Raw genomic sequence first — 56035 nt, 5'->3', positions numbered from 1 at the left:
GGCCGATCCAGTCGAGCCGCCAGCCGGGGCTGCCCGGAAAATCGTCCCTGATCGCCTTGACCAGCAGTGCCAAGGTCACCACCAGGCCGGCGGCGATAGTGGCCAGCACGGCTGATGGCGTCATCGGCCGAACAAGGGCCAGGCAGATGGCGGCCATGGCAATGCCCGAGAGATAGGCAAGGAAGATCGACCCATGCCGCGACGTCGCATGGAGGAAGGGGCTGGCGATCCAGATCTGGGCGAACAGGGCAAGGATGGCCGTCGCCAGCAGGAACTGGTCCGGGCGCATGGCAGCAGCGAGACCGAACAGCACATCGCCCGCGATCAGCGCCGCAATGGCGGCCAGCACCATCGCAACCATCAGGATCGATGGAATGGCGTCCCGCTCGCCGAGGTAGAAGCGATCCGATGCCATGCGCGTGGCGATCATCGCCAGGGGCGCGGTGACGACGGTCGACACGCCAAAGGCATAGACCAGGCTTGTCTGGACGATCACATGGTCGGCAGGTTGCATGACCGAGCGGGTCCAGCCCTGAAGCAGGAATATGGCGCAGGCGGTTATCAGCCACGGACCGGAGCTGATGACAGCGCCCTGGAAAGTGGCGCGGGCGATGCCGCCCAGCCCCTCCTCCCGCGCTATCCGATCCAGCCTGAAACCGATCCCTGCCATGTTCCCGCCCTCCTCATGTCCAGGCCTAAAGCAGGAAATCGCTCGCGGTCAGGTTATGCACACCGATCAACCTGATCGCCATTTCAATCGTTGCAGGATTATTGTCCGTATTCGCTTCGACAAAGCTATCCGTGCCGTCCGAATAGACATGGATCTGTCCGGGCGCGGTGAAGGCTCCTGTAACGAATGCGAAGTGCTGACTGCCGCCAAGCACAATATTGGCATCGATGCCAGACAGGCTTATCTTGTCGATGCCATCCTCGAAATCCATGATCCGATCCATGACGAGGGGCGTGCTGTTGCCGATTGCATTGTAGATGAACAGATCGGCACCCGAACCCCCCGTCAATATATCGGCCCCCGCTCCGCCGGTGATGCGATCATTGCCTGCTCCGCCATCGATAACGTCATTACCGCCATTGCCGACCAGCGTGTCGTTGCCGCCGTTGCCGATCAGCGTGTCGTTGCCCGCCGCTCCCTTCAGCGTATCTTCCTCCCCCGTGCCCGTCAGCGTCGATCCGCCATTCGCCGCCGTCAGCGAAACGCCTTTGACGTTGGTGATGACGATGGTCAGGTTCTGGAAATCCTGCGCACCCAGGCTGTCGGTCGCCAACACCTGCACCTGGTAGCGGTTGTCCTGATTGGAGTCGGTGGGACTTTCGAAATCCGCAGCCGTTTTGAAGGTCAGGACACCCGTGGCCGGATCAATATTGAAGAGTGATCCATCAACTGCCGATCCCAGCGAATAGCTGACGGTCTGGCCGATATTGACATCGGTCGCATGGACAGTCGTCACCGCCGTCCTGTTCTCCGCCACATTGATCGTGGCCGACGCGCCACCGCCATTGGACGTGATGATCGGCGGTGCGTTGAATATGGTGACGGTCACTGCAATGGCCTGTTGGTCATAGAATGTTCCGTCCGAAGCGCGAACCGTCACATCGTAGACATTGTCGTTGCCGGCATCGGTCGGCAGCAGAAAATTGGGCGCGTTCAGGAAGTTGAGCTGGCCGGTCGACGCGTTGATCGTGAATTTGCTGGCATCCGCTCCCCCGGCGATCGAATAGACCAGCGTCGTGCCGACATCAGGATCGATGGCCGTCACCTTCATGACGGGTTTCGTGCCGCTGGAAACGGAAATGGCAGCCGTGTCGCCACCGCCGCCCGAAGTGATGACGGGCGTGGATTCGTTCGCATTGGTAATGGTGACGTTGATCGCCTGATCAGCGAACAATGTCCCGTCGGATGCGCGGACGGTCAAGCTGTAGACATTGTTTCCGTTTGCATCGGCAGGGGCTTCGTAATTGGGCGGGGTCAGGAAACTGAGCGCTCCCGTCGATGGATCAATCGCAAATGCCGTGCGATCCGGACCCCCGACGATCGAATAGACCAGCGTCGTCCCCGCGTCGGGGTCGATCGCCTGGACCGTGGTCACTATGGTGGTGTTTTCAGGAACGGAGATGGCCGCTGACGCTCCACCGCCATTTGAGGTGATGACGGGCACCTCGTTCACATTGGTGACGGTGACCGCCATGGCCTGTTCATCGAACAGATAGCCGTCGGAGGCGCGGACCACCACATTGTAGACATTATCCTGGCCGACATCGGTGGGCGCTTCGAAATTCGGTGCGTTGATGAACGAAAGTACGCCGGTCGTGCTGTTGATCGCGAACCTGGCCGCATCCGCCCCGCCGGATATGGAATAGGCGACGACGTCACCGACATCCGCATCGGTGGCGGTGACGGTGGTGACCAATGTGCCGTTCTCCGGCCTTGAAAACACCGCGCTGTCGCCGCCGCCGTCGGAAGTGATCACGGGCTGATATCCCGTTTCCAGCGTGACATTGTGAAGGCCGGAGCTGCCGAGATCCAGCGTCACGATCTCTCCGACCTGGCTGGCCAATGTGGCGCCGCTGACGATGACGTCCTTGGCGCCGGGATTGGCGATATCGATGATGACCTTGCCCTCGCCCACCAGCGAGAAGGCCAGATTGCGACCGTCACCCGTGACGTTCATCAGCACCGACCGCATCGGCAGGTCGATGATATGGGTCACGTCGTCTGCCGCAGCGCCCATGTGGATGGTGAATGTGCCGCCGCTCTGCGGCAGGAATACGCTGTCGCTGTCATAGGCATACCAGCCCGAGACATTCTGTATGACCAGTGATCCCTGGCGGTCGACATCGAGCGAGAGATTGCCGACATTGGCTCCCGTGACGGAGGCGGTGATGGTGGTTCCAACCACCGTCGAGGTGATTGTCGAACTCTTGAGCGCCGTCATCCGGTGCGCCAGATCGTCCAGTGTCACAAATTCCATGTTGGCCGCGACCGCATGTTGCAGCCAGGCGTTGAACATCGAAATGTCATAGGGGCCGTCAGCCGTCGGACTGCCCGACACGAAGTCCGCCGCGCCATAATCATGCCAGGGCCAGACGATCACAGGGGTTTGCGCATTGGCAACGAGCTTGTCGAATTCGGCCAGCCAGGCGCTGGTGGCATCAGCCACGCTCTTTCCCTGGAACTCGACCAGGGTAAAATCGAAGGAGGTGTTGGGCGCGAAATAGATCTGGCTCTGATTGTCGGGCGTCATATAGCCGAAGGCATTGGGAAAGCCCGCCCCCTGCGCCGCATAGCCGCCCGTCAGATAATCCGTCACATATTTCATGATCTCCTGGGAGACCGGCAGCGTTTCCGGCATGCCGGGGACAGCGGCGCCGGCCACCTGGAAGGCGTAGCCCAGATAATTGCTGAGCTGGGTGTTGATGATCGAGGTGCTGCCGCCGAACTCCGTCGCGATCTGGCTCGCGCTCAGCTTGTTGGTATCGTCAGGATGGGTCAGGCTGTGCGTGCCGATCTCGCTGCCCAGATCCAGTATCGCCTTGTAATAGGGCGCCGATATGGCCCAGTCCGTGCCGGTGCCGTTCGTTCCATTCCCGACATTGATGAAAAAGCTGCCGACGAAATTGTAGTCGGCCTTCCATTGGGTGAGGATGGGCAACAGCTTGTCGTAGATGCCCGGCGTGGATCCCGGCGGATTGACGTCTTCCAGTTCCTGGCTCTGATCCATGTCGACGCGCGCAGCGACGATGCCGGAATCGCGGGTCAGATGCAGGCCGACCGACAGGCCGGTCCCGTTGACCGCATAGCTTATCGCCTGTTGCAGCATATTGGCGTCGGCCATGACGCCGTCGCTGGAGAAGAGGACATTGCGCGCCGATCCCGTCTGGGTGGCGAGCGCCGCCGTATAGGTCTGGCCGCCGTTGATGGTTTCGGTCGCGATCGTCTGGCCAGTGCCGCTGACGCTGGTGAAGGCGTTCCACCCGACATTGGTGTAGCTGTTGACGAGTTGTCCGTTCGTATAGTGATCCAGCACTAGACCCGCCGGATCGGTCGCGTTCACCTGCACGTTGCCGGTGCCCCCCGTGACCCGCGTGGCGTCGAACAGGACCTTCATCGCCGCATAGGGATCACCCGGAAGCGGGTCGCCGCCAATGGTGCCTCCACTCACATAGGGCTGGTTCGTCATGAACTCGCCCGCGGTGATGAGCCCTATGCCCAGTTGCTTGCTGGCCATTTCGAGCGTGTGGGTAATCGCCTCCACCTGGTCGACCGGTACGTTGCGGAAGGACGGAAAGACCAGCGCGTCATAATGGGAAAGCTTGTTGAGATCGGTCAGATCGGCTTCGGTCAGGATGTCGAAGGGGATGCCGGCCTGCATCGCCTGGGACTGGACCGACATGAAGAGCTGGGAATAGGCGGTCGAGTTGAAATAGGCATCGGAGGTCGTCTGCGAAAAGACGATGCCGATCCGCATGTCGGGCGCCTCGGTCGCCGTCGGCTGATTGAAGACCGTGAAAGGTGCAGACTGGTAGTTCGACGGCAGGAAGATCGTGTCGTTGATGTCGTAATAGCTGTACATCGCCGCCGGATTGCCCACCGAAGCGGTCGGCAGCCGGAATTCGACGGTCGTGTGATCAGCGGACCAGGCGGCGGTCAGGCCGCCGAGCACCAGGGTCTCACCTGCAGCGCCGGTATAGAGATTGATCGTCCCGTCGGCGGCGAAATTGATGTTATATTCCGCGCCGCCCGCATAGCCGAATATCTGATAGCCGGTGGACGTCTTGCCATCCGTGTTCAGCCAGATCGTCGTATTCGTCCCGATGGCGACGGGCGCCTTCAGCGCGAAGACGAAGTCGCCATTATCCACGGTTGAATAGATCTGATAGCCGGAATTACTGTTGTCATCGATCCGATCGGTGGCAAACCAGTCATCCAGAGAGCCGTCTATTGTGACGCTATGGCCAAAGGTCATGACAAACCCCCAAACTTATGGATCCTGGAAATCACATCATAAGTTTGCGACCTGAACGTTTTTTCTTTTATTCGGCAAAGCCGAGACAGAACATATATTGGACAATGAAGGACAGCACTTCTCCTGGCATCGACGATAAATCGATGCCATCCGGCCCGTCCCGGCCATTATCCGTGCCAATAAGGCGATATCAGAGTAAAAAGCTCACTTTTCTCAAAACGCCCTTGCGGCCCGGACATCGGAAGCGCCGCATATGGCTACAGTCAAACCACGCAATCTTGGGGCGACTCGATTTTTAACAATTTTTTTCCATGGTTAATGTGCTGTTAGATACGATCTTATGTCAACTTCATTTAACCAGCATTCCCATAAAATTGTCCCGTTCATGAATAGATTGGTCTATCATTCGACATATGAGATCGTCGATTATAAAATTTGATTTATATCTTAGGGTATATCCCAGAGTGAGTTGTTTTTCTTTATAAGGTTGCCAGTTTTGATTGCCCGTCCCGCCGGAACCATTTCGTGATCCACGATCAATGTTCCCGAAATACAGGGACCATGACTATGTCTCCGGCTCACAAAAATCTCTCGCAACTCAGCGCCTTGGCAATGGCAGCTTTGATGCTTGCTGGCTGTGGTGGTGGCGGTAGCGGTGGCGGCGCCAACAACAATAGCGCCCCGACTCCGACGCCCGCGCCAACACCAGCGCCTTCGCCCAGCCCGTCACCGACCCCGTCACCGCCGCCGCTGTCCAGTTGGGACTGGATATTGCAGAGCCAGGGATTACCGGCGACACCGCCTGCGGTCGCCTATCTCGACGTCGACGGGTTCGACACGCCGACGAGTTATGTGACGCTTGCCAAGGCCAGCGGGATCAGGACGATCTGTTATCTCGACATTGGATCGGCCGAAAATAATCGTCCAGACTATGCCAGCCTGGCCGCCATTTCCGGACTGTTGGGCAACAGCTATCCCGGTTTTGCGGGGGAACGCTATATCGACATCCGCCGCTATCCCGAGTTCATCCAGATCATGGATGACCGATTGCGCATGTGCCGCGACAAGGGATTTGATTATGTCGAATTCGACGTCATGGATTCCTTCGAGGATGGCGCATCGACCACCGGCTTCGCCCTGACCGAGCAGGATATGATCGATTATGTCACCGCCCTGTCGGTTCGGGCACGGGGCTATGGGCTGAAACCGGTGCAGAAGAACGCGAGCAAATCATCCGCCAAGCTCCTTCCCCTGTTCGACGCGATCCTGTTCGAAGGCTGCGTCCTGGACAATTTCTGTTCCGATACCGCGCCCTATATCGCGGCGGGAAAACCCGCCTTCAATGCGGAATATCCGGAAGAATGGCCAGCAGGCTCATTCGATCGAACACGGGTGTGCAGTACATCTGTCAGTGCGCAGATTTCGACGATCATCACCGTCGTCGCGCTCGATCGGCCTGCGCCCGACCGGTGCAACTGACATGATCCATTGATAATTTCGGCAGAAATGGAGCGGATTTACGCGTGCAAAAGGGAAATTCGACAATCTATTTCTTGCACTATTTCTCTTTAATATCGGTTACGACTTGTCACTATTCTTAAGTTTTTATCTGTTTTTTCAATTCTGTGGCGAGACAATCCGACTTGCGGCATTGACGTCATGCGGCTAGGTTCACCTTTCGTTCTGGAAAGGGGCATATATGGACAGCCTGGCCACCATCTTTGTCATTGTCGCTCTGGTCGCGGGGCTGGCGATCGGCTGGCTGGCGCGGGGCCGGTCCGTGGCTCCGCTGCTGGCGGAAAAGGCCGATCTGGCGGGCAAGCTCGACATGGCGGCGGCCCAGCGCAATGCCGCCATCCAGGAACTGGTGGTGGCGCAGGAACGCGCGGCGCAGGCGGCGGATCTGGCGCAGAAGGTGGAAGCGGAGCGCGCGGCGCGGGAAGTGGCGGGGCGGGAACTGGCGGCGTTGCGATCCGACACGCAGGCACGGGCGGAAGCCTTCGAGGCGCAGATCGCCGCGCTCAAGGACGCGAAGGAGCAGCTTTCCGCCCAGTTCAGCGAGATTGGCGGCAAGCTGCTGCACCAGGCGCAGAGCCATTTCCTGGAACGCGCCGACCAGCGCATGACGCAGGCGCATGAGAAGAGCGAGGCGCAGCTCAGGCAATTGCTGCATCCGGTCAACGAGACGATCCAGCGCTACGACCAGAAGATCACCCAGATCGAGCAGCAGCGGACAGAGGCCTATGGCATCCTTCGCGGCGAGATCGAATCGATGAAGACGGGCCAGGAGGCGGTGCGCGCCGAGGCCCAGCGGCTGGTCGATTCGCTGCGCCATGCACCCAAGGCGCGCGGGCGCTGGGGCGAACAGCAGTTGCGCAATGTCCTGGAAACCTGTGGGCTGTCCGAGCATGTGGATTTCCGGACCGAAGTGAGCGTGGAGGGCGAGGACGGCCGTTTGCGCCCCGATGCGATCCTGCGCATTCCGGGCGGGCGGGCGCTGGTGATTGACGCCAAGGTGTCGCTGAATGCCTATCAGGATGCCTATGGCGCGGAGAGCGAGGAGGAGAGGAAACGGCTGCTGTCCGCCCACGCCGCCGCCATGCGCGCGCATGTCGATACATTGGGGCGGAAAAGCTATGCCGACCAGTTCGACGAGGCGCCCGATTATGTGATCATGTTCGTGCCCGGCGAACATTTCCTCTCCGCGGCGCTGGAGCATGATCCCCAGCTTTGGGACCATGGCTTTGCAAAGCGGGTGCTGCTGGCCACGCCGACCAACCTCATCGCCATCGCCCGGACCGTCGCGGCGGTTTGGCGCCAGGAAAAGATGGCGGACGAGGCCAAGCGAATCGGCATGCTGGGGAAGGAACTATATGAGCGGCTGGCCGGAGCGGCGAGTTCGCTCAAGAAGCTGGGCAACCGGCTGAACGGGGCCGTGGCCGATTATAACAGCTTCGTCGGCAGCTTCGAAGGTCGTGTGCTGGTGACGGGGCGCAAGCTTCGCGACCTCAATATCGAGACGGGTGGCAAAGAACTGGAGGAACTGGAGCCGGTGGAGGCGCTGGTCCGCGAACCCTCTTCGGCGGAAGCGATTCGGGCCCTGCCGAACGCGGCAGAATAGAAGGCGGCATGAAATTAGGAAGCTAACCAATGCCGTTCACCACAGGATGGGACGCTGAGATTGCTTGTCGCGGCCATTTATTAGCTCACTAAGAATAAGAGAGTGCTCCCGTCACACCCGTTGAATTTGCGTGCGGGGCCGCTGACTGGCATGGGCGAATCATGAAACGCATCGGCCTTCTCGGCGGCTCCTTCAATCCGGCGCATGACGGACACCGGGATATTTCCCTGTTCGCGATCGATGCTCTGCGACTGGATGAAGTCTGGTGGCTGGTCTCTCCGGGCAACCCGCTCAAGCCGAAAACCGGCATGGCGCCCCTACCCGCCCGTCTTGCCCACGCCCAAAAAGTTGCGCGGCGCAACCTCATCCGGCCAACTGCGATCGAGGCGCGGCTTCATACCCGCTACACGATCGACACGGTGAAGGCGCTGCAAAGCCGCTATCGCCGCAATCGCTTCATCTGGTTGATGGGGGCGGACAATCTTGCCCAGTTCGGCCAATGGAGGGACTGGCGTGGCATAGCCCGGATTATGCCCATTGCCGTAATCGCCCGGCCCGGCTATGATGAGGACGCCCGTGGCTCATCGGCCATGAGCTGGCTGCGGCGCTTCGTCCGGCCCGCACGCCAGAGTGCAGCATGGACGGATTGGAGACCGCCGGCGCTTGTGCTTCTGCGCTTTCGCCCTGATCCAAGATCGGCGACCCTGCTGCGGCAGGCAGACCCCCTCTGGCATCGCGAATATGAACACAAACGCGTGCGCGACCCGCTCACGCGCCGGTTGATTGTCTAGAATGGAGCATCTTTGACCAGACCGCATCCCGCCAACGACACGGCTCATAATGCCGACAGCGTTGCCGCCCTGCACGACCTTGTCTTGAAGTCGCTTGACGACGACCAGGCGCAGGAAACCATCTCCATCCCCCTCGAAGGCAAGAGCAGCATCGCCGATCATATGGTGATCGCCAGCGGGCGTTCATCCCGTCAGGTGGCATCGATGGCGCAGAAGCTGGCCGAGCGGATCAAGCAGGCGACTGGCCGCTCCGCCCGCGTCGAGGGCCTGCCCGTGGCTGATTGGGTGCTGATCGACGCGGGTGACGTGATCGTCCACCTTTTCCGGCCGGAGGTTCGCAGCTTCTACAATCTGGAACGGATGTGGGGTTTCGTCGACGCGCCGGTAGCGGGAACCGCCTGAGCCGCCCTTCGACAAGCGTGTCCTGAGCCGTTAGAGCGATTTCCAAGCGATCGGAACCGATCGCTGGTTAAGAAATCGCGGAAAACAAGGAAACCTGAGCGGCGATCTGATTCAATCAGATCGAAACCCGCTCTAGTGGGGGGACATGCTTCTCCACATCATTGCCCGCGGAAAGATCGGGCGCTCGCCCGAAGCGGAACTGGTCGACCGTTATGCCAAGCGGCTGACCATGCCGTTCAAGATCACCGAACTGCCCGACCGGGGCGGCAAGCTGCCGCCGGCCTCGCCGGGCACGGTGACCGTCATGCTCGACGAAAAGGGCAGGCAACTCAGTTCCCTTGATTTCGCCCGTCATGTCGAGGGCTGGCGCGATTCCGGCAAGCGCGAATGCCGCTTCCTGATCGGCGCGGCCGATGGCTTCGACGATGCGGAGCGGGACAAGGCCGACCTGCTGATCGCCTTTGGCGCGATGACATGGCCGCACATGATGGCCCGCGCCATGCTGGCCGAGCAATTATGGCGGGCTTGCTCGATCCTGGCCGGCCATCCCTATCATCGCGAGGGATAGCGCCCACCGGACCCGTGTTCCTGCGCCGATCAGGAATATGCGGGAATGGAGGTTCTTTCATTCCGCCCAAACACGGCCTAGTCAGATGCGGTCGGCATAGCGGGCCGGCAGGGGGCCTTGGTTGAGACGGACGGCAATCTTCGCGGCATGTCTTGCTGGTGCGGCGGCGCTCGCCGGATCGCGCCTGCCCGCCGCCGATGGGCAGGCCATCATCCTGACGGGCACTGGCGGGACCAGCCTCAGCGAGGAACAGGCCGCCCTGAAGACCGCGCGCCGCCAGTCGGAGGAAGCGCGGTCGCGTTCCGAGCGGCTGGAGAAACAGGCGGCCGCGGCCCGCAGCGAAGCCGATCAGGCCCGTCGCCGCGCCGCCGCCATGGCCGCCCGCATCCAGCAGGCAGAGGCCGACATCCAGGCCGCGCAGGCCCGCATCGCCATTGTCGCCCGGCTTCAGCGCGCGCAGGCCGCTCGTCTGGCCGCCAGGCAGGAGCCAGTGGTGCGCCTGACCGCCGCCTTGCAGATGATGGCGCAGCGACCATTGGCGCTGGCGCTCGTCCAGCCGGGATCGATCGACGATGCCATCCATATGCGCGCCGTGCTGGCACAGGTGCTGCCCGTCATCGAGCAACGGACAGCCGGCCTGCGCGCGGAACTGGAGCGCAGCCGCGCGCTGCGCGCCACTGCCGAGCAGGCGGCGGCGTCCCTGGCGCAGAGCCAGGAGGACCTGAAGCAGAGGCAGGCCGCGCTGCAAAAGCTGGAAGCGCAAAAGCGGCTCGCGGCGCAGGATTACCGCGCCAATGCCGATCTGGAAAGCGACCGGGCGCTCGCCCTTGGCGAGCGGGCCCGCGACATCGTCGACCTGATGGACAGGCTGGAGGAGGCAGGTGACCTGCGCGACCGGCTGGCTGCCCTGCCGGGGCCCCTGCTGCGCCCCGCCCGACCTGACCAGGCCCGCGCCCCCGCGCCCGCCCGTCCACGCGGCATGGGCGCGCCGCCGCCCTATCGCCTGCCCGTGGTCGGCGAGCTGGTGACCGGCATGGGCGAGGTGTCGGAAGGCGGCGTCCGGTCAAGGGGCCTCACCATCGCCACGCGGCCCGATGCGCTGGCGGTCGCGCCGACCGCGGGGCGCGTCGTCTTTGCTGGCCCCTATCGCGGCTACGGGCAGATCATCATCATCGACCATGGCGGCGGCTGGACGACGCTGATCACCGGGCTGCTGCGGCTGAACGCCGCCGTGGGCGATGTGGTGCGGCAGGGCGATCCGCTGGGGAATGCCGGGCCGGGACGACCCAGCGTCACGGTCGAGCTGCGGCGCAATGGCCGCCCCGTGGACATTGTGCCGCTGGTGGGCGCGGGCTGATCCAGGCCGTTTGCGTCGGCAGGGCGCGGGCCCCGCGTTCGCCGCCAGGCCCCCGATCGGCAAAGGCGCGACTCGCATTCGAACACAACTTACTTTCCCTCGCATTTTGCCCTAGGCGCTTTCCATGCCCCGACCATCTGCCCCCAAGGACGTCCCCGGCCTCCCCGCCCGCCGCGCCGCGCTTCGCCTGCTGGATGCCGTTCTGCGCCGCGGCGATCCGCTCGAAGGCGCGCTGCATGGCGCGGCGCAGGGGCTTGCCCCGGCGGACCGGGCGCTGGTCCACGCCATCGCGGCCGAGACGCTGCGCCACCTGCCGGACCTCGACGCGCTGATCGACAGCGCCACGCGCCAGCCGCTTCCCCATGATGCCAAGGCGCGGATGGTCCTGCGCATCGCCCTTGTCCAGGTGCTGGCACTGGGCACCGCGCCCCACGCCGCCATCGCGACGGCCCTGCCGCTGGTCGATGGCGGCCCCCGCAAGCTGGTGCATGGCGTCTTCGGCACGCTGACCCGCGCCGATCCCGCGCTACCCTCGCCACCCACGCTGCCGCATGAGACCGCCAGCCGCTGGGCCGCGCAATGGGGCGAGGCCATGCCGCAGGCCGCGGCCCACGCCTATGCCCAGCGTCCGCCCGTCGACATCAGCCTGCGTGATCCCGGCCAGACCGCGCATTGGGCCGAGGCCCTCAATGGCCTGAGCCTTGCCCCCGGCCATGTCCGCCTGCCCGAAGGCGCCGTCATCCCGGATCTTCCCGGCTTCGACGAAGGCGCCTGGTGGGTCCAGGACCTGGCCGCTTCCATCCCCGCGCGCCTCCTAGGCAGGGGAGAAGGACGCGATGTGCTGGACCTCTGCGCGGCGCCTGGCGGCAAGACGATGCAGCTTGCCGCTGCCGGCTGGCGCGTGACGGCGGTCGACCAGTCCAAAAAGCGCCTGGAGCGCCTGAATGAAAATCTGGAGCGCACCGGCCTGTCCGCCGCGATCGTGCAGGCGGACCTGCGCCTGTGGGAACCCGACGCTCCGGCGGACGCCATATTGCTCGACGCGCCATGCACCGCGACCGGCATCTACCGCCGCCATCCCGACGTGCTGCACCGTATCGGCGCGCGGCAGATAGCGGAGCTGGCCGAGATCCAGGCCGAACTGCTGGCGCGCGCCGCGGCGTGGCTGAAGCCGGGGGGCATGCTGATCTACGCCACCTGTTCGCTCGAACGCGCCGAGGGCGAGGAGCAGGTCGCCCGCTTCCTCGACGAATGGAAGGATTTCAGCGCCTTGCCTGCGACGGCCGCCGAATTGCCTGACGGCATCCAGCCTACGGCGCAGGGCTGGGTCCGCACCCTGCCGGACAATCTCGCCGCGCAGGGCGGCACCGATGGCTTTTTCGTCGCAAGGCTGATACGATCCATCAAGCCTTAACCAGACCAGCCCTATGGTGCGATCCGGCATTCAGAAAGACCTGTCTTGCGCCCGACCGAGCCTCTTCCCCTGCATCATAGCTGGCCGCTCTACGCCTTGCGAGACCATCTGGCGCCCGTGATGCTGGACGACCGGATCGCCAGCGACGATGGGGCACTGGCGGAACGCGGCCTTGGCCTGTGGCATTGCGACCTTGGCGACGACAGTCTGAGCTGGACCAACGGCGTCTATGATATTTTCGGGCTGGAGCGCGGGATAACGGTTCCCCGCCCCCTCGCCGTGTCGCTGTACACAGCCGAAAGTCGTACCGCGATGGAACAGTTGCGCGCCTATGCGATCCGCCACAGGCGGGGCTTCACGGTGGACGTCGACATCCGTCCGGCGGATGGCGGCGAATGCGCCATGCGCCTGATCGCTGCGCCCATCGTCCAGCGAAATCAGGTGGTTGCCCTGCACGGCGTCAAGCAGTTCCTGCCGAAGGGTTCGAAGCCGTCGACGGGACTAGACCCGACATTGTTCGTCCTCTCCTGAAAGCCCGCGATTCGGATCGGCACGTCCCGGCCAAAGCACGTGCCGAAAGCCTGTGGCCAAAAGCCTGTGGATAGCGTTAATCGAACGTTGCCCTTGGCTGCGGCCAAGGCTAAGGCCGATAGTCAAATGACCAGCCCGATCCTGATCTCGCCCTCCATCCTGTCCGCCGATTTCGCCCGTCTGGGCGAGGAGGTCCGCGCCATTGACGAGGCCGGGGCGGACTGGATCCATATCGATGTGATGGACGGCCATTTCGTGCCCAACATCACCATCGGCCCCGGCGTGGTGAAGGCGCTGCGCCCCCATACGAAGAAGCCGTTCGACGTCCACCTGATGATCTCGCCCGTGGACCAGTATCTGAACGCCTTTGCCGAAGCGGGCGCCGACATATTGACCGTCCATCCGGAGGCCGGGCCGCATATCCACCGCTCCATCCAGCATATCAAGTCGCTGGGCGTGCAGGCAGGCGTGGTGCTCAATCCCGGCACCCCGGCCAAGATGCTGGATTACCTGATCGATGATGTCGACCTGATCCTGGTGATGAGCGTCAATCCCGGCTTTGGCGGACAGAGCTTCATCAGCAACCAGCTTCGCAAGATCGAAGCGATCCGGAAGATGATCGAGAAGTCAGGCCGCGACATCCGCCTTCAGGTGGACGGCGGCATCGACTTCGCCACCGCGCCCCGCGCCATTGAGGCGGGCGCCGATGTGCTGGTCGCCGGCACAGCGACCTTCCGGGGCGGGCCGTCCGCCTATGCCGACAATATCCGGACGTTGCGCGGCGGGTGAGCGACCGCCGCCGCCTTTCCCCCCATCCCGCCCCCGAGGAGGCCGGATCCGGCCCGGAGGACGGGATCGAACAGGGCAAGCGGCTCATCCGCATCGCGGATGACAAGGGACTTTCGCTGGCGCAACGCATCGCCAATCGCTTCTATCTCCTGAGTTGGAAGACGCCGATCCACGGCCGCCGGCTGAAGGGCAAATATCCACTCAAGCTGCTCGCCGTGCCGGACGACGAAATTCCCGGCAACGCCCATGCGGGCCAGGCGATCCGTGCTGGCTATTTCCTGTTCCGGGGCCAGAAACTGCCCCTGGACAGGCTGGATTTCGCCAATCCCGGCGTGCCGGCGGGCTTTGCCGATTATCTGCACGGTTTCCATTGGCTGCGCGACCTTGCCGCCGTGGCCACCCGCGAACAGGCCGCGCCGATTGCCGAAGGCGTCATGCGCAAATGGCTGACCGCCCATGCCGACACGCCCAGCGAACCCGCCTGGCGCGCCGACAATGCGGGCTGGCGCCTGTTCTTCTGGTCGGCCTATGCACCGCTGATCCTCTCGTCCAGCGACCTTGTCTATCGCTCGCTGGTACTGAACTGCATCGCCCGCACCGCCCGCCATCTGGACCGCGGCGCGGACAAGGCGCCGGTCGGGCTGCCGCGCCTTGTCGCCTGGGGCGGGATCGTGGCGGCCTCTATGCTGCTGCCCGGCGGCGCGACGCGCAAGCTGTTCGGAGAAGCCGGCCTCAAACGCGCACTCGACACCGGCCTTCATGGCGATGGCGGCATCATTTCGCGGTCGCCGCTGGACCAGCTTGAAGCCATCATGCTGCTGACCATGGTCGCCGCCGTCTATGAGGTGCGGCGTGAACAGACGCCCGCTTTCCTGATGGAGGCGCTGGCAAGGGCGGTTCCTGCTTTGCTGGGCCTCACCCATGGCGATGGCGGGCTGGGCAACTGGCAGGGGGCCGGCGCCGTCGATCCCGCCACCGTCGAAGCCGTCATCCGCGCCAGCCGCGTCCGCGCGCGCCCGTTGCGGCAGGCCAATGGCTGGGGTTATCAGCGGCTGGCCGCCGGGACCACGGTGATACAGGTGGACGCCGCCCCGCCCCCGGTCGCCCAGTTGGCGGATGCGGGTTGCGCCTCCACCGGCGCGATCGAGATCAGCGACGGGCAGCAGCGGTTGATCGTCAATTGCGGCGGCGCGGCATTGGAGGGCGCGTGGGTACCGCGCGATCTGGCGCAGGGTCTGCGCACCACGGCCGCCCATAGCACGCTGGTGCTGAACGACAGCAATTCCACCGCCCTGCTGCCCGACGGCACGCTGGGCAAGGGCGTGACCGAGGTCGAGATCAACCGGCAGGAAACGGAAAGCGGCAGCCGGTTCGACCTCAGCCATGACGGCTATGTGCGGCGCATGGGCTATGTCCATCGTCGCCTGCTGCTGATGAGCGGAGACGGTAAGGAAATCCGTGGCGAGGACATGCTGACGCCCGCAGCGCGGCGCCGCAAGCCGGTGAAGCTGCCCGTCCAGCTCCGCTTCCACCTGGCGCCCGGCGTTGAACCCACGCCCACAGCCGACGGGATGGGCGCGCTGCTGCGCATCGACACGGGCGCGACCTGGCAATTCCGCGCCAATGCGGGCAAGCTGACGATAGAGGAAGGCCTGTGGGTGGATGCCCATGGCCGCCCCCATGGCACAAAGCAGTTGGCGGTCACCAGCGAAGCCCTGCCGGGCGGATCGACCGTGGGATGGCTGCTGAAGAAAGTCAGCTGAGGGCACCCTACAGCAAATGATCCTCAACAGGGCTTGATCGCCCGCCTCCCCGACCAGCGCTAGAGCGGATTTCGATCTGATTGAATCAGATCGCCGCTTTCGATTCCTTGTTTTCCGCGATTTCTTAACCAGCGATCGGTGCCGATCGCTTGGAAATCGCTCTAGTCCCGCCGGAGCGGATCGAGGGCGCTCGACTTGCGTATCTTGGGCTCGAGGGGCGCCGCAGCGGGAGACAGGGCGGAGGCGCGAGGCGGCATGAACGTGCCGCCCGCCAACTCCTCCAAGGCGGCGATGCGCTTTTCGGTTGCCGGGTGGGTGGAGAAAAGCTCGCTCACATGCACGGGCACGATATAGAGTTGCGCGGCGGCGGGATTACGTTCCGCCACCGGGTTGGGAATCATTTCCGCGCGGCCGGAAATCTTGGCGAGGGCAGAGGCCAGCGCGCGGGGGTTACCGCTGATCTCCGCACCCGCACGATCAGCGCCAAACTCGCGCGTGCGGCTGATCGCCATCTGCACGATCATGGCCGCGAAGGGCGCGACGATCACCGCGAGCAGGGTCGCCACGATATTGCCATGGCCATTTTCCTGATTGCCGCCGCGGAAGAACAGGCCGAAATTGGCGAGCATGGAAATCGCGCCCGCAATGGTCGCCACCATCGTCATGATCAGCGTGTCGCGGTTGCGCACATGGCCCAGTTCATGCGCCATGACGCCGCCGACTTCGTCCCGGCTCAGCATCGAGAGCAGGCCGGTTGTGGCCGCGACGGCAGCATGATCCGGGTCGCGACCCGTCGCGAAGGCATTGGGATGGGCCTCATCGATCAGGTAGACGCGCGGCATGGGAAGGCCGGCGCGCTGGGCCAGCTCTGCAACGAGGGTGTAGAATTCGGGCGCGCTTTGCCCATCCACCTCCCGCGCATTGTGCATGGACAGCACGATCCTGTCGGCGTTCCAGAAGGTGAAGAGGTTCATGCCCGCCGCCACCAGCAGGGCGACCACCGCCCCGCCGCTGCCGCCCAGCGTATAGCCCAATGCCATGAACAGCGCCGTCAGCGCCGACAACAGCATCGCCGTCTTCATCCCACTCACTTGCACAAATCTCCTTTGCGGCCCAGAAGCGGGCCGGCCCTGAATATGGGGTGACGATGACGCGCCCGCAATCGAAAGGATGATCGATGGGAACCTTCAACGGCAAGCGCCCCGCGCATGTGAAGCCGCCCGCGCATCTTTCCAAGAGCCCGCCCGTGCCGCAGCCCGACCCGATCGACAATCCTTCGCCTCATGACGAGGAATTGAGCCCGGTTCGCTATGGCGACTGGGAACGCAAGGGAATCGCTGTCGATTTCTGAACGGTCGTCGAAGAGGGTTAACGGCTCATCGCTGTTTGGGCACAGTTGGCGACGGCCTGTGCCGCTGCTGCGGGCGGCATCGGCGCCCCCCCTAGCCTTTTGCGCTGCAAAACGGGCAGGCTTTCTTTGGAGCGGAAAGCATAACATGCCGGGGCGCGGATGAAGTGAACGTGGTTGCCGAAGTCAATTTGAGGGCAGTGTCGGATTATGCGCCGGAAGATGCGGCGCTTTTATGTGCGGTGGGTCGACTGGTCTGCGCCTGGACGATGCTGGAGCAGAGCCTGGAGGCGAAGATCGCGATGATGCGGGAAGCCATGGGGGATGTGCGGACCGTAGGTGCCCGGACCCGTCCGGGCATGACGAAGCTGATGACCGAAATGCGAACGATGGTGTCGATGCGGGACAGGCGCAATGCCAGCGCATTGATGGAAATATCGGATATCGAGCGCGACATGCAGAGGATCGACCGTTTCCGGTCGCTCATCATCGGCGGCTTTCAGCAGCCCGCGCCCGGCGGTTTCACATGCCGCGATGCGCGGAACAATCAGACGCATGTCTCGCTTGAGCAACTCGAAGCGGAAATTGCATCCCTCGAAAGGGTGGCGCAGCGCCTGCTGGCTGTCTGAAGGGGTTAAGTAATCTTCCATGCTTGATCTTTACGTGGCGGAGGGCGAAGCCTTTCGACGCGCCTAGCGAGAAACAGGAGCCTCATGTCCTATAAACCGATTCGCAAAGCCGTTTTCCCTGTCGCGGGTCTTGGCACGCGCTTCCTTCCGGCGACCAAGTCGGTGCCCAAGGAATTGCTGCCGGTCGTCGATCGGCCGCTGATCCAATATGCCGTCGACGAGGCGCGAGAGGCGGGGATCGAGCAGATGATCTTCGTGACCGGCCGCGGCAAGGGCGCGATCGAGGATTATTTCGACATGGCCTATGAGGCCGAGGCGACCCAGCGCGAGCGGGGCAAGGATCTTTCGGCGCTGGATGGCACCCGCCTGTCGCCCGGCAATGCGGTGTTCCTGCGCCAGCAGGAGCCGCTGGGCCTGGGCCACGCCATCTGGTGCGCGCGGGACATTGTCGGTGACGAGCCCTTCGCCATCCTGCTGCCCGACGAATTCATGAAGGGGACACCCGGCCGGGGATGCCTGAAGCAGATGGTCGATGCCTATGAAAAGGTCGGCGGCAATCTGGTCTGTGCGCTGGAAGTGCCGATGGCCGATACGCCGAGCTATGGGGTGATCGATCCGGGCCAGCGCGACGGCGCCCTGACCGAGGTGAAGGGATTGGTGGAAAAGCCCGCACCGGGTACGGCGCCGTCCAACCTGATCCTGCCGGGCCGCTACATCCTGCAGCCCGAAGTGATGAAGATCCTGGAGACGCAGGAGAAGGGCGCCGGCGGCGAGATTCAGCTGACCGATGCCATGGCGTCGATGATCGGTACCCAACCCTTCCATGGCGTGACGTTCGATGGCCGCCGTTTCGATTGCGGGTCGAAGGCAGGCTATATCGAGGCGAATCTCGCCTTGGCGCTGGATCGCGAAGATATGGGCGAACATATCCGCAAGTTCGCGCTGGCCGAACTGGGCGTCAGCGGGATCGCGGCCGCGGCCTGACAGGGCAGGAAAACGGCAGGATCAGGGAAGGCGCGGCGATGGGAGCCGCGCCTTGACCGGATCCTGCCCCTTGCGGAACAAGGCATCCGCCAGACCTTGCCTCTCCCCCCGAATTATCATAAGGCCCCGGCGTCATCTGGGGAGTAGCCAGCCGTTCCGAAGGGGACGGACCGTTCGTCAACATATTTGGCCGAGAGGTCGTGGCGGACGGGATGCAGGGGACTTTTGAGCCTCCCTGCATCGGGCGAGACCAATGGCATCATCCTCTCCGTCCGGCCGGGCGGGAGCGGATGGTGGCATTGTGTCTTTGTCTTTCGCCTGGCCCGGACAGATCCTGATGGAAGCATTTTTCACCTCCGCCGCACTCGTCGCCCTCGCCGAAATGGGGGACAAGACGCAATTGCTGGCGATGCTGCTCGCCACCCGCTTCCGCAAACCGGTGCCGATCATCGCGGGCATATTCGCAGCAACCCTTGCCAATCATTTCCTGGCCGCCCTGGTCGGTCATTCGGTCGCGGGCGTGTTGAAGGAAGCCTGGTTTCGCTATGCCGTGGCTGCGAGCTTCATCGCCATGGCGGCGTGGACGCTGATCCCCGACAAGATCGACGAGGACGAACCGTTGCGCGCGCCGTCGAAGGCGGGCGTGTTCCTGACGACGCTGGTCGCCTTCTTCCTGGTCGAAATGGGTGACAAGACGCAGGTCGCGACCGTGATGCTCGGCGCGCGGTTCGACAATGTGCTGGCGGTGACGGCCGGCACGACGATGGGCATGATGATCGCCAATGTCCCTGCCGTGCTGTTCGGCGAAGCATTGGCGAAGAAGGTGCCGATGCGCGCGCTCCAGATCGGGGCGGCCCTTCTGTTCCTGGGACTGGGCCTGTGGATGATTGCTGATTTGCAGGGCTGGATCGGGTAAAGCAGTTGTCAGCGGGCGGCGGCTGTTGCAAGGGGATGGCGTACGCGTCCCCTCGAAAAAGGGGATGCGCAGGATCATTCCCTTTGAACATACAGGCATGGGACGCGTGATGAAGGACAGTCTGGTTACGGTGTTCGGCGGCGGCGGCTTTCTGGGCCGGCAGGTCGCCCAGGCGCTCCTGGCGCGTGGCGCGCGGGTGCGCGTGGCGCAGCGCGATCTGTCGACCGCCCTGCGCGTCAAGCCGTTGGGCGCCCTGGGCCAGACCCAGTTCGTCGCGGCCGACATCCGCAAGCCCGAAAGCGTCGCCCGCGCCGTTGCCGGCAGCGACATCGTCATCAATCTGGTGGGCGTACTGTCCGGCGATTTCCAGGGTTCCCATCATGACGGCGCGGCGAACGTCGCCAGGGCGGCGGCGGAAGCGGGCGTCCGGGCGCTCGTCCACGTCTCCGCCATTGGCGCGGACGCGCAGAGCCCGTCCGCCTATGGCCGGTCGAAGGCCGAGGGCGAAGCGGCGGTCAAGGCGGCCTTCCCCCATGCGACCATCCTGCGCCCCTCGATCATTTTCGGGCCGGAAGACCAGTTCCTCAATCGCTTTGCGGAGATCATCCGCATCGCCCCCGTGGTGCCAGTGATCGCCGCCGACACCCGGTTCCAACCGGTCTATGTCACGGACGTGGCGCAGGCCGTCGCCAATGCCGCCGGGAATCCCGGTGAATATGGCGGCAAGACCTATGAACTGGGCGGGCCGCAAAGCTATACGATGCGGGAACTCAACGCCTGGATCGCCAGGGCCATCGGCCGGGAGCGCAGCCTGTGCGCCGTTCCCGCCTCTGTCGCCTCGTTGATCGCCATGCTGCCGGGCGGCCCGATCACGCAGGACCAATTGTCCATGCTGGCCAGGGATAATGTCGTCGCGCCCGGCGCGGAGGGACTTGCCGAACTGGGCGTCGCGGCCACGCCGATGGCGGCCGTCGCGGAGAAATGGCTGGTCCGTTACCGCAAGCATGGCCGCTTTGCCGGCCGTGCTCAGGCCTGATCGGTCGCAATCCGATCAGGCGGGCCGACATGGGACCGCGACAGGCCGTCTTGCACGGGCCATTCGCTTCTGCACAATGGATGCCACGTTCCTGACGCCCTTCCCCGTTCGGGGGAGGGCTTTCCCCTGCTTGCCCCATAAGGATCTCATCCGCCCATGGACCTGCATTATCTGACAGTCATCCTGCTTGGCATCGTCGAGGGGTTGACCGAGTTCCTGCCCGTATCCTCGACCGGCCATCTGATCCTGGCGAGCGAATTGCTGGGCTATGATGCGTCGACATGGGCGATGTTCAACGTCATCATCCAGTTGGGCGCGATCCTGGCGGTGGTGGTGCTTTACTGGCGTACATTCTGGGCAGTGGGCATGGGACTGCTGCGCCGGGAACCGACAAGCTGGCGCTTCCTGCGCAATCTGCTGGTAGCCTTCATCCCGGCAGCGATCATTGGCCTGGCGCTGCATGATCATATCGAACAGTTGCTGGGCGCGCCGAAGGTCGTCGCCTGGGCGCTGATCGCCGGCGGCGTCGCGATCCTGGCGATCGAGCGGATGGTGAAGGAAAACCTCTTTCACGGCATAGCCGACATTCCCCTCCTCCGCGTGGTCGGCATCGGCCTGATCCAGTGCATGGCCATGATCCCCGGCATCAGCCGTTCGGGCGCGACGATCATGGGCGCGCTGACGCTGGGGGTGGAACGGCGCACAGCGGCGGAATTCAGCTTCTTCCTCGCCATCCCGACCATGTTGGGGGCATCGACATTGGAACTGCTGAAGAATGGCGACAAGCTGACATCGGCGGCGGTGGGATGGGACAGCATCGCTCTGGGCTTCTTCGTGTCCTTCATCGTCGCCCTGCTGGTCATCAAATGGTTCGTCGGGCTGGTGTCGCGGCACGGCTTCGCGCCATTTGCCTGGTATCGAATCGTCGCCGGAATCGCCGCCCTGGCGTGGCTTTCCCTAAGATAGGTCCAAATCGGCCATATTAAGCGCAAGATTATTTCAGACTTGGGTGCATTCCAGCGCGTTTTTCCCATAAATATGTCATCTGTGCTGACCTAATTCGTAGAATCCACGTGACTCTGCGGGTTTTTCTGCTATGCGCACCCTGCAAATTCTTTTCAGGGACTCATCATGGCAGACAATCCAATGCTGAAATTCGTGGGAACGGGCCAGGCCTATCCCGAGAAGCGTTCGGCCGACGATCGCGCCGACGACTTCCTGGAAATCAGCCGCAGCTTCATCCTGGACAGGGCGGAGGAACAGGCGTCGCGCTGCTCGCAATGCGGCGTGCCCTATTGCTCGACCCATTGCCCGCTGCACAACCATATTCCCGACTGGCTGCGCCTGACCGCCGAAGGCCGCCTGCGCGAAGCCTATGAACTCAGCAACCTGACCAGCACCATGCCGGAAATCTGCGGCCGCATCTGCCCGCAGGACCGCCTTTGCGAGGGCAATTGCGTCATCGAATTTTCCGGCCATGGTTCGGTCACTATCGGTTCGGTCGAAAAGTTCATCACTGATACGGCCTGGAAGGAAGGCTGGGTCGAGCCGCTCGTGCCCGGCGCGTCGCTGGGGCAGTCGGTCGGCGTCATCGGCGCGGGTCCGGCGGGCCTCACCACGGCGGAATATCTGCGCGTCGCGGGCTATGATGTCCATGTCTACGACCGCCACGACCGCGCCGGCGGCCTGCTGACCTACGGCATTCCCGGCTTCAAGCTGGAGAAGGACGTCGTCATGCGCCGGATCCAGCGCCTGAAGGATGGCGGCATCGTCTTCCATGAAAGCTTCGAGGTCGGCCGCGACGCGACCATGGATGAACTGCGCAGCCGTCACGACGCCGTCCTGATCGCGACCGGCGTGTACAAGCCGCGCGACATCAAGGCGCCGGGCGTCGGCGCGCCGGGCGTGGTCAAGGCGCTCGATTTCCTCATCGCCTCCAACAAGGCCGGCTTCGGCGACGCCGTGCCGGAGCATGAGGACGGTTCGCTCCACGCCAATGGCAAGAAGGTCGTCGTTATCGGCGGCGGCGACACGGCGATGGATTGCGTCCGCACGGCGGTCCGCCAGGGTGCGACTTCGGTCAAGTGCCTCTACCGCCGCGACCGCGACAATATGCCCGGATCGCAGCGTGAAGTCGCCAATGCGGAGGAGGAAGGCGTGGAGTTCGTCTGGCTCTCCGCCCCCATCGCCTTCGAAGGCACCGACCATGTGACCGGCGTCAAGGTAACGAAGATGCGCCTCGGCCAGCCCGACGCATCGGGCCGCCGCGCCCCGGAACCCGATCCGGGCACGGAGCATGTGCTGGAGGCCGATCTGGTGATCAAGGCGCTGGGTTATGATCCGGAAGAACTGCCCAGGCTGTTCGGTGCGGAAGACCTGTCCGTCACCCGCTGGGGCACGCTGCGCGTCGATCACAAGACGATGATGACCAGCATGGACGGCGTGTTCGCGGCGGGCGACATCGTGCGCGGCGCCTCGCTGGTGGTCTGGGCGATCCGCGACGGCCGCGACGTGACCGAACATATGCACCGCTACCTGAAGGCGAAGGCCAAGGCGGCGGCCGGGGAAAGGGTGGCCGCCTGATGCGCGCCGCCTTCCTCCTCCTGCTGGCGACCCCGATCGCTGCACAGGCACAGACCCAGGCACAGGTTGCGGCGGCGGCGGCGGTCCAGCCTGTGGACCCGGCACTGCTGGCCAAGGCTCAGCCGATCGCCTCCATCATCTTGCCCGACGGCACCATGGAAAGGATGATGGGGCCGATGATGCAGAAGATGATGGGACCAATGATGGACGGCATGACCCGAATGCCCATCCGCGAATTCCTGAAGATGGGTGGCCTCGATCCGGAAAAGGCCGATAGCCTGGGTAAAGGCACGGTCGAGGAAATGATGGCGATCATTGACCCCAATTTCCGCAAGCGGATGGACGTGATGGTCAACAGCATGATGCCGGCCATGGGTCGCTTCATGGGACGCTATGAACCGGACATGCGGGAAGGCATGGCAGAGGCCTTCGCCTATCGCTACAGCGCGGCCGAACTGGACCAGATCAGCGCCTTCCTGAAAACGCCCGTCGGCGCCAAATTCGGTGCGGGCTTCATGGAGCTGGCCACAGACCCGCATTATATTGGCCGAATGCAGAAGATCATGCCTGAAATGATGCAGGCCATGCCGGAGATCATGAAATCCTCTGCGGAACAACTCGCCAAGCTGCCCAAGCCGCGAACCTATAATGATCTGACGAAGGCCGAACGCGAGCGTCTCACCGCGTTGATCGGCGCGGACGCGAAGAAGGCCAACTGACAATAGCGCCGGCCCCGCCGGCAACCAACGGAATGACAGCGGCCGTACCCAGGAACAGGGACGGCCACATGCAAGGGTAAGTCATCATGACCGACACCAATTTCATGGCCAGCCCCGAAGAGCGCGCACGGATCGCGGCCGAGGGCATGTATCATCCCCAGATGGAAGGCGACGCCTGCGGCGTCGGCCTGGTCGCCGCGACCGACGGTCGCGCCAGCCGGCGCGTGGTCGCCAGCGCGATCGACGCGCTGAAGGCCGTGTGGCACCGCGGTGCCGTTGACGCCGACGGCAAGACCGGGGACGGCGCGGGCATCCATGTGGACCTGCCGGTACGATTCTTCGACGATGCGATCGCGGATTCGGGTCACAAGCCGCTGCCCAACCGCCTTGCCGTCGGCATGATCTTCCTGCCGCGCACCGACCTCAGCGCTCAGGAAACCTGCCGCACCATCGTCGAGAGCGAGATCATCGAGGCGGGCTACACCATCTATGGCTGGCGCCAGGTGCCGGTCGACGTTTCCGTCATCGGGGAAAAGGCGCAGCGCACCCGTCCCGAAATCGAGCAGATCATGATCGCCGGCCCCATGCCGGAGGAACGCGATCAGGCCGAGTTCGAAAAGGACCTCTACCTGATCCGCCGCCGGATCGAAAAGAAGGTGATCGCCGCCCAGATCCAGGACTTCTACATCTGTTCGCTCTCCTGCCGGTCGATCATCTACAAGGGGCTGTTCCTCGCCGAATCGCTGTCGGTCTTCTATCCTGACCTGCAGGACGAGCGGTTCGAGAGCCGGGTCGCGATCTTCCACCAACGCTATTCGACCAACACCTTCCCGCAATGGTGGCTGGCCCAGCCGTTCCGCACGCTCGCCCATAATGGCGAGATCAACACGATCCGCGGCAACAAGAACTGGATGAAGAGCCACGAGATCAAGATGGCGTCGCTGGCCTTCGGAGATCACTCCGAAGACATCAAGCCCGTGATCCCGGCCGGCGCTTCCGACACCGCCGCGCTGGATGCGGTGTTCGAGGCGATCTGCCGCTCCGGCCGCGATGCCCCGACGGCAAAGCTCATGCTCGTCCCCGAAGCCTGGCAGTCGGCCGACGCCGAACTGCCGCAGGCGCATTCGGACATGTATGAATATCTCGCCTCCGTCATGGAGCCGTGGGACGGCCCCGCCGCGCTGGCGATGACCGACGGCCGTTGGGTCGTGGCCGGCGTCGACCGCAACGCGCTGCGCCCGCTGCGCTACACGCTCACCGGCGACAATCTGCTGATCGTCGGTTCCGAAACCGGCATGGTCGTCGTGCCCGAAACCACCATCGTCCGGAAGGGCCGCATGGGTCCGGGCCAGATGATCGCCGTAGACCTGCAGGAAGGCGTGATCTTCGACGACCGGGAGATCAAGGACCAGATTGCGGGCGAGCGCCCTTATTCGGAACTGATCAAGGACTTCATGACGGTCAATGATCTGAGCGAGGCGCCGTCCGCCCTGCCCGCCTGGGACAAGGCCGAACTGACGCGCCGCCAGGTCGCCGCCAATCTGACGCTGGAGGATATGGAGCTGATCCTCGCCCCCATGGTCGAGGATGCGAAGGAAGCGGTCGGCTCCATGGGCGACGACACGCCGCTGGCGGTCATTTCCGACAAGCCACGCACGATCAGCCATTTCTTCCGCCAGAATTTCAGCCAGGTCACCAACCCGCCGATCGATCCGTTGCGGGAACGGTATGTCATGAGCCTGAAGACGCGCTTCTCCAACCTGCACAACATATTGGAGCAGGAAGCGCAGAACAGCCATGTGCTGGTGCTGGATTCGCCGGTGCTGACCTCGACCGAATGGGCGAAGCTGAAGAGCCATTTCGGTCCGGCTGTCGCGGAAATCGACTGCACCTTCCCGGCCGAAGGCGGGCAGGAACAGCTTCGCGCCGCCATCGCCCGCATCCGCGAGGAAGCGGAGCAGGCCGTGCGCGAGGGCCGCACCGAAATCTTCCTGACCGACGAGCATGTCAGCGCCGGCCGCGTCGCCATCGCCGGCGTGCTGGCGGCGGCGGCCGTGCACACCCATCTCGTCCGCAAGGGGTTGCGCAGCTATGCGTCGATCAACGTGCGCTGCGCCGAAGCGCTCGACACCCATTATTTCGCGGTGCTGATCGGGGTCGGCGCGACCACGGTGAACGCCTATCTGGCCGAGGCGAGCATCGCTGACCGCCATGCCCGTGGCCTGTTCGGCGACCTGTCGCTGGAGGCCTGTTTCGAACGCTACCGCATCGCCATCAATGAAGGCTTGCTGAAGATCATGTCCAAAATGGGCATCGCGGTCATCAGCAGCTATCGCGGCGGCTATAATTTCGAAGCTGTGGGTCTGTCGCGTGCACTGGTCAACGATCTCTTCCCCGGCATGCCCGCGAAGATTTCGGGCGAAGGCTATCAATCGCTCCATTATAGCGCGAAGATGCGCCATGACGCCGCCTATGACGGTGCCGTGGTGCGCCTGCCGGTCGGCGGCTTCTACCGTCAGCGCAACGGGGGCGAGACGCATGCCTATTCGGCGCAGCTGATGCACCTGTTGCAGACCTCGGTCGCGACGGACAGCTATTCGACCTATCTGCAATTCTCGCGCGGTGTGCGCGACCTGCCGCCGGTCTATCTGCGTGACCTGCTGGAGTTCAACTTCGCCCGCGAGGCCGTGCCGATCGACGAGGTCGAGGCGACCACGGAGATCCGCAAGCGCTTCGTGACGCCGGGCATGTCGCTGGGCGCGCTCTCTCCGGAAGCGCATGAGACGCTGGCGATCGCCATGAACCGGATCGGCGCCAAGGCCGTGTCGGGCGAAGGCGGCGAGGATGCGAACCGCTTCAAGCCCTATGACAATGGCGACAACGCCAATTCGGTGATCAAGCAGATCGCGTCGGGCCGCTTCGGCGTCCATGCCGAATATCTGGGCAGCGCCGAGGAAATCGAGATCAAGGTCGCGCAGGGTGCCAAGCCCGGCGAGGGTGGACAGCTCCCTGGTTTCAAGGTGACCGAGTTCATCGCGAAGCTGCGCCATGCGACGCCCGGCGTGACGCTGATCTCGCCGCCGCCGCACCATGACATCTATTCGATCGAGGATCTCGCGCAGCTCATCTACGACTGCAAGATGATCAACCCGCGCGCGCGGGTCTGCGTGAAGCTGGTCAGCCAGGCGGGCATCGGCACCGTCGCGGCGGGCGTGGCGAAGGCACATGCCGACGTCATCCTGGTCGCGGGGCATGTTGGCGGCACCGGCGCCTCGCCGCAGACGTCGGTCAAATATGCTGGCACTCCCTGGGAAATGGGGCTTTCCGAAGCCAATCAGGTGCTGACCCTGAACGGCCTGCGCCATCGCGTGAAGCTGCGCACCGACGGCGGCCTCAAGACCGGCCGCGACATCGTGATCGCGGCGATCCTGGGCGCGGAGGAGTTCGGCATCGGCACGCTGTCGCTGGTCGCCATGGGTTGCATCATGGTGCGCCAGTGCCACAGCAACACCTGTCCGGTCGGCGTCTGCGTGCAGGATGAGCGCCTGCGCGAAAAGTTCACCGGTACGCCGGAAAAGGTCATCAACCTCATGACCTTCATCGCGGAGGAGGTGCGCGAGATACTGGCACGTCTGGGCTATCGCAGCCTGGACGAGGTGATCGGCAGGACCGAACTGCTGAAGCAGGTCAATCGCGGCGCCGAGCATCTGGACGATCTCGACCTCAACCCGATCCTCGCCAAGGTGGATGCGCCGGACGATCAGCGCCGTTTCAGCCTGACCGAATGGCGCAACCCAGTGCCGGACAGCCTTGATGCGCAGATGATGAAGGACGCCCGCGCCGTGTTCGAACGCGGCGAGAAGATGCAGCTCACCTATACGGTGCGCAACACGCATCGCGCCGTCGGCACCCGCCTGTCGGCCGCCGTGACCGAAAAGTTCGGCATGTCGACGCTGGCGGACGGGCACCTTACCGTGCGGCTGCGCGGTTCGGCCGGCCAGTCGCTGGGCGCCTTCCTGTGCAAGGGCATCAAGCTGGAAGTGTTCGGCGATGCCAATGATTATGTCGGCAAGGGCCTGTCGGGCGGCATCATCACGGTGCGCACCACCGTATCCTCGCCGCTGTCGAGCAAGGACAACACGATCATCGGCAACACCGTCCTCTATGGCGCGACCAGCGGCAAGCTGTTCGCGGCGGGCCAGGCCGGGGAACGCTTCGCCGTGCGCAATTCGGGCGCACAGGTGGTGGTCGAAGGCTGCGGCGCGAACGGATGCGAATATATGACCGGCGGCACCGCAGTCATATTGGGCAGGACCGGGGCGAATTTCGGTGCGGGCATGACCGGCGGCATGGCCTTCATCCTGGATGAAGATGGCAGCTTCCCGACACGGGCCAATCCGGAAAGCATCCTCTGGCAGCGGCTGGAAAGTGCGCATTGGGAAGCGGAGCTGAAGGCCCTGGTCGCCCAGCATGCCGTGGCGACCGACAGCAAATGGTCAAACACGATCCTGGACGACTGGGATCGCTGGCGCCGTTATTTCTGGCAGATCTGCCCGAAGGAGATGGTGAGCCGCCTCGCCCATCCGCTGAGCGATGCTCCGGCGGAAGTTGTGGCCGCCGAATAAACGGCGGTCCGGCAGAACGGCATCAATATGACATGGCAACGTCCGCCGGGGCATCCTCGGCGGACGTTCTGTCTCCGGCGGCCTGAGCGATCTTCATCCCATGCGGGCCGCCGTCGCCCGATCCACCATCAAGCCCCTCCAGGGATACAGACGACGCCCCTCCGGCCTGTGGCGGTTCAGGGACGGCCTCGCCCAGGTCATACCGCGCCTCATCATGGCGGACATCAGGATCGTTCGACCCATTCCAGTTTGCCAGGTCTGCCGCCATTTGCCGATCGGCCAGCGTGGGGCCGCATCCCTTGCAATCAACGACCGCAGGGCCAGTCAGACCGGCAGGATCAGAAAGGCTATCCTGCGGCATCGCGGCTTGCGGCAATGGCGTTTCCAGCGCGGCCCGCGGCGACGTCGTGGCATATAGGCCCAGCCCATAGCCCCCGGTGAGGGCCGTCGCCGCGCATGCACATGAAAATAACCAGAAGCGCGCGGACATGAGCAGCCCTTCCTCTATTCGTCACTCGTTCCCCGACTTTCTCCGGGCAAAACAACGCAAATGAAGATCGGTTGTTGCATGAGGAAAAAGCCTTTGCTAAGGGCCGCCTCCTACCAAGGCACCGGCCCCGCCGGTTCCCGGAAAATGTGCGGTCGTGGCGGAATTGGTAGACGCGCAACGTTGAGGTCGTTGTGGCCGAAAGGCCGTGGAAGTTCGAGTCTTCTCGACCGCACCATTCAGTCTTCGTAGCAAACCAAATTCACCCCCTCGGGGGCATCCCGCGTGAATGCGGCGCGGTTCCGCGGCATTTCGCGGCGCATCTTTTCCGACTTGCAGTCAGAGACGCGACTCCGCCCTTGGTTGGCGGCGCAAAAACGGCCGGATTCTCTGTCGAGAATAACTTGGCTTCACTGTGGTTTGCTCGATGGTTGGGCGATCAGCCAGCGAAGCCCAACAGCTGCTCCTGCTCCGCCCATTCGATCGACAGGTTCGCCGCGAGGAGGAGTTGGCGATTAAAATTCCGGGGTTGGGAGCCCTCGACGATCGCTTCGACAATCCGCGGGCTGAGCCACGCGAGGCGCAGGAGGCGAGCGAGATGGGTCCGGCAGCGCCCTTCGCGCTTACCGATCTGATGAAGGCTGAGTTCGGGGTTGGATTGGACAAGCTCCAGAGCGGCGTGCGCGTCCGCCAGCAGTGCGATCAAGTCGTCCTTCACTGGCTTTCCGGGCTTGTCGCCATCGATCCTCAGCTTGGCTTCGCGGAACGGCTTGCGGGCCGGAAGGGGAATGCTGAAACGCCAGCATGGCTGATTGGCCAGACCGAGAGCGGCGGGCTTAAGGGTAAGATCAAGACTGCCGCTCTCCACCTTGATCAACACGACCAGTGATTGGATCGCAGCATGTGCATCGCTTGGCCGCGTCAGGCGCGCAGCGAGGAGCTTGGCTCCCTCAAACATGGCACGGAGCAGGTCGGCCTGTTCGATGTTCGCCAACCGACGCAAGCCATGATCATCGCCTAGCAGCCTTCCAAGGTGATGCAAAACATGCCCGTCGAGCAGGCCCTGCGTAAACCGGGTTGATGGTGGATCGGCAGGGCGGGCAAGGTCTTTCCGGGTCTCGTAATAGGCGTAACGGCGAGTTCCCTTGGTGGTATAAGTCGGCACGATCTGCCGTTGGTGCCGATCGACGAGCAAGCCAACCAGTAGCGCGTTCTGTCGGTCATTCTTCGGCCGCTTACGCGGTGGAGCCTTCTCCTGGAGCTGCATCTGGACGCGCTCCCATAGATCCTCGTCCACGATCGCCTCGTGCTCCCCATCATGGGCGTTGCCCTTGTGGACGATCTTACCCCGGTAAACCGGATTCTTGAGCAGGTAGAACAAGCTGCCCCGCCGGAACGGGATGCCGCCGCGATGGGGACCGCTTACCCGGCGCTGCACCTTGGTGACGACGCCTTCCGCTCGAAGCTGCTCGAGCAAAGCCGGTACCGACCGGATCTCGAGGTAGCGTCGCATGATCGTCCTGACCCGCTCGACCTCCTCCGGCACCGGCACCAGCTTGCGCTCGACCACCTCATAGCCGAGCGGTACGGGACCGCCCATCCACAGGCCCTTCTTCTTCGAGGCAGCGATCTTGTCGCGGATGCGCTCCCCGGTGACTTCGCGCTCGAACTGGGCAAACGACAACAGGACATTCAGCGTCAGCCGTCCCATGCTGGTGGTCGTGTTGAATGCCTGCGTTACCGATACGAAACTGGCCTGCTTCGCATCGAGCCGTTCGACGATCTTGGCAAAGTCGGCGAGACTGCGGGTCAGTCGATCGACCTTATAGACGACGATGACATCAACCAACCCAGCGTCAACATCGCCAAGCAATGCCTTGAGGCCCGGGCGCTCCATGTTGCCTCCGGAGAAGCCGCCGTCGTCGTAGTGACATGGAACGAGATTCCAGCCTTCGTGACGTTGGCTCAGGATGTACGCTTCGCAAGCTTCGCGCTGGGCATCGAGGCTGTTGAACTCCTGCTCCAGCCCATCTTCGGTGGACTTGCGAGTGTAGACCGCGCAGCACAGCGATTTCACTTCCTGGGCTCCGTCAGCCCGAAGAAGCGATTGCCGTTCCAATGCGTGCCGGTGATCGCCTTGGCCACGGCCGTCAGCGATCTCCAGCGCTGCCCGTTGTATTCAAAGCCTTCGTCGAGCACGATCACCGTGTGGCCGGTGCCATGCCAATCGCGTACCAGCCGGGTGTGCTGCACAAGCATCTGCGCGAGATCGGCCGCGAGGATCTGATTGATGAGGATCTCGATATTGGCACGCAGCTCGAATTTGGTGTGTCCTCGCGTACCTTGCTCTCGCTCATAGAGCTCGGCCTTTCGCGCATGAGCGCAGTCATTCTCTACGAGAAGATCGCGCGCGACGATTTGACCAAGGAAGACTGTCTCGCCTGGTTGAGCGAGCGCCGCGACAGCCTCGAAGCGATGGACATTCCAGTGATCATCGTTCGTGAACTGCGCGAGCGGCTGCTCCCGCCCGACGATCCGACATCGCAGCTGAACCAGGAGGCATAAGGCGTATTATGCCGGCAAAACCACTTGATCTTGGGCCGATGCATTTTGCCAAGCGCGGCGATGCTGTCGCCCATCTCAATGACATGCTTCACCGTTACGATTTGGGCGACAGGGTGAACGAAGCGGATGCGGTGATTCTGCGCGCGGCTCTCGAGCGGCACCCTGAGGCGCCAGACAAGATCGGTTGCGGGATCACGCATTTCAGCGTGCGGACCGCCGATTTCGGCACGCGCTGCTTCTGGCTTAATCGCACGGATGGCACCACCGAGAAATTCTCACACACCGCCTGCATTTACGTCACCTGACGACACGCTGGTACACTGCTACGCAGGCCCAATTCTGGCGCGTTGCCGCAGCTCTAGCGTTCGCGCCCCCGAGTGCTCGGCCTACCTGTGACGAACCGCCGACCAGTAAGCGAACACGCGGGTCAAACGACCTCCCGCGGAGCGGGTTCGTGCATGGGTTGACAGTAGCTATACGGCTGAGATGAAAGTCGCCTCAACGCACCCTAAACCACATATCAATCCTGCTGGACGTATCTTCCGTCACACATGCCAGTCGAGGGCCAGCGGTGAGAATCACATCAGGCCCTGGATGCTTAGTGCTGGTTGCTTTCACATGAGCGATCAAGGTCGCCGCCGGACACAGATCCTGGAAATCCTCGTCTGAATTTCTATCCGAACCATGATGGGGTAGGGCAAGCGCCCTAACGTGTTTGAGCTCGGCGGCATACCAATTCTCCCAATCGTGAAGGTCGCGGGCCTTGCGAAGCTCAGCGTCGCCTGTGTTTAGCCAGGCCGCTAAGCCGGACCCGTATTCCAAATCGAAAGGATGGCGAAGATGCCAATAGCAATCATTCTCATCGTTGATCACCGGCTCACTGAGCAAAGATAGCGAAGCCCGATTGGACGAGCCGACATAGTTCTTGAAGATTTTCCGCAACGCCGCGCGGCCAGCCGAAGTCCTTGCGTGATTTGCCACCCCATAGGCGAGCCCGGCCAGCCCGGGCCGCGCCCTAACCGGGGCCGCCGTTCCAACAAGCGCCTGGATTGTCTTGATCAAGCCTCGATGTTCAAAGGGAATAATGGGAGCACGATAGGGCTTGAGACGCAAACCGACGGGTCCCATCAGCACATTAATTTGGCAGCCGGAAGTATCCACCCATCGAACTTTAGAAGGCTGGCTTTTCCCGCTGGCCCAAAGGGGAGCTTTAAGTGGGCGGGGTTGAGGTTGGAGCTTGCAGATCCAGCCGCGGCCATCCCGGGGATCTGGGTCGAAGTCGATCGTATCCAATTCGCCTTCCCGACCTCGACCGCCGAGGAAAGTCACTCGCTCAGCGCCTCGAGATAGGAAATAGGCAGCTGGATCCGCAGCTAATTCAACTAATGATCGGTCCAGATTATCGCGGCTGATTTCGTGCAGCAGAAGATAAGCAAGTTCACGCTCATTCAGGTAAGGAACCATCACATCCCGGACCACCATCCGGGACATTAGCGTATCCAGACCGCTCACATGATCGGTATCGAAATGCGAGATGAACAACCAGTCCAACGGTCCTACCGCAGATCTCGTCCAGTTACGCAGATAGGTGTCGAATTGCCTGGTACGCCGAGCCCCACAATCAAAGGCCCAGTTAAAGCGTTCTCCATTTGGGCCTTCGAGATGCCCCGTATGGAAACCGCCATGACCGATGGGATGCTGCACCCAGTGAATCGAAATCATAACAGCCCTTTGGCTCAAACTGTCAGTCTGTTTCAAGGACAACCGCTTGAGCCATACGGTAAAGCTTGGATATCGCAGCGATACCAGACAATATTCTGCGGATTGCCAGGTCGTGTCCCCGGTGATGGTGTAGCTCGACGGTTAGCGAAGCTGACCGGACGCGCGCTCATCGATCAAGCGCAGTAGCGGCCGGTCAGTTTCGCGGGTGGCCATCGGAGATCTCGGATAGATTTGGGTTGCGAGACTCAAGCTATGGAGATCCCGATGACCAAGGAGATGATGGACGTTCAGGCGCTGCTGGGAAAGAGTGCCGACAGCGATTTTCTACGCGAGATGATCGGCTTTGCGGCGCAGCGGCTGATGGAACTCGAGGTCGGTGGGCTGACGGGCGCCGCTGGAGCGCAGAGCGGCAGGCCCAGCGCAATGGCTACCGCGATCGGGATTGGGAGACGCGGGCCGGAACGGTCGAACTGCGCATCCCCAAGCTGCGCACCGGCAGCTATTTCCCCGGCTTCCTGGAGCCCCGCCGGTTGGCGGAGAAGGCGCTGACAGCCGTAATCCAGGAGGCATACATACAGGGCATTTCGACGCGCTCCGTCGACGATCTGGTCAAGGCACTCGGCATGAGCGGCATCTCCAAGAGCCAGGTCAGCCGGCTGTGCCAGGAGATCGACCAGCGGGTGAAGGCGTTCCTCGATCGGCCCATCGAAGGCGACTGGCCCTATCTCTGGGTCGATGCCACTTACCTCAAGGTACGGCAGGCGGGGCGGGTCGTCTCAGTGGCGGTCACCATAGCGGTCGGCGTCAATAGCGACGGCCGCCGCGAGGTGCCGGGCATGGCGATCGGCGCATCGGAAGCCGAGACTTTCTGGACCGACTTCCTGCGCAATCTGGCGCGGCGGGGCCTGCGCGGTGTGAAGCTCGTCATCTCCGACGCCCATGAGGGTATCAAGGCGGCGGTGTCGCGTGTCTTCAATGCCACCTGGCAGCGCTGTCGCGTCCATTTTGCCCGCAATGCCATCGCTCATGCCGGGCGGAGCCGGAACCGTGTCGTCTCCGCACTGATCGCCACCGCTTACGCTCAGGAAACCGCCGAGGCCGCCACGATCCAGTGGCGCAAGGTGGCTGATCAGCTTCGACCGGCAGTGCCCAAGCTCGCCAAGCTGATGGATGATGCAGAGCAAGATGTATTGGCATACATGTCCTTCCCGCCCCAGCATCGCACGAAGTTGCACTCGACCAATCCGCTCGAGCGCCTCAACGGCGAAATCAAGCGGCGAACAGAAGTGGTCGGCATCTTCCCCAACGAAGACGCCATCACCCGCTTAGTCGGGGCTATCCTGCTGGAACAAAATGATGAATGGGCCGTCCAGCGCTCCCGCTACATGACACTGGAAAGCGTCGCCCAAATCGGCGATGATCCCCTCGTCACGCTGCCGCCTATGGCAGCATGATCAACCCGGCTCTAGCCGGAGATCGCCATGGCTACGCCGGCGAACCTACACCATGTGTTGGGACACGATCGATTGCCACGTCGAATTGGCTGAATCCGACAGTTCCGTCGACGATCCAACGTGATTATACCGTTGCGCATGAGCAACCATCTCGAGCAGCAAACAGCCGAATGGCTGGAATATCGCGGTTATTTCGTTCGACAGTCTGTGCTGGTTGGCAAGCGCGAAAAAGGCGGCTTCGAAGGCGAACTCGACATCGTTGCCCTCAATCCAGTGACCCGTCACCTCCTCCACGTGGAATGCTCATTGGATGCTGATCCGTGGGAGAAACGCGAACATCGCTTTACTGCCAAATTTGAGCGCGGCCGCAGATATGTGCCGTCGCTCTTTGATGGACTCGACCTACCGGCTGAGTTTGATCAGGTAGCGCTGCTGCAAATGGGCGGAGGCGAGCGTACCACGCTCGGCGGCGGCCGGCTTGTTTGGGTCGCGGATTTCATATCTGAGATTGTTGAGCATCTGCGCCAACACCGGCCGGACAGATCCGCCATACCATCCACTCTGCCTTTGCTCCGCACGCTTCAACTGGCAGCTCATTTTTCATCAAGTCGCGGGCGGCCTGGCTTGATCTCCGGATGAAAGCACCGGCATTGCGTACCGCGATAATCGCCAGTCCCAATGTCTGCGATGGCTCAGTGATGCGCCTCGCCGATTAGCAACGGGACATCTGTTTCTACGTCCTCGATTGTTGGAATGCCGCAGCTTCGCAAGAATTCAAAGACGCCGTCATAAAATGCCGGATTGCGTGATGGATCTATTGGATCTCCTTCGGGCACGAAGATGACCAGCCCTTGCCGCGCGCGGGTGAGAAGAACGCGATAAGCGTTCAGCAGATAGGACCGACGCTGTGGATCATTGATCTGCTGCCACTTGGTACCCTTGAACGCCATGCTGCTCCAGCCGTCAGCAGCCCATCGCAGATTGGCGTCCCAGCACACACATGCCCAATCCAGTTCCAGGCCCTGCACGTCAAATTCCGTGGCAGCGTCCTCGAGCATATTGGATGATCGGACATCGCTTGGCGGCGCCAAAAACCAAATTGGTGGCTCAATCTTCGCTTTGACAAATACACCCTCGGCTTTGAGCCGAAGCGCATTGGAGGAGGCAAGCAAGCCGACCCGTTCATTGGCACGCTGATGGCGACGAAGCCATTCGCGGGCCGCGATCAGATCGCGTGTAATGACGACGGGATATTCGGTCAGCTGGGACAGCAGCGTCCGAGCTCGATCACCATCTCCCTCGATAATCGCGCCGATAAAGTCAGAGAGCTTTTCAGCCCGGAATGAACGAAGCGACACCGATAGATGAAGGTCGGGGGTCTTTGTCGGAGCGATCTCCGCAATCGCCTCTTCGCCGCGCCCTGCCAGCAGATATTCACGGCCCAGAATCTGCTCCGGCAAATGGACCTGCCAGTGCGGAAAATGCCCCGCAAGGGCGTCAAGCCACTCACCCAAGCCCGCCTCGCCGGTGTTGATTTCTTGGCCACCGCCGATGAGGCACACGACGGTGCACCAATCAGAATGTCTGTCCATCACCGAAAGCAGGAACCGTGGTTCGGACATGGCAAAGCCGATCTGACCGCGCTTCTGTCGCATAAATTGGCTGGTCTGTTCTTCACCCCAGGCGCGCTGTGCCTCATCAAAGACCACGACCTTTTCGACGGGCGGCATATTCCCCTCGAGATTGTCGTCCCGGAAGTGGTGAATGTTCTGAATGAAGGCACATGATTTTTGATATTCCGAGGCGCGGGACGGACGCTCGGACCGTGGAAGCGTGAGATATCGCTCCAGTGCGTCTTGGGTCAGTGCTTCGCGCAACACATCGACCAGGGGACCATTGCCCGAGAGAAACACGGCATGCTCATCCTCGTGCGCCCGCATGCGGCTGTTCGCAATGCTGAGCCCGGCTAGCGTTTTGCCCGAACCGGGCACACCCGTCACGAAACAGATTGCCTTCTTCTGCTCGCGCTTCGCGGTTTCGACCACAGCCGCAATATAGGCCGATGTCGTGGTGAGGTTTTCAGCTCCGGCCTCGGATCGCGAAATCTCATCAACACTATGACCCCGGTAGAGGGCCTGTGCCGCCTCGATGATGGTCGGGGTCGGCTTATAGCGGCCTGCCGCCCAGATAGTCGCATCGAGCTTTGTGTGGCCAAAGCGATCAGCGACGTGCTGAATCTTGGACAAAAGGCTATCTGCGTTTGTCAAAAGGGGCGACATCACATTGTCCGTCCCCCAATCAGCACTGCTCAATGTGTCTGCCGCATCCGTTGCGACCAATATCGGCACGATCCGCAAGTCATGGCTGGTTTCGTGGAAGTTTTTAAGGTCGATCGCATATCCCAATGTTTGATCGATGGCAGCGCGGCCGAAATTGCGTTCACCCACCTTATACTCAACGACAAAAATCAGGCCCCGATAGAGGATGATGACATCGGCGCGCCGTCCCATGCGCGGGATCATGAACTCGAAGAAGAAATGGCCACCCGGCAATTCGGCTGCAATCGCCTGGAGATGGCTGATCTCAAAAATCCATGCCTGCCGCTGTGCCGGTTCAACGGCAAAAGGCAGATTCTCAGCAAGCGCGCCAAGGATAGCAAGGGGATCGGCACGCTCCAGCTCAGCGGCCGTGCATTGAAAGTAAGCGCGCTTCATAGATCCTCATTGTCTCCCGAATCGACAATTGCCGATGCAGATATTTGATTGATCGCCATGCCGAGCCCATTCAGCACCAGGGCTGCCGCGATCCAGTCCAACGGCACGCCAACCCCTCTTCTACCAGTTGAGACCCTAAGGACACCCCGTTGCGCGTCACGACCCGCAGCTTTCGCCCATATTTATCCTCATCTCGCAGCAGCGGAGCTTCAAGATTGAAGGGACCGGCATTGAGCAGGTCATGCAGGCGTTGAGTAGCACGATTGCCCAATTCAGCTTCAGCGGCACAGCGCGGTGGGTGGGTCTCAGGCGTGTCGATATCGGCGACGCGGATGCGTTCACCGTTGAACCAGAAGGTATCGCCATCCACTACGCAATTGATCCCGCCGCCGACGTGACAAAATCCGAATTGGGTTGACGACGCCTCTTGCTGGGCGGGTGCCAGGATCGGCCAATAAATAAACCCCAAGCCAGAACAGGTCCCAAACGCCAATCCTATCAGGATCAGTAGCAGCTGGGATGGAGCCTTGCGCTTGCTGACCGGGACACCCCAATCATACGAAAATTTGCGACGGCGTCGTCGACGAAATTTCAGAATATCCCCCATGCACCTGAAATTAGCGGGATCCCTTCTTCGATCAAGCCGTGTTTCCGGAAGCCGTCATCCCTAAGTAATAGGTCTAACACACTGGACCGATGCCATAATGCCGGAAAATTGCGCGCCATGAACGACGAGCCGACCAAAATCGAACCTACAACGGTAAGCCGGGAGGAACTGCATCGCCTCGTGTGGGAAACACCCATGGTCCGGCTTGGGGAACGCTTTGGGATCAGCGGCAATGGTCTGGCGAAGATCTGTAGGCGCCTTGATATTCCCTATCCACCGCGCGGGCATTGGGCGAAGAAGGCGGCAGGCCATAAGGTGATAACCGTTCCCTTACCTGCTGCCCAGTCCAATACGCCCGCGTCAGTGCGCATTTCGTCTACGGAACCGGAAGGCCTCGACGATCCCAACTCACCGGTTCAGCAGGCGCTGGACGATGCGCGGAGTAAGACGGTCTCCCTTCATGTGCCCGAGCGCCTCAACAGACCCCATACGATCATCGCAGGATGGCTGGCAGACCATGAGCGCCGCAAGCAAGAGGCAAGACGGGAGCGTGATCCCTGGCGACGGGATTTTATGAGAGGTTCAACCTCAGTCGCCTTCCAGCAGATAAGCAGCGAATGGCATCCATGCAGCTGCCAGATATAGCGCCCGCCCCAATGCCCAACGGCTTGCCCTTGGCCGAAGCGAATATATTGCCGGAGCCGCTTCCGCAGCGTGCTGGAGCTGGATGCTCCACCGGCCTTACCGATATTAATCACCCGTGCGCCCTTCACCCAGGCCGTGCTCAATATGGCGGCTGAGACATTAGGGTCTCGGCCTTTAAAGAAACCGCCTGTGCCGCGTTCAACATATTGCGGGTCAAAGCCGTCGGGGGTGACGACTAGATAAACCCCCATCGCATCAGGTAGCAGCGCCAATCTGCGCTTGGGACCGGCGAGGTCGATATCGACCTCCTGCTCGATAATCCGACGACGAACGAAACGGCATGGGTTCAGGTGAAATCGAGCGCCAGCCAAGCCACACTCGATGATTATCTGGAACGCTTCCACCGTGACGGAAGCGCCCAGCGCTTCTACTTCATCTGCCACTCGCCGAAGGAAAATCTCAGCCTACCGCCTTCATCTCAGCTCCATCTTTGGGCTGGCATCGAGCTCGCCCACAGTGCTCTTGCCGCCGGGCTGCTCGATTGGCTCATCGAACGAACGCGCTGATTCTTTCCTTTGGAGGCAACGGACGAGTTCCTCGCCATTATTGCCGGATGTTGTCCACGGTTCGATATAGAGAATCGTGAGCGCTGTGGAACCAAAAGCACAGTTGGACGGTCAGCAGCCGTTAAAACGGTGTGGCGGCTTGGCGCCACTTTTCGCCGTCCAGCAGCTCGTCATCATCTGCCACAAGCGGCCATTGGGTCTGAGAATCCTGTTTGGCGATGTACAAGCCGTCGGCTGGCAATCGACTACCTGTTCACGCCGGCGACAGCGGTGCGGCAAGCCAGTCAAGGTCGTTCATCCGCGCTCTACATATTGAGGATGAAATAGGACTCTGCTGGTTCGTTCAACCGTGATAAGATGCATCATCACCCGGTTCTAGTCGCAAGCATCCTGTGGCAGAGAGACTCAGTCGCTCCCGCTTGCTGACGCGGAGTTCATCATGATTACCGATAAAAAAAACGATGCCGGACCTGCCGAATGGGCAGACTATGTCATCCGCGCTGCTGCTGGAATAGCCAATGCCGGATCGATCTTCGGCTATGAGAAAATCGTCGCTGCCAGGATTTGGCTGGCCAAACGCAACGCGCGTTTGCTGGTTGGTGCTGCGGACCGCAAGTGGGACGATCAGGTCTGGTGGAGCCGAGCGAAGAGAGATGAACTCGCTACTGCTCTGGACGAATGGGAGAACGAGGGTGGTGGCATCTCGAGGTAAGGAGATGGAAAAGCCCGCACGACTGTATTGCTTGGTAAGCGAGAATATTTTTAGTGCGGGGTCTTTCGCGCGGCTTTACACAGTGTCACCCTTTCGAACTATTGCCTGCTCGATCGCCCGGATGAATTGATCACCATATTGCTGCGTAGTCACATAATCCTGTTCCTCCTCTCCGAGGACATGGCCTTGACCGAATGTTTGTTTGAGGCGCGCCAGAATGTCGGGCTGCTCCTCTGCGATATGACGGATCAAAGCTCGGAGAATCCGTTCATGGGCAAGTACCCGGCGTTCCAGATCCGTGTTTTCAATATTCATCGCGAAGTAATTCCTTTGGTTATAATTCTGCGAATCACTTTGTGATACGGCCTTCTGCTGAATCGCATATTTCAAACTGGCGTCTGCTTTTGCCTTTTGTTCGTTAGCCATTCCTACTTCTTCAGCTGCCGATCGAAAGGCGCTAAAGCGCCTTCGAACTTCTTGCGCATCAGACATGGTCCACCTCCATTTGAGTAGAGTTGCGTTCCGAAGCCGGACGCCGCTGAACCTAGGCTTCGTTCTGCGAACTGGACAAACCGGTTGATTTGCTCAGCGTATTTAGGGTGTCGCCACGTCGCCGAAGGCCTCGTTGAGGCGGCGCACGTCGGAACGAGTCAGAAGTTTGCCGCGCGCTAGTAGGTCACGCGCACTGGCGAGAAGCGCATCAAGCCCGAAGACGCTTTCGAGTTGTGTTGGGCAGACTTGCCAGTCCAGCCTGAGGATTGATGATCATGGCTGCGATATCTAGGTTGTTTGCCGTTGGAAAATTGTAGTCCTCTTGACAAATTTCCATCTTCTCGCCTTCAATCGTACATTATAATAAGAATAGTTGCTGCCATAAGAGTAAGTAACGCATTCATGATGACCGCTCGAGTCAAGGTGTTATCACGGAAGAGGTCAGCGCTGAACCAGAATATTTTCGTACTTCGTGGCGTGGTGGAAATACGAGATGTTGTAACATCGGAAAGGTGGCCGTCTTCATTTTTCCATCCGTCGATGGCCTTGTTCGGATTAGTTTCGCCCGGCGCCAGTATAAGACGAGCGCGAAGCCTCCGCTCTTGTTCCGCACCCAGTGCGAGCCCTAGCCGCTCGACCCGCTCATGCAGGGCAGATCGCGGCAATGGCATTTGGGACGGTGTGTTTGATGAGGCAGACATGACACTCTCCTCGTGGGGCGGGAGCGCGACAGTCTCTCAGTCACGGCGGCCATGGACGGAGTCGAAGCCGGGATACGCCAGCATACCACATCTCACGTTGCGATCCTAAAGCCGTTTTCGTAAATGGACGTCTTCACGGAATTGTGGCTTCTTGGCGGAGGGGGTCGTTGCTGCTAATCCTCTCTCATCCTGATTGTCGCGCGGCACCTCTCGCTCGAGAAAGTGTCCGGCTCAAGCTTCCGGCCGCCGTAAGTCGCCATTCGGCGATCCGTCCTGACCGCCCTTAACCGGGGCGACCGGCACAAGGCTGGCCGAAAGCGATCGTTCTGCTCACGCGCGGAAAGGATGCCTAACTGGAAGCGGTAAAGGGAGGCATCCACCACCTCTGTTCAGTCTTATGACTTTGGTAAATCGTTAGCGAGACTTCCGCCGATGGTTCTCAACAAGGCAACCGCCTGTGGCTGTCCACCGGGAATATGAATCCGATCCTCGTCCATTGCGGACTGCACCCCTGCCGCATCGACGATAATCTCAATGGCTTCGAGGGTGCTTAAGCTGCCCTTTGCTACCAGCGCGTGGATCAAGGTTTCAACTAGGACCAGCGCCGCTTCTCCGTGCGGGTCAGGGCCCTTGAACGGCGAAGCGAGGCCCGCACCGAGGTTGTCAACATCTTGCGTCATCGGTTGCCTCCATCAGGCGAGAGCGCGCGTCTCTCAGCCGCCGGAGCCTGAAGTGCGGGCCGACGATCTTGTCATTTTAATAGCAACATGCATCGAGAGCCATCATCAATGTTAACTTTCGACAATAATATACAACAATATTAATTTTGATGATCCTGTGGGACTGTGGCTGATGAACCGGTTCATCAATAAACTGAGCAGATTCGCGACACTGTCTGAAAATGATATAGCGGCTCTGGCCGTGGCGACCGCACATCCGAGAAAGATTGCTGCTCGACACGACCTCATTAGAGAAGGCGATCGCCCCGGGCCGGTGTTTGTGGTTCTGGATGGTTGGGCATGCCGCTACAAGATTTTGCCCAGCGGGACGCGTCAGATCCTGGCCTTTTTAATGCCGGGCGACTCCTGTGACCTGCATGTCGGTCTTCTTGAGCAGATGGATCACAGCATTCAGTCCATAGGGCCAGCCGTCATCGCTACGATTGATCGCCCAGAGATTGACAGAATTATGGATCGCCATCCCAACGTGGCAAAAGCCATGTATCTTGCGCAGTTGATCGATGAAGGGACGTTGCGTGCCTGGATCACTAGCATGGGGCGGCGGACGAGCATCGAGCGCGTCGCGCATCTGATATGCGAACTGTATTTGAGGGCTCGCAATATCGGCCTTATAAATGGTCAGCACCTTACGCTGCCGCTCTCTCAGATATTGCTGGCCGATGCATTAGGCATGACACCTGTCCATCTAAATCGCATTTTGAAAGAATTGAAGGCAAGTGGCGCCATGTCGCTCAGCCGGGGAAGCCTGATTATATCCTGTCCAGAGAAGCTTGTTCAAATTGCAGGGTTTGATGAAAATTATCTCCATCGACATATAAGGAATGGATAATTTAAGAATGGTACAAAAATATAATTCATTTGGGAATTATTTATTTTTTGGTCGAAGTTAAAATAATCGATCTATACATATGTTAATATCCTTTATCTGTCGTAGTGTTATCCATGCACTGCGACCCGAGCCTCGGTAACGAGACTCTACTGGCCCGGTGATTTAGGTCGCTGGGCCAATTTTTTGTCTCGACGATGACGTTCAGAATAGCGGGTATGCGACAGGTGGCGGAAATTGATCTCAACTCGCCGGTGCGGATCGGCCACTCTTTGCTGTCAAAAAGGATTGCTGAAATTGGCTGATTGTTAAAGGGCAGCTATCCGCCCTTAGCCAAAAGAAACCCGACATTCTGAAATCGGCCAGTCGCGGGCTGCCGACAGGCAAAACCGGACCGTCCGCACCTGGGACTTTTCTGCCATTCGCGGGCCCGACGGCGAACGGCTAATCTTGGAAGGATGTGCCCTGCGCGCGAAAATGTGGCGAACGGCATCTTCGAGGCAGCCCAACTCGGTGAAGCTGTCACTGACCGCTTTCTCGAAACGCCTTTAAGTTTGCCGAAAGCAATGCGTGAAGAGTTGATCTTCTCGAGTGCAGTGCGGCCATTTCTTCAGAAACTCGCCATCAAATTGAAGGAAGTATAGCGGGTCCACTTCCTTGGAGGCGCATTGGGCGCGTCGCGCAGGAACCTTCCCTTGGCGAGCAGCACCCCGTCAAATTCGAACCGAAGCCGTAACGGGATAATCCAGTAGCGTACGCGACCTTCGATCTGATGGCCGGCGAAATTGCCGGAACGCCCGCTGCTGTCCCGAACCCCTGTGGACGAAAAGGCGTCGGTTCGCGATGCCAGCCACATCGCGCGATAGACTGCGCACCAGTCCCAGCGCTTGTCCGGCGTCGCCTCCAGCCGAACGCCGGGCGTCACGATGTTGGCACGCGCCACGGAATTGTAGAGCCCCGCAGGAGCAAGGTCTGCACGACGCATCCCGAACAGCGTATCGAACCGACCGTAATCTCCTCCTGCGCGGTCGCCACTTGCCCGGTCGAATTCGACGGATAGTCGCGGCTTCCATGGTCCAGGAAAACTATATCCCGCATCGGCATGGATGAAGCTGGCGCTTACCGATTGACGCTGTGCTGTGGTTACCAAGGATCCACTGATGCTTCCGGTTTGGTAGAAGGCTTCAAGCTCATAATCGAACTTTCCCGTTTCCGGTTCGCGAATGATGCGCCCGCCGAAGGTATTCAGCGATCGATCGCGGGTCGGCCTTCCTGGCCTGTCATGTTCGCCCAGATGGAAATAGGTCAGCTCCGCCGCTGCTGGCCCTAAGGCCTTCGTCTTGCTGACGACGCCGCCCCACAGCACCAGATCGAAGCCTTCATGATCGAACCGAACGCGATGGTTCGTGACGCCCTCCCGATCGTCGGGGCGGCGTTGTTGCGGCAGCGTGTAGATGAAGGTGGCCTTTAAGCCCTCTGGCGCGGTCAGATCTGCGCGCAAGCCAGTATAGCCATTGGTCGTGTTGCGATAATCGTCGGCGGCTACCAGTCGTCGTGATCCAAGGTTGAGGGTCATGCGTCCCGCCGTCAGCTCCAGCTTGGCCCCCTTCCCGAACGGCGCGGCAATATCGGCAGTGACATAGGCCTGCACCAGTTCCAGCGCATTGACCTCGTTGGTGGAGATCGGTGTCCCTGAGTCCTCGCCATAGGCTCGGCTGTCGAACAGCTCTGCCCCTACTCGGAAGGCGCCGCTTCGATATTCTCCAAGCACTTGGGTGCGGATGTTGAACAGGCTGTCCTCGCTGTCAAACCCTGCGCGGGGCTGACCTTCAATTTCCTCGAAGCGAAGCCTCACGCTTCCGTTGAGCGAGAACCCGTCCTCTTGTGCAAGGGCAGGTGCTGCGCAGCAGGCAAGCCACGCCGACAAAGGCAGCTTCAGGGCCAAGCGAGTTTTCATAGGTATAGCTATTTCCACGAATCGAGGTCTATGATACATATGCATCATGAATTTCACCGGAACCAGCCCTTGGCTCGCGCTTTTGCACCAGCTTCCCGCGAAGCCACCCTATCTGCGCGTGAAGATATGGCGGCGATTGCAGGCGGTCGGGGCGGTGCCCTTGAAGAATGCGGTGCATGTTCTTCCCCGATCGCCCGAGGCCGAATTCGCCTTCCGTGAACTGCTTGAGAAGATCATCGCCAGCGGAGGGGAGGCGACGCTCATCGAAGCGCAACTCCTCGCAGGCCAATCTGACGCTGACGTTCGCGTCCTTTTCGATAATGCCCGCGACGCTGATTATGACGAGATTGCTCAGGCCGCACAGCGCCTGTTGCAAACAGGCCCGGCAAGCGGCTCGGACATCGCAAAACTCCAAAAGCGCCTGGAAGAGGTGGGCAAGCTGGATTTTTTCGGCTCACACGGCCGGCAGGAAGCCGAAGCTGCCTTGGCCGAGCTCGACCGCCAGCGCTACCAGCATCCCGATGTCAGCCGGACCGAGCCGGCCCCACTTTCAGAACCGATCGACCTTACAGGGCGCACCTGGCTTACCCGTAGCGGCGTCCATGTCGACCGGATTGCGTGCGCCTGGCTGATCCGGCGCTTCATCGATCCGGACGCACATTTCAAGTTTGTCGATAGCCGTCACTATGATCCGGTGCTCGGCGAGCTGCGCTTCGACATGGTCGATGCCGAGTTCACGCATGAAGAAGGCCGTTGCAGCTTCGAAACCCTGCTGCTGCGCGCCAATCTGACAAGCGATCCCGCACTCGTCGCCATCGGAGAGATTATCCATGAGCTGGACATCGGGGACGGCAAATTCGCTCGGCCCGAGACCGCCGGTGTCGGCGCTATGCTGTCCGGCGTTTGTGCATCCACCGACGATGATCTTCAACGTATCGCCATGGCGAGCGAAGCTCTCAATCAGTTTCATGCCTTTTTCAGCAACAGAAAGACGGACCTATGACGGCAAGTGCATCCGCCATCACCACTGCGGAAACGCCTTCCGCTGGCGATCACGGCATTTCCTTGAAGGAAGCGACAAAGGTCTGGGCACGAATTGCCGCCCTCAGCTTTGGCGGTCCGGCCGGTCAGATTGCGGTCATGCACCGGATCCTGGTCGAAGAGAAACGATGGATAGGTGAGGAGCGTTTCCTTCACGCGCTCAACTACTGCATGCTGCTCCCAGGGCCAGAAGCGCAGCAACTCGCCGTCTATATCGGCTGGCTCCTGCACAAGACCAAGGGCGGCCTCATCGCTGGCGCTCTGTTCGTGCTGCCCGGTTTCCTCGCGATACTGGGCCTGAGCTACGTCTATGTGCTGCTTGGTCAGGTGCCGCTCATCGAGGGGCTTTTCTTCGGCCTCAAGGCGGCTGTGCTGGCGGTAGTGGTGCAGGCTGTCGTGCGCGTCGGATCCCGGGCGCTCAAGAACAACGTTATGCGCGGCATAGCCGCCGCTGCATTCGTCGCGATTTTTTTCCTCGATGCGCCCTTCCCAGTGATCGTGCTCGCAGCCGGACTCGCCGGCTATCTCGGAGGGCGCAGCGGCCTGCCGCAGTTCAAGGGCGGTGGCGGTCATGGCGCAGCCGGTGGTGAGGTCATCCACGACCGGGACACCGCACTTGGCGAAGCCTTGCCCGCGCATGCGAAGCCAAATTACGGCTGGTCGCTGCGAATCTGCTCGGTCCTGCTGCTGCTCTGGCTGGCACCGGTTCTGACGCTGTTCCTGGCACTCGGACCCGATGACGTGTTTTACCAGATCGCCAGCTTCTTCAGCCAGATGGCGGTCGTGACGTTTGGCGGCGCCTATGCTGTTCTCGCTTATGTCGCGCAAGAGGCGGTCGACACCTTCGGCTGGCTGCAGCCGGGTGAAATGTTGGACGGCCTTGGCATGGCGGAAACCACCCCCGGGCCGCTGATCATGGTGACGCAGTTCGTCGGCTTCCTGGCTGCCTTTCGCGATGCGGGTCCTTTGTCGCCCCTGGCAGCCGCAACCCTCGGCGCGATCCTGACGACCTGGGTGACCTTCGTGCCCTGTTTCCTGTGGATCTTCGCCGGTGCGCCTTTCATCGAGCGGCTGAGAGGCAACAGAGCCCTGTCCTCTGCTCTGACAGCGATTACGGCGGCGGTGGTGGGCGTGATCCTCAATCTGGCCCTCTGGTTTGCCATCCACACGCTGTTCGGTGAGGTCCGGTCGGTTGCGACACCGACAGGTTCTCTCGACGTGCCAGTGCTGGATTCGATCAACATCCCCGCGACTTTACTGTCGATCGGCGCGCTGGTCGCGGTCTTCCGGTTCAAAATTGGTGTTTTGCCGGTATTGGGCGCCTGCGCAGCAATCGGCGCCGCCTATGTCCTCCTGGCGTGAACTCCCGCCGAGAATGACCTACCCATCGATACGCGCTATTTCGCAGGCGATCGCTCCGCAATTCCCCGAGAGGAGATGGACCATGCAATGGTTGCACGCGAACGGCCAAAGACCGAGTGCATGCGTTTTAGGCCGACCCTAGGGAAAGGCTGGTTCGGCTGAAATCGTCCTGAACCCAATGTGCGATGTGCCCAGGTCAAGTTCCTGCGCCTGGAAGGCAGCCGGTCGGAAGTTAGCGCAATAGTTCATAGCGCAGAGATAGGAGCCGCCCTTGACCCGGCTGGTGCCATCGCGCTGTTCGCTGGTCCATTCCCAGACATTGCCGACCATGTCGTGGAGGCCCAAATCATTGCCGCCAAAGCAGCCCACCGGCGCGAGGCCGACATAGCCGTCCTTCCCAGTGTCGCGGACCGGGAACACGCCCTGCCAGCTGTTGGCGATCGAATGATCCTCGCCTGCATAGGCCCAGCTTACCGCCTTCCGTGGGGAGGTCTGGCTACCGCGAGCGGCGCGCTCCCATTGCGCTTCGCTGGGAAGCGCGCCGCCGGCCCAGCGCGCATAAGCCGCCGCATCCTGATAATCGACATGAATGACAGGCCAGTCCTCCCGCCCGGCGATGCTGCTACTGCGACCTTCAGGATGACGCCAGCTGGCGCCTTTGCGATAGCGCCACCAACTGGCCGCATTGTTGAGATTGACCGCGCCCGTGGGCGGCACGAACAGGGCCGAGCTGCCTGCGCGCTCGGCAGCGGTGCGATAGCCTGTCGCCGCGACGAAAGCGGCGAACTGGCGGTTTGTCACTTCATGCCGGTCAATCCGGAACGCCGCCACGGCGACCCTGCACCCCGGTCGCCCCTCACCATCCTCACCCAGCAGCACCGTGCCCGCAGGGACGAGCACTCGCTCGTCCTTGCTGTCGCAGCGCTTCGCCGCCGACCAAGATGCTCGGGGTAGCGGCGCCGCGCCCAGCAGCGATCCCGCGGCGACCGACAGGAAGACCGCCGATCTGACCTGCCGCACCCGGTTCATTTCCGCCCGTCTGCCTGCGCCGGCAGGATCACCCCCTTATCCCTCGCATAGTTGTTCCAGTCGGCGACTAGTTCCTGCAACTTGGTCGGCTGGCTCGCCGCCAGATCATGTGCTTCGGCGGGATCGCTGGCGATGTTGAATAACTGCCATGTGCCGGTGCCGACGCTCTTGCGCGGGTAGGCGCCGCCGGAACTCGGCAGGAAAACTGCCTTCCAGTCCCCCTTACGCAAGGCGCGGCGGTAGAAAAGCTCGGTGCCCACCGCCTCGGTCGGCGGGTGCAGTTCCGCCTGGCCGCCGATCAACAGGGGTGTCAGGCTATGCCCTTGGATGGGAAGGATGGGACGGCCCGCAAAGCTGCCCGGCTGCGTCAGGCCGGCAAGGTCGAGCAAGGTCGGCGCGACGTCGGTGACGTTAATGAAGGCGTTGGCGATCCGCCGCCCGGCAATGCCAGGTCCCGCAGCAAAGGCGGTGACCCGCGTCCCGCCCTCGGTCGGATAGCCCTTCACCAGCCGGGAAGGCGAACTGTTTGCCTGCGCCCAGCCAGCCCCGTAGCCGACATAGGATGTGGCCGTGCCGATATTGCCGAGGCTGTTGTCGATTCCCAACTTGGCCTTGTCTTGCGGCGTCAGCGTCAAGTGGATTGGCGCGTCGATGTCGGTGCCTTCCGGTCCGTTATCGGCAAGGAAGATGATGACCGTGTCATCATATCTGCCAAGGCGCTTGTTCGTCGGCAATGTCGGCCACCATGGACCGCAGCATCAGATTGCCCGACCCTTGCGTCAGCCCCTGAGCGAGGGTCAGCGCCAGCAACAGGCCGATCTGGCCCGGCACGACGAGCAGCAGCCCGACATTGATTGCGGCCTGCGCCAGTTCCCCCGCGACGGCGGCGCGATGCTTGCCGATGCGATAGCCGATCTGCGCCCAGATCGGAGCGGCGGCGATGCCAAAGACGAACTGGAAGAGGAAGAGGCCACTCGCCCAGTGGGGCAGGCCCATATAGTGCGTCACGAAAAGAACGATCAGGGCGCTGCGGATGCTCTGTCCCGTCGTGACCGCGAAGTCGGACAGCAGCACCCGGCGTAGCAGCGGGTGACCGAACAGCGCGCCCACCATTCCATCTTGAAAATCTCCCTCCTCCCCCCCTCAAGGGGCCCGTTGGTGGTTTACGGTGTGATCGCCCTTGTGCACGATCTCGCCCGGCTAGATGCGCTCGGTCATCGCGTCCCGCGAACCCGTCGCGATCGATCGCACTGGATCAAGGTCGAATATCGGATGAACCACGTCCGGGGATGACCTGCGCGCCTCTCCCCTAGCGTATTTTCAAGTTGACCGTTTACGGTCGACGGCTGGGAAAATGCGGCCTCAAAAGACTGAGCGATTTCCACTCAAAGTGAAATCGCTCTAGTCGTCAGCCGCGTCGAAGGCTGCACGCGCCATGCGGATCGCCTCCTCGTTCGCGTTCACCCAGTAAATCAGCCGTCGCGTCTCTCCGTGCAGCGCCGCGCCCAGCCCGGTAAGCGCATAGCTCACCTTCGGCGGCACGTCGGCGCTTACGCTGCGCGCCACGAAGCCGTCGCGTTCGAGCGCGCGCAGCTTCAGGGTCAATATCCGCTGTGAAATTGCCTGCTCGGCCGAGAGCGTCGCCAGCAGCCGCCTGAGTTCGGCCTGGCGCAGCTCGCCCGTGGCGAGCACCAGCAGGATCAGGGTCGACCAGCGGTCGCCCAGCAGGCCCATGACCTCACGCACCGGGGCGTCCCGCGCCGTGCCGTGCCGTGCCATTTCCTGGGCCAGGCTGGCCAGGCCCGGACGGTCCGGAGTATCGCTGCACCCGTTGGTCATGATGTGCCCTGGGCACAAAAAAGTGCCGTCTTCCCTCTGTTCGCGGATACATTATGCCGCCTGCCGGGAAGGTCAACGAATTGGGAGAGCATGATGGCCGAAGATGCCATTCGTCTTGACGGCAAGGTGGCGATCGTGACCGGCGGCGCCGGGGGCATCGGCTCGGCCACCGCACGGCTGCTCGCGCGGCGCGGCGCCAGCGTGGCGATCGCCGATATCGCGTTGGATCCGGCTCGCTCCTTGGCCGCCGGAATTCCCGGTGCCATCGCCGTGTCCCTCGACCTTGAGAGCGAAGCCTCGATCGAGGCGATGATCGCCGAGGTTGTCGCAAGGTTCGGCCGTATCGACGTGCTCCACAACAACGCCGCCCTGCTCGGCCCCGATATCGCCCGGGCCGACGGTGACATAGAGCACATGGCGACGGCCCTCTGGGACCGGACCTACGCCGTCAACGTGCGCGGCACGATGATCGCCTGCCGCGCCGCCCTGCCCCATCTGCGCGGCACCCGCGGCAATATCGTCAACATGGTCAGCAACCTCGCCGTGCAGGGCCATCTGATCCAGTCGGCCTATTCCTCGTCCAAGGCCGCGATCATCCAGTTGACCCGCGCCATCGCCGCCAGCCACGGCAAGGCCGGCATACGCTGCAACGCGGTCGCCCCCGGCATGACCATGACCCCGGCCCTGCGCGAGGCCTTTCCCCCTGCCCTGCGCCGGACGGTCGAGGATGAAACCCTGCGAGATCAGCTCGGCGAGGCCGAGGACATTGCCGAGGTCGTGGGATTCCTCGTTTCGGATGCGGCCCGCCACGTCACCGGTCAGGTGCTGGTGGCCGATGGTGGCTGCGCCAGCCATGTTCCGGGCCTCGCGGGCTTCCGCTCCTTCCTGTCCGGAGAACATTGAAATGAGCCCTTACGACATCGTCGTCATGGGCGCGGGCCACAATGGCCTCGTCGCCGCCGCCTACATGGCCAAGGCGGGCAAGAAGGTGCTCGTCCTCGAACGCAAACCCCATTATGGCGGCGGCGTTTCCACCCGCGAATTGCTTCACCCCGGCTTCTGGCACGACGAACATTCGAACGTGCACATCATGATCCAGGGCAACCCGATGCTGCGGGAGGACGAGCTGGGGCTGCTGTCGAGGTTCGGCCTGGAATATATCTACCCCGACCTGATCCATGTGAGCATCTGGGATGATGGCACGGTCATCCGCTCCTACAAGGATCTCGACAAGACCTGCGAGGAACTGGCGCGGATCTGCGGCCCGAAGGACGCGGAAGCCTACCGCCGGTTCGTCCAGATGAGCCAGACCGCACTGCCCATGCTGGTCAGCGGTCTCTACAGCCCGCCCTTCCCGATGGGCGCTTTCGTGGCGATGATGGACCAGTCCGACGAGGGCCGCTTCCTCCTCGACCTGATGCAGCGTACCGCGCTCGACATTGTCGACGCCTATTTCGACAGCGAACTGCTCAAGCTCCACATCGTCCGCATGGTGACCGAGAACCTGCAGATGCCGGACGAGCTCGGCACCGGCATGGGCGCCTTCGTCATGCCCGGCATCGTCCACAGCTATGGCTGCTCGATGCCCAAAGGAGGCTCCGGCCAGCTCTCCCACGCCCTCGTCCGCGCGATCGAGCATTTCGGCGGCGAGGTGCGCTGCAATGCCGAGGTCAGGCGCGTCATCGTCTCAGGCGGCAAGGCTGTCGGCCTCGAACTCGTGGACGGCGAGACCTTCATGGCCAGGGACGGTGTGATCGGCGCGATTCATCCCCACGTCCTGCGCAAGTTCGTGGGCGAAACGCCCGAACCCGTGCTCCAGCGGGCCGAGCGCGTGACCCAATCGACTTTCTCGATCAATCTCACCCATATGACGCTCAAGGAGCGGCTTCGGCTCAAGGTCGGCAACGACTGCAACGCGATGATGACCGAGCTGATGGATTTCTACACTGTGCGCGACATGAGCCTCGAATATGACAAGCTGCGCCGGGGGGAGGTCAGCTCGCGTCTCGTCGCGGGTGGCGACAACACGATCTTCGATCCTTCCCGCGCCCCTGAAGGAGCCGGCCTGTTCTACGGCGTCAACTTCGCCCCCTATAATCTCTGGCCGGGCGGCCCCGCCTCGTGGGACGAACGCAAGGAGGAGATCGCCGACAAGGCTCTCGCCCAGTATCGCAAGTTCTACGTCAACCTCACCGACGAGAACATCACCGGCCGCCTCATCCGCTCGCCGATCGACCACGAGCGCGACAGCCCGGCCAGCTTCGTGCGCGGCGACATCCACGGCTGCGCGCCGTTCTTCTACCAGTCCGCCGGCCACCGCCCGACTCCCGACCTCGGAAGCTTGCGCGTGCCCGGGATCGAGGGTCTCTATCTTGTCGGCCCCTTCATGCACCCAGGGGGCGGCGTGTTCGGCGCGGGCCGCGCCACGGCCATCCAGATGATGGACGACATGGGGATCGACTACGACAAGGTCTGCGGAAGGGCCGTCCAGTGAGCAATGCAGCCAAGCCCCCGGTGGCGAGGATTCTCGACGCCAACGACAAGGAACTCATGGCGATCCGCAAGCTTGAGCGCGACGGCAACACGCTGGTCGTGCGCGGCAAGATCTTCGGCGCCATGCCCATGGTGGCCAAGCTCACGCCGGGCGAGGCCCGCGCCGCGCTCAGGCTGCTGGATTTCCGGACAATCCTGTTCCTGCTGACCCTGCTATTTCGAAAATGAGGCGATATCCAGGAGCGCTGGAGCCACGGTGATCAGATGACCGTAGCGACATGCTCCACGCTGGGGGGCTCGACGAAGAATGGCCCGGCCAGGGCCCGCCAATGCTGGAAGCCCTGGCTTTCGCGGAAATCGACCATGTGCGCCTCGACGCTTTCCCAGCCGACCACCAGCCGATAACGCTCGGGATGCTCAATCGACCGCTGCAGGGCGAAGGAGAGGAAACCCGTGGCGCCTTCGAAAAAGGGCCGCGCCGCAGCAACCGCCGCCTCAAACTCGGCGCTGCGCGTAGGGTCGATCGTCAGCGTTGCAATCTCATATATCATGCTGGGTCTTTCACAGGCTGGGTTTTGCACAAGTCCATTTCGCCGTCAGCTCGATGCCGCTTCCGATCGGAAACTCGTCGCGCACCGCCAGCCCTCCGGGCCAAGCTCGCGCGTCCGCCGTTGCGCGGTCGGCATAGCGCTCGAACTCGGCTGCAACCTTGGGTTCAGCGAAGATCATCCAGCCCTGATCACCGGGCCGGTCGCCGCTGTCAAGCGACCACCACCCGGCCCCGGCTGCTGGGAGCCATCCTCGACAAATTCGATCAAATTGCCCGCGCAGTCGCGGATGAAACAACCCTTGCCGAAGGCTTCGCGCACGACAAACGCGATGTCGGCTCCCTTCTCCGTCATCTCGGCCAGAAATGCCTCGATATCCTCGACCCGGAAGGCCACATGCTTGTTGCCGTGGACCAGCAGGTCGCGCAGCGGAGAGCGTCGGTCCTCAGGCAGCGACGCCGCCCCCTCCACCTCGAACAGCTCGAATCGCAGCGGCCCCTTGCGCACCATGGCGGTGTGGCTGCGCGCCGCCTCGATCCAGAACCGCTTCTCCAGTTCGAAGCCGAGTACGCGTCCATACCATTCGATAGCCTCGTCAAGGCTGGGTACGGATACTCCTCCGTGATGAAAGGTGAACTCCGCCATCAGCGCATCTCCGCAAGGGTTTGGGCCCGCCAGTCGGTCATGCAGTCGCGCATGCCGATGCCGCACCCGCGCACCGGACGGCGGCGCTTGCCCGGCTCGGGATCATTGCCGCCGCAGACCAGGGCCAGGTTCATGCCGGGATTCCACATGCAGTTTCGGAAAAGCATTCGAACATGAGGATTTCTTCCTAGTCGGCGGTCCAACCGGCATCGACCACCATGCTGGTGCCGGTCATGAAAGCGGAGGCGTCGGAAGCGAGGTAGAGGACGGCTCCCATGAGGTCCTCGACCCGGCCGATGCGGCCGAGCTTGATCTTGGTGAGGACATTGGCCCTGAACACGGCATCGGCGAACATCGGGGCGGTCATCGGCGTCTCGATGAAAGTCGGTGCGATGGTGTTGGAGCGGATGGCATGGGGGGCAAGGTCGAGCGCAAAGCTCTTGTTCATGCCCTCAAGCGCCCATTTCGACGCGCAGTAGAGGCTGCGGTTGGGTCCGCCGACATGGCCCATCTGGGACCCCATGTGGATGAGGCTGCCGTGCGTTGCCGTCTCGATCATCCGTTTCGCGCAGGCCTGCGCGACAAAGAAGGCGGCCTTGAGGTTGAGGGCAAGGACGGCGTCATAATCCTCTTCGGTCACGTCCCATATCGGCTTGGGCCGGTTGGTCCCGGCGTTGTTGACAAGGACGTGGAAGGGCTCGCGCGCGGCGAAGAAGGTCTCGACGGCGGCAAGGTCCGAGACGTCGAGCACCGCCGCCTCCGCCGTGCCACCGGCGGCACGAATGGCCTGGGCCGCTTCCCCGATCTCGCCAGCGGAACGGGCGGCAAGCGTGACCACCGCGCCCGCCTGCGCCAGCGCCGCGGCGCAAGCAAGGCCGATACCGCGCCCCGCCCCGGTGACGAGGGCGCGGCGATGGTCGAGGCGAAAGCTGGGAGTCTGGGGGAGAGCGGTCATGCCCCCGGTCCTCACGCCCGTGTCAGTTCGCTTGGTTCGACCTGCCCCGCATAGGGCACGTTCCTGCCGCCGAAACGGCGGACGCGGATGTTGGCCTGCTCACCGTGGCCAGCGAAGCCCTCAAGCGCACAGAGGCGGCTGCAATATTCGCCGATGAGCGTGCTTGCCTCGTCGGTCAGAACCTTCTGGTAGGTACAGGTCTTGATGAACTTGCCGACCCACAGGCCGCCGGTATAGCGCGCCGCCTTCTTCGTCGGCAGGGTGTGGTTGGTGCCGATAGCCTTGTCGCCATAGGACACGTTGGTGCGGCTGCCCAGGAACAACGCGCCGTAATTGGTCATGTTGGCCAGGAAGTAGTCTGGGTCGGCGGTCATCACCTGGACATGCTCGCTCGCGATCTCATCGGCGATGTCGACCATCTCCTCGTAGCTTTCGGCCACGATCACCTCGCCGAAGGCCTCCCACGCCTTGCGGGCATGGTCGGCGGTGGGAAGGATATTCAGCAGGCGCTCGATCTCTCCCATCGTCTCGCGGGCGAATTTCTCGCTGTTGGTGAGCAGCACGCCCGGGCTGTCGGGTCCGTGCTCGACCTGTCCCAGGATGTCGGTCGCGGCCATTTCAGGGTCGCAGCCAAGCTCGTCGGCAATGATGAGGGTCTCGGTCGGACCGGCGAAGAGGTCGATGCCGACGCGGCCGTAGAGCTGACGCTTGGCTTCGGCCACGAAGGCGTTGCCGGGACCTACAAGGATATCGACAGGGTCGATCGTCCCGGTACCCAGGGCCATCGCCCCGATCGCCTGGATGCCCCCGAGCGCATAGATCGCATCGGCCCCGGCGAGCGCCTGCGCGGCGACAATAGCCAGCGCCGGCTTGCCCTGGAACGGCGGAGCGCAGGTGATGACGCGCGGCACGCCGGCGATCCTGGCGGTGATCACGCTCATATGGGCCGAGGCGAGCAGAGGATATTTGCCACCCGGTACGTAGCACCCGGCATTCTGGATGGGCAGGTGCTTGTGGCCAAGCACGACGCCGGGCAGAGTCTCGACCTCGACGTCCTTCATCGAATCGCGCTGGACCTGCGCAAAGTTCCTGACCTGGGCCTGGGCGAAGTCGATGTCCTTGCGCTCCTGAGGGGTAAGGCTGTCGACCGCCGCGTCGATCTCGGCCTGGCTCAGGCGATAGTCCTCTCTGTCCCAGCCGTCGAATTTGACGCTCATCTCGCGCACGGCCACATCGCCGCGCGCCTCGATATCCGCCAGTGCCGCCTCGACAATATCGCGCACCTTGCGGTCCGCGTCTGCCTTCGCTTCCGCGCTCGCTCCGCGCTTGAGCCAGATCGCCATCGAATACTCCGAAGATATGATTGCAGCACGGATC

At 62.1% G+C, this 56035-nt stretch carries 54 protein-coding genes, 1 tRNA gene, 1 pseudogene and 1 riboswitch (1 of these 57 running past the window's edge); of the genes and pseudogenes, 33 read left to right on the top strand and 23 right to left on the bottom strand.

All coding sequences use genetic code 11. The annotated features are described in order from the left end of the window. Both pelG and ACN9MX_RS12725 read right to left on the bottom strand, forming a co-directional pair. Positions 1 to 670, bottom strand: partial view of an exopolysaccharide Pel transporter PelG gene (pelG, locus tag ACN9MX_RS12730; protein ID WP_363830581.1) — the 5' end (the start) only. It extends 728 nt beyond the left edge of the window; 670 of the gene's 1398 nt are visible here — the first part of the coding sequence; it begins with the start codon at positions 668 to 670; its stop codon lies beyond the left edge, outside the window. Between the two features lie 25 nt (positions 671 to 695). Beyond that, positions 696 to 4982 carry a cadherin domain-containing protein gene (locus ACN9MX_RS12725; RefSeq protein ID WP_426387043.1) on the bottom strand — a complete coding sequence of 1429 codons (4287 nt, stop codon included), beginning with the start codon at positions 4980 to 4982 and terminating at the stop codon, positions 696 to 698. A gap of 612 nt (positions 4983 to 5594) precedes the next feature. Between ACN9MX_RS12725 and ACN9MX_RS12720 the strand changes: the two genes are divergently transcribed. From ACN9MX_RS12720 to ACN9MX_RS12675, 10 genes are all read left to right on the top strand, one after another. Next, the gene (locus ACN9MX_RS12720; RefSeq protein WP_363830576.1) at positions 5595 to 6461 is read left to right on the top strand and encodes an endo alpha-1,4 polygalactosaminidase; all 867 of its coding nucleotides are present in this window, start codon (positions 5595 to 5597) and stop codon (positions 6459 to 6461) included. 220 nt (positions 6462 to 6681) lie between these two features. Further along, positions 6682 to 8103 carry a DNA recombination protein RmuC gene (gene rmuC / locus ACN9MX_RS12715; protein ID WP_363830573.1) on the top strand — a complete coding sequence of 474 codons (1422 nt, stop codon included), beginning with the start codon at positions 6682 to 6684 and terminating at the stop codon, positions 8101 to 8103. 158 nt (positions 8104 to 8261) lie between these two features. Next, the gene (locus tag ACN9MX_RS12710; RefSeq protein ID WP_363738943.1) at positions 8262 to 8894 is read left to right on the top strand and encodes a nicotinate-nucleotide adenylyltransferase; all 633 of its coding nucleotides are present in this window, start codon (positions 8262 to 8264) and stop codon (positions 8892 to 8894) included. Between the two features lie 12 nt (positions 8895 to 8906). After that, on the top strand, positions 8907 to 9296 hold the full coding sequence (gene rsfS / locus ACN9MX_RS12705; protein WP_007686701.1) for a ribosome silencing factor: 390 nt from the start codon (positions 8907 to 8909) through the stop codon (positions 9294 to 9296). A 145-nt stretch (positions 9297 to 9441) separates the two neighbouring features. Continuing rightward, the gene (locus tag ACN9MX_RS12700; RefSeq protein ID WP_363830571.1) at positions 9442 to 9864 is read left to right on the top strand and encodes a 23S rRNA (pseudouridine(1915)-N(3))-methyltransferase RlmH; all 423 of its coding nucleotides are present in this window, start codon (positions 9442 to 9444) and stop codon (positions 9862 to 9864) included. Between the two features lie 121 nt (positions 9865 to 9985). Beyond that, complete coding sequence (locus ACN9MX_RS12695) at positions 9986 to 11221, top strand: murein hydrolase activator EnvC family protein (RefSeq protein ID WP_363830569.1); 1236 nt, start codon at positions 9986 to 9988, stop codon at positions 11219 to 11221. A 124-nt stretch (positions 11222 to 11345) separates the two neighbouring features. Continuing rightward, positions 11346 to 12635: an RsmB/NOP family class I SAM-dependent RNA methyltransferase gene (locus tag ACN9MX_RS12690; protein WP_363738393.1), complete on the top strand. Its 1290-nt coding sequence runs from the start codon at positions 11346 to 11348 to the stop codon at positions 12633 to 12635. 45 nt (positions 12636 to 12680) lie between these two features. After that, entirely contained in the window at positions 12681 to 13166 is a 486-nt protein-coding gene (locus ACN9MX_RS12685) for a diguanylate cyclase (RefSeq protein WP_363830566.1), read from the top strand. 126 nt (positions 13167 to 13292) lie between these two features. Continuing rightward, complete coding sequence (gene rpe / locus ACN9MX_RS12680; protein WP_363738389.1) at positions 13293 to 13955, top strand: ribulose-phosphate 3-epimerase; 663 nt, start codon at positions 13293 to 13295, stop codon at positions 13953 to 13955. Further along, on the top strand, positions 13952 to 15718 hold the full coding sequence (locus ACN9MX_RS12675; RefSeq protein WP_363830564.1) for a heparinase II/III family protein: 1767 nt from the start codon (positions 13952 to 13954) through the stop codon (positions 15716 to 15718). The genes rpe and ACN9MX_RS12675 overlap by 4 nt, the downstream gene beginning before the upstream one ends. 161 nt (positions 15719 to 15879) lie before the next feature. Here ACN9MX_RS12675 and htpX read toward each other — a convergent pair whose 3' ends face one another. After that, entirely contained in the window at positions 15880 to 16809 is a 930-nt protein-coding gene (gene htpX, locus ACN9MX_RS12670) for a zinc metalloprotease HtpX (protein ID WP_363830561.1), read from the bottom strand. Between the two features lie 86 nt (positions 16810 to 16895). Here htpX and ACN9MX_RS12665 point away from each other — a divergent pair, with 86 nt between their 5' ends. The 9 genes from ACN9MX_RS12665 (at position 16896) to gltB (ending at position 28558) form a co-directional block, all read left to right on the top strand. Continuing rightward, the gene (locus tag ACN9MX_RS12665) at positions 16896 to 17069 is read left to right on the top strand and encodes a DUF1674 domain-containing protein (protein WP_133652548.1); all 174 of its coding nucleotides are present in this window, start codon (positions 16896 to 16898) and stop codon (positions 17067 to 17069) included. Positions 17070 to 17266: 197 nt separating this feature from the next. After that, positions 17267 to 17695, top strand: a complete 429-nt coding sequence (locus ACN9MX_RS12660) for a hypothetical protein (protein ID WP_133652712.1) — start codon at positions 17267 to 17269, stop codon at positions 17693 to 17695. An 84-nt stretch (positions 17696 to 17779) separates the two neighbouring features. Further along, complete coding sequence (locus ACN9MX_RS12655) at positions 17780 to 18679, top strand: UTP--glucose-1-phosphate uridylyltransferase (protein WP_133652547.1); 900 nt, start codon at positions 17780 to 17782, stop codon at positions 18677 to 18679. Positions 18680 to 18804: 125 nt separating this feature from the next. Further along, positions 18805 to 18921, top strand: a riboswitch (yybP-ykoY riboswitch). Positions 18922 to 19016: 95 nt separating this feature from the next. Then, positions 19017 to 19595 (top strand): TMEM165/GDT1 family protein, encoded by a 579-nt coding sequence (locus ACN9MX_RS12650; protein ID WP_363738385.1) that lies wholly within the window; start codon positions 19017 to 19019, stop codon positions 19593 to 19595. Positions 19596 to 19704: 109 nt separating this feature from the next. Then, positions 19705 to 20631: a complex I NDUFA9 subunit family protein gene (locus ACN9MX_RS12645; RefSeq protein WP_363738384.1), complete on the top strand. Its 927-nt coding sequence runs from the start codon at positions 19705 to 19707 to the stop codon at positions 20629 to 20631. Between the two features lie 156 nt (positions 20632 to 20787). Further along, positions 20788 to 21597 (top strand): undecaprenyl-diphosphate phosphatase, encoded by an 810-nt coding sequence (locus tag ACN9MX_RS12640; protein ID WP_363738382.1) that lies wholly within the window; start codon positions 20788 to 20790, stop codon positions 21595 to 21597. 165 nt (positions 21598 to 21762) lie between these two features. Then, entirely contained in the window at positions 21763 to 23214 is a 1452-nt protein-coding gene (locus tag ACN9MX_RS12635; protein ID WP_363738380.1) for an NAD(P)-dependent oxidoreductase, read from the top strand. After that, complete coding sequence (locus ACN9MX_RS12630) at positions 23214 to 23933, top strand: DUF2059 domain-containing protein (RefSeq protein ID WP_363830558.1); 720 nt, start codon at positions 23214 to 23216, stop codon at positions 23931 to 23933. Before ACN9MX_RS12635 ends, ACN9MX_RS12630 begins: the two co-directional genes overlap by 1 nt. 86 nt (positions 23934 to 24019) lie before the next feature. Continuing rightward, entirely contained in the window at positions 24020 to 28558 is a 4539-nt protein-coding gene (gene gltB / locus ACN9MX_RS12625) for a glutamate synthase large subunit (protein WP_363738377.1), read from the top strand. Between the two features lie 22 nt (positions 28559 to 28580). Here gltB and ACN9MX_RS12620 read toward each other — a convergent pair whose 3' ends face one another. Beyond that, positions 28581 to 29048, bottom strand: coding sequence for a hypothetical protein (locus ACN9MX_RS12620; RefSeq protein ID WP_363830555.1), 468 nt, complete (start codon positions 29046 to 29048; stop codon positions 28581 to 28583). 148 nt (positions 29049 to 29196) lie between these two features. On the opposite strand from ACN9MX_RS12620, the gene ACN9MX_RS12615 reads away from it, so the two are divergent. Then, a tRNA-Leu gene (locus ACN9MX_RS12615) sits at positions 29197 to 29283 on the top strand. A 201-nt stretch (positions 29284 to 29484) separates the two neighbouring features. Here the strand turns inward: ACN9MX_RS12615 and ACN9MX_RS12610 are convergent. Then, positions 29485 to 31122, bottom strand: a complete 1638-nt coding sequence (locus ACN9MX_RS12610; protein WP_363830553.1) for a recombinase family protein — start codon at positions 31120 to 31122, stop codon at positions 29485 to 29487. Then, on the bottom strand, positions 31119 to 31304 hold the full coding sequence (locus ACN9MX_RS12605; RefSeq protein ID WP_426387042.1) for a DUF2924 domain-containing protein: 186 nt from the start codon (positions 31302 to 31304) through the stop codon (positions 31119 to 31121). The genes ACN9MX_RS12610 and ACN9MX_RS12605 overlap by 4 nt, the downstream gene beginning before the upstream one ends. Here ACN9MX_RS12605 and ACN9MX_RS12600 point away from each other — a divergent pair. Both ACN9MX_RS12600 and ACN9MX_RS12595 read left to right on the top strand, forming a co-directional pair. Then, entirely contained in the window at positions 31290 to 31610 is a 321-nt protein-coding gene (locus tag ACN9MX_RS12600) for a hypothetical protein (protein WP_426387041.1), read from the top strand. The two genes, ACN9MX_RS12605 and ACN9MX_RS12600, sit on opposite strands and share 15 nt — an antisense overlap. A gap of 38 nt (positions 31611 to 31648) precedes the next feature. Then, positions 31649 to 31915, top strand: coding sequence for a DCL family protein (locus tag ACN9MX_RS12595; RefSeq protein WP_363830519.1), 267 nt, complete (start codon positions 31649 to 31651; stop codon positions 31913 to 31915). Positions 31916 to 32108: 193 nt separating this feature from the next. Here ACN9MX_RS12595 and ACN9MX_RS12590 read toward each other — a convergent pair whose 3' ends face one another. Then, a complete protein-coding gene (locus tag ACN9MX_RS12590; protein ID WP_363830517.1) occupies positions 32109 to 33368 on the bottom strand; it encodes a hypothetical protein in 1260 nt (419 codons plus the stop codon). A gap of 228 nt (positions 33369 to 33596) precedes the next feature. On the opposite strand from ACN9MX_RS12590, the pseudogene ACN9MX_RS12585 reads away from it, so the two are divergent. Both ACN9MX_RS12585 and ACN9MX_RS12580 read left to right on the top strand, forming a co-directional pair. Then, a pseudogene (locus tag ACN9MX_RS12585) lies at positions 33597 to 34786 on the top strand (IS256 family transposase). A 138-nt stretch (positions 34787 to 34924) separates the two neighbouring features. Continuing rightward, positions 34925 to 35425 (top strand): hypothetical protein, encoded by a 501-nt coding sequence (locus ACN9MX_RS12580; RefSeq protein WP_426387040.1) that lies wholly within the window; start codon positions 34925 to 34927, stop codon positions 35423 to 35425. 53 nt (positions 35426 to 35478) lie between these two features. Here ACN9MX_RS12580 and ACN9MX_RS12575 read toward each other — a convergent pair whose 3' ends face one another. Next, a complete protein-coding gene (locus tag ACN9MX_RS12575) occupies positions 35479 to 37500 on the bottom strand; it encodes a DUF2075 domain-containing protein (protein WP_363830512.1) in 2022 nt (673 codons plus the stop codon). A 70-nt stretch (positions 37501 to 37570) separates the two neighbouring features. Continuing rightward, positions 37571 to 38107, bottom strand: coding sequence for a thermonuclease family protein (locus ACN9MX_RS12570; protein WP_363830509.1), 537 nt, complete (start codon positions 38105 to 38107; stop codon positions 37571 to 37573). 117 nt (positions 38108 to 38224) lie between these two features. Here ACN9MX_RS12570 and ACN9MX_RS12565 point away from each other — a divergent pair, with 117 nt between their 5' ends. From ACN9MX_RS12565 to ACN9MX_RS12555, 3 genes are all read left to right on the top strand, one after another. Beyond that, entirely contained in the window at positions 38225 to 38752 is a 528-nt protein-coding gene (locus ACN9MX_RS12565) for a hypothetical protein (protein ID WP_426387039.1), read from the top strand. A gap of 350 nt (positions 38753 to 39102) precedes the next feature. Then, positions 39103 to 39318: a hypothetical protein gene (locus ACN9MX_RS12560; protein WP_426387038.1), complete on the top strand. Its 216-nt coding sequence runs from the start codon at positions 39103 to 39105 to the stop codon at positions 39316 to 39318. A 439-nt stretch (positions 39319 to 39757) separates the two neighbouring features. Then, complete coding sequence (locus ACN9MX_RS12555) at positions 39758 to 40030, top strand: hypothetical protein (protein ID WP_363830496.1); 273 nt, start codon at positions 39758 to 39760, stop codon at positions 40028 to 40030. 75 nt (positions 40031 to 40105) lie between these two features. Here ACN9MX_RS12555 and ACN9MX_RS12550 read toward each other — a convergent pair whose 3' ends face one another. The 3 genes from ACN9MX_RS12550 to ACN9MX_RS12540 form a co-directional block, all read right to left on the bottom strand. Continuing rightward, positions 40106 to 40522 (bottom strand): hypothetical protein, encoded by a 417-nt coding sequence (locus ACN9MX_RS12550; protein ID WP_363830494.1) that lies wholly within the window; start codon positions 40520 to 40522, stop codon positions 40106 to 40108. A 347-nt stretch (positions 40523 to 40869) separates the two neighbouring features. Next, positions 40870 to 41223 (bottom strand): hypothetical protein, encoded by a 354-nt coding sequence (locus tag ACN9MX_RS12545; protein WP_363827012.1) that lies wholly within the window; start codon positions 41221 to 41223, stop codon positions 40870 to 40872. Positions 41224 to 41618: 395 nt separating this feature from the next. After that, a complete protein-coding gene (locus ACN9MX_RS12540) occupies positions 41619 to 41903 on the bottom strand; it encodes a hypothetical protein (protein ID WP_363827009.1) in 285 nt (94 codons plus the stop codon). 172 nt (positions 41904 to 42075) lie between these two features. On the opposite strand from ACN9MX_RS12540, the gene ACN9MX_RS12535 reads away from it, so the two are divergent. Next, positions 42076 to 42792 carry a Crp/Fnr family transcriptional regulator gene (locus tag ACN9MX_RS12535; protein WP_363827007.1) on the top strand — a complete coding sequence of 239 codons (717 nt, stop codon included), beginning with the start codon at positions 42076 to 42078 and terminating at the stop codon, positions 42790 to 42792. 607 nt (positions 42793 to 43399) lie between these two features. On the opposite strand, the gene ACN9MX_RS12530 is transcribed toward ACN9MX_RS12535, so the two are convergent. Then, complete coding sequence (locus tag ACN9MX_RS12530) at positions 43400 to 44746, bottom strand: alginate export family protein (RefSeq protein ID WP_414714628.1); 1347 nt, start codon at positions 44744 to 44746, stop codon at positions 43400 to 43402. Positions 44747 to 44792: 46 nt separating this feature from the next. On the opposite strand from ACN9MX_RS12530, the gene ACN9MX_RS12525 reads away from it, so the two are divergent. Together ACN9MX_RS12525 and chrA are read left to right on the top strand one after the other, a co-directional pair. Then, entirely contained in the window at positions 44793 to 45749 is a 957-nt protein-coding gene (locus tag ACN9MX_RS12525; RefSeq protein WP_363827002.1) for a chromate resistance protein ChrB domain-containing protein, read from the top strand. After that, a complete protein-coding gene (chrA, locus tag ACN9MX_RS12520) occupies positions 45746 to 47149 on the top strand; it encodes a chromate efflux transporter (RefSeq protein ID WP_363826999.1) in 1404 nt (467 codons plus the stop codon). Before ACN9MX_RS12525 ends, chrA begins: the two co-directional genes overlap by 4 nt. A gap of 138 nt (positions 47150 to 47287) precedes the next feature. Here the strand turns inward: chrA and ACN9MX_RS12515 are convergent, their stop codons facing one another. From ACN9MX_RS12515 to ACN9MX_RS12500, 4 genes are all read right to left on the bottom strand, one after another. Beyond that, a complete protein-coding gene (locus ACN9MX_RS12515) occupies positions 47288 to 48178 on the bottom strand; it encodes an SUMF1/EgtB/PvdO family nonheme iron enzyme (protein WP_363826996.1) in 891 nt (296 codons plus the stop codon). Then, positions 48175 to 48912: a sulfatase-like hydrolase/transferase gene (locus tag ACN9MX_RS12510; RefSeq protein WP_426387037.1), complete on the bottom strand. Its 738-nt coding sequence runs from the start codon at positions 48910 to 48912 to the stop codon at positions 48175 to 48177. Before ACN9MX_RS12510 ends, ACN9MX_RS12515 begins: the two co-directional genes overlap by 4 nt. Next, entirely contained in the window at positions 48881 to 49291 is a 411-nt protein-coding gene (locus tag ACN9MX_RS12505; RefSeq protein WP_426387036.1) for an MFS transporter, read from the bottom strand. Before ACN9MX_RS12505 ends, ACN9MX_RS12510 begins: the two co-directional genes overlap by 32 nt. 288 nt (positions 49292 to 49579) lie before the next feature. Then, the gene (locus tag ACN9MX_RS12500) at positions 49580 to 50017 is read right to left on the bottom strand and encodes a winged helix-turn-helix transcriptional regulator (RefSeq protein WP_363738373.1); all 438 of its coding nucleotides are present in this window, start codon (positions 50015 to 50017) and stop codon (positions 49580 to 49582) included. Positions 50018 to 50107: 90 nt separating this feature from the next. Here ACN9MX_RS12500 and ACN9MX_RS12495 point away from each other — a divergent pair, with 90 nt between their 5' ends. The 3 genes from ACN9MX_RS12495 to ACN9MX_RS12485 are packed head-to-tail and all read left to right on the top strand — an operon-like array spanning position 50108 to position 52738. Further along, positions 50108 to 50920, top strand: coding sequence for an SDR family NAD(P)-dependent oxidoreductase (locus ACN9MX_RS12495; RefSeq protein WP_363826964.1), 813 nt, complete (start codon positions 50108 to 50110; stop codon positions 50918 to 50920). A gap of 1 nt (position 50921) precedes the next feature. After that, positions 50922 to 52511 carry a phytoene desaturase family protein gene (locus ACN9MX_RS12490; protein ID WP_363738369.1) on the top strand — a complete coding sequence of 530 codons (1590 nt, stop codon included), beginning with the start codon at positions 50922 to 50924 and terminating at the stop codon, positions 52509 to 52511. Continuing rightward, positions 52508 to 52738 (top strand): hypothetical protein, encoded by a 231-nt coding sequence (locus ACN9MX_RS12485; RefSeq protein WP_363755395.1) that lies wholly within the window; start codon positions 52508 to 52510, stop codon positions 52736 to 52738. Before ACN9MX_RS12490 ends, ACN9MX_RS12485 begins: the two co-directional genes overlap by 4 nt. 32 nt (positions 52739 to 52770) lie before the next feature. Here ACN9MX_RS12485 and ACN9MX_RS12480 read toward each other — a convergent pair whose 3' ends face one another. From ACN9MX_RS12480 to hisD, 6 genes are read right to left on the bottom strand one after another with little or no spacing between them, the layout of a single operon-like run. Further along, positions 52771 to 53061, bottom strand: coding sequence for an antibiotic biosynthesis monooxygenase family protein (locus ACN9MX_RS12480; protein ID WP_363738365.1), 291 nt, complete (start codon positions 53059 to 53061; stop codon positions 52771 to 52773). 10 nt (positions 53062 to 53071) lie between these two features. After that, entirely contained in the window at positions 53072 to 53239 is a 168-nt protein-coding gene (locus tag ACN9MX_RS12475; RefSeq protein WP_363826962.1) for a hypothetical protein, read from the bottom strand. Beyond that, a complete protein-coding gene (locus ACN9MX_RS12470) occupies positions 53236 to 53703 on the bottom strand; it encodes a VOC family protein (RefSeq protein ID WP_363826959.1) in 468 nt (155 codons plus the stop codon). The genes ACN9MX_RS12475 and ACN9MX_RS12470 overlap by 4 nt, the downstream gene beginning before the upstream one ends. Next, the gene (locus ACN9MX_RS12465) at positions 53703 to 53837 is read right to left on the bottom strand and encodes a hypothetical protein (protein ID WP_363826956.1); all 135 of its coding nucleotides are present in this window, start codon (positions 53835 to 53837) and stop codon (positions 53703 to 53705) included. Before ACN9MX_RS12465 ends, ACN9MX_RS12470 begins: the two co-directional genes overlap by 1 nt. A gap of 53 nt (positions 53838 to 53890) precedes the next feature. Beyond that, positions 53891 to 54658: an SDR family NAD(P)-dependent oxidoreductase gene (locus ACN9MX_RS12460; protein WP_363826953.1), complete on the bottom strand. Its 768-nt coding sequence runs from the start codon at positions 54656 to 54658 to the stop codon at positions 53891 to 53893. Positions 54659 to 54669: 11 nt separating this feature from the next. After that, positions 54670 to 56001, bottom strand: coding sequence for a histidinol dehydrogenase (hisD, locus tag ACN9MX_RS12455; RefSeq protein ID WP_363738358.1), 1332 nt, complete (start codon positions 55999 to 56001; stop codon positions 54670 to 54672). Positions 56002 to 56035: the final 34 nt, after the last annotated feature.

This window comes from Sphingobium sp. R-21 (assembly GCF_049913335.1).
GTDB lineage: Bacteria > Pseudomonadota > Alphaproteobacteria > Sphingomonadales > Sphingomonadaceae > Sphingobium.
Note: the sequence above shows the minus strand (reverse complement) of the source record. Positions and strands in the feature narration are given on the sequence as shown.

Excerpts from the sequence above, each read along its gene's own strand:
- ACN9MX_RS12720 (WP_363830576.1), top strand. The coding sequence starts at position 5,595 with ATGGCAGCTTTGATGCTTGCTGGCTGTGGTGGTGGCGGTAGCGGTGGC.
- ACN9MX_RS12650 (WP_363738385.1), top strand. The coding sequence starts at position 19,017 with ATGGAAGCATTTTTCACCTCCGCCGCACTCGTCGCCCTCGCCGAAATG.
- ACN9MX_RS12470 (WP_363826959.1), bottom strand. The coding sequence starts at position 53,703 with ATGGCGGAGTTCACCTTTCATCACGGAGGAGTATCCGTACCCAGCCTT.
- ACN9MX_RS12665 (WP_133652548.1), top strand. The coding sequence starts at position 16,896 with ATGGGAACCTTCAACGGCAAGCGCCCCGCGCATGTGAAGCCGCCCGCG.
- rmuC (WP_363830573.1), top strand. The coding sequence starts at position 6,682 with ATGGACAGCCTGGCCACCATCTTTGTCATTGTCGCTCTGGTCGCGGGG.
- ACN9MX_RS12565 (WP_426387039.1), top strand. The coding sequence starts at position 38,225 with ATGAACGACGAGCCGACCAAAATCGAACCTACAACGGTAAGCCGGGAG.
- ACN9MX_RS12495 (WP_363826964.1), top strand. The coding sequence starts at position 50,108 with ATGATGGCCGAAGATGCCATTCGTCTTGACGGCAAGGTGGCGATCGTG.
- ACN9MX_RS12515 (WP_363826996.1), bottom strand. The coding sequence starts at position 48,178 with ATGAACCGGGTGCGGCAGGTCAGATCGGCGGTCTTCCTGTCGGTCGCC.
- ACN9MX_RS12635 (WP_363738380.1), top strand. The coding sequence starts at position 21,763 with ATGGCAGACAATCCAATGCTGAAATTCGTGGGAACGGGCCAGGCCTAT.
- ACN9MX_RS12595 (WP_363830519.1), top strand. The coding sequence starts at position 31,649 with ATGCATTTTGCCAAGCGCGGCGATGCTGTCGCCCATCTCAATGACATG.
- gltB (WP_363738377.1), top strand. The coding sequence starts at position 24,020 with ATGACCGACACCAATTTCATGGCCAGCCCCGAAGAGCGCGCACGGATC.
- ACN9MX_RS12545 (WP_363827012.1), bottom strand. The coding sequence starts at position 41,223 with ATGTCTGCCTCATCAAACACACCGTCCCAAATGCCATTGCCGCGATCT.
- ACN9MX_RS12700 (WP_363830571.1), top strand. The coding sequence starts at position 9,442 with ATGCTTCTCCACATCATTGCCCGCGGAAAGATCGGGCGCTCGCCCGAA.
- ACN9MX_RS12640 (WP_363738382.1), top strand. The coding sequence starts at position 20,788 with ATGGACCTGCATTATCTGACAGTCATCCTGCTTGGCATCGTCGAGGGG.
- ACN9MX_RS12690 (WP_363738393.1), top strand. The coding sequence starts at position 11,346 with ATGCCCCGACCATCTGCCCCCAAGGACGTCCCCGGCCTCCCCGCCCGC.
- ACN9MX_RS12480 (WP_363738365.1), bottom strand. The coding sequence starts at position 53,061 with ATGATATATGAGATTGCAACGCTGACGATCGACCCTACGCGCAGCGCC.
- ACN9MX_RS12570 (WP_363830509.1), bottom strand. The coding sequence starts at position 38,107 with ATGGGGGATATTCTGAAATTTCGTCGACGACGCCGTCGCAAATTTTCG.
- ACN9MX_RS12540 (WP_363827009.1), bottom strand. The coding sequence starts at position 41,903 with ATGACGCAAGATGTTGACAACCTCGGTGCGGGCCTCGCTTCGCCGTTC.
- ACN9MX_RS12580 (WP_426387040.1), top strand. The coding sequence starts at position 34,925 with ATGAGCAACCATCTCGAGCAGCAAACAGCCGAATGGCTGGAATATCGC.
- ACN9MX_RS12500 (WP_363738373.1), bottom strand. The coding sequence starts at position 50,017 with ATGACCAACGGGTGCAGCGATACTCCGGACCGTCCGGGCCTGGCCAGC.
- rpe (WP_363738389.1), top strand. The coding sequence starts at position 13,293 with ATGACCAGCCCGATCCTGATCTCGCCCTCCATCCTGTCCGCCGATTTC.
- ACN9MX_RS12725 (WP_426387043.1), bottom strand. The coding sequence starts at position 4,982 with ATGACCTTTGGCCATAGCGTCACAATAGACGGCTCTCTGGATGACTGG.
- ACN9MX_RS12525 (WP_363827002.1), top strand. The coding sequence starts at position 44,793 with ATGAATTTCACCGGAACCAGCCCTTGGCTCGCGCTTTTGCACCAGCTT.
- ACN9MX_RS12460 (WP_363826953.1), bottom strand. The coding sequence starts at position 54,658 with ATGACCGCTCTCCCCCAGACTCCCAGCTTTCGCCTCGACCATCGCCGC.
- chrA (WP_363826999.1), top strand. The coding sequence starts at position 45,746 with ATGACGGCAAGTGCATCCGCCATCACCACTGCGGAAACGCCTTCCGCT.
- ACN9MX_RS12505 (WP_426387036.1), bottom strand. The coding sequence starts at position 49,291 with ATGGTGGGCGCGCTGTTCGGTCACCCGCTGCTACGCCGGGTGCTGCTG.
- ACN9MX_RS12490 (WP_363738369.1), top strand. The coding sequence starts at position 50,922 with ATGAGCCCTTACGACATCGTCGTCATGGGCGCGGGCCACAATGGCCTC.
- ACN9MX_RS12645 (WP_363738384.1), top strand. The coding sequence starts at position 19,705 with ATGAAGGACAGTCTGGTTACGGTGTTCGGCGGCGGCGGCTTTCTGGGC.
- ACN9MX_RS12475 (WP_363826962.1), bottom strand. The coding sequence starts at position 53,239 with ATGATCTTCGCTGAACCCAAGGTTGCAGCCGAGTTCGAGCGCTATGCC.
- ACN9MX_RS12555 (WP_363830496.1), top strand. The coding sequence starts at position 39,758 with ATGATTACCGATAAAAAAAACGATGCCGGACCTGCCGAATGGGCAGAC.
- ACN9MX_RS12620 (WP_363830555.1), bottom strand. The coding sequence starts at position 29,048 with ATGTCCGCGCGCTTCTGGTTATTTTCATGTGCATGCGCGGCGACGGCC.
- ACN9MX_RS12630 (WP_363830558.1), top strand. The coding sequence starts at position 23,214 with ATGCGCGCCGCCTTCCTCCTCCTGCTGGCGACCCCGATCGCTGCACAG.
- ACN9MX_RS12535 (WP_363827007.1), top strand. The coding sequence starts at position 42,076 with ATGAACCGGTTCATCAATAAACTGAGCAGATTCGCGACACTGTCTGAA.
- ACN9MX_RS12465 (WP_363826956.1), bottom strand. The coding sequence starts at position 53,837 with ATGAACCTGGCCCTGGTCTGCGGCGGCAATGATCCCGAGCCGGGCAAG.
- ACN9MX_RS12575 (WP_363830512.1), bottom strand. The coding sequence starts at position 37,500 with ATGAAGCGCGCTTACTTTCAATGCACGGCCGCTGAGCTGGAGCGTGCC.
- ACN9MX_RS12655 (WP_133652547.1), top strand. The coding sequence starts at position 17,780 with ATGTCCTATAAACCGATTCGCAAAGCCGTTTTCCCTGTCGCGGGTCTT.
- ACN9MX_RS12550 (WP_363830494.1), bottom strand. The coding sequence starts at position 40,522 with ATGTCTGATGCGCAAGAAGTTCGAAGGCGCTTTAGCGCCTTTCGATCG.
- hisD (WP_363738358.1), bottom strand. The coding sequence starts at position 56,001 with ATGGCGATCTGGCTCAAGCGCGGAGCGAGCGCGGAAGCGAAGGCAGAC.
- ACN9MX_RS12605 (WP_426387042.1), bottom strand. The coding sequence starts at position 31,304 with ATGCTTGTGCAGCACACCCGGCTGGTACGCGATTGGCATGGCACCGGC.
- ACN9MX_RS12530 (WP_414714628.1), bottom strand. The coding sequence starts at position 44,746 with ATGAAAACTCGCTTGGCCCTGAAGCTGCCTTTGTCGGCGTGGCTTGCC.